This is a genomic window from Erwinia aphidicola (assembly GCF_024169515.1).
In the GTDB taxonomy this organism is placed as follows: domain Bacteria; phylum Pseudomonadota; class Gammaproteobacteria; order Enterobacterales; family Enterobacteriaceae; genus Erwinia; species Erwinia aphidicola.
Genome location: NZ_JAMKCQ010000001.1, coordinates 1,432,931 through 1,489,761 on the forward strand (window position 1 = coordinate 1,432,931; position 56,831 = coordinate 1,489,761).

A 56,831-nucleotide genomic window follows, 5' to 3' on the forward strand; every position below is an offset into this window, starting at 1 on the left:
AGATTGTCGGCCCCCAGCATCTCCAGTGTCTCCACCACCAGCGGAATGCCGCCGTCCTGCTGAGAGGAGAGCTCAATATGCTCCGGACGGATGCCCAGCGTCAACGTGCGCGCGGCCCATTTTGCCTTCGGCGCCCTCAGCGGCAGCGGCAGGGTATCCGCGAGGATAAAGCGCGAGCCGTCATCATTGAGCTGGCCGTCCAGCAGGTTCATCGCCGGGGCGCCAATAAAGCTGGCGACGAAACGCGTGGCCGGGCGCTGGTAAATCTCCTCCGGGGTGCCGAGCTGCTCCAGCACGCCTTTGTTCATCACCATCACGCGCTGCGCCAGCGTCATCGCCTCGACCTGATCGTGCGTTACGTACAGGCTGGTGGTGTTCAGGCGGCGGTGTAACTGCTGCAGCTCAAGGCGCATCTGCACGCGCAGGCGGGCATCAAGGTTCGACAGTGGCTCATCGAACAGGAACAGCGCGGGCTCACGCACAATGGCGCGCCCCATCGCCACGCGCTGACGCTGGCCGCCGGACAGTTCACGCGGGCGGCGCTTAAGCAGCGCTTCCAGTTCCAGGCTGCGCGCCGCCTCCAGCACCCGCTGGCGGATCTGCTCTTTGCCCATGCCGCGAATTTTCAGGCCCCACGCCATGTTCTCCTCCACGCTCATATGCGGGTAGAGGGCATAGTTCTGGAACACCATGGCAATGCCGCGATCCTTCGGCTCCTCTTCGGTCACGCGCCGCGTATCAATCCAGATATCGCCGCTGGTGACCCGCTCCAGCCCGGCCACCATGCGCAGCAGCGTGGATTTTCCACAGCCGGATGGCCCGACCATTACCATAAACTCACCATCGCGGATCGACACGTCCAGCGGCTGAATAATCTGGTTTTTACCGTCGTAGGATTTGGTTACTGCCTGAAGTCGTACACCTGCCATCACTATTTCTCGCTCTCAACCAGACCGCGCACAAAGGCGCGCTGCATCACTAAAACAATCACCACCGGCGGGATCAGCGTCAGCAGCATCGCCGCCATCACTTCATTCCACTGGGTGGGGGATCCGCTGGTGGAGATCATGCTTTTGATCCCCGCGACCGCCGTACCGAGCGAAGCATCATTGATGATGAGCAGCGGCCACAGGTACTGGTTCCAGCCATAGATAAAGGTAATCACGAACAGCGCCGCCAGATTGGTCTTCGACAGCGGCAGCACGATATCGCGGAAGAAGCGCATTGGGCTGGCACCGTCAATGCGCGCCGCCTCCATCAGCTCATCCGGCAGCGACATAAAGAACTGGCGAAACAGGAAGGTGGCGGTGGCGGAAGCCATCAGCGGCAGGGTTAACCCGCTGTAGCTGTCGAGCAGGTTCAGGTCGGCAATCACCTGCACCGTGGGGAAAATACGCACCTCAACCGGCAGCATCAGGGTGATAAAGATCATCCAGAAGAACAGATTGCGCAGCGGGAAGCGGTACCACACCAGCGCGAACGCCGACAGCATCGACACGCTGATTTTCCCCACCGTAATGCACAGCGCCATAATCAGGCTGTTAAGCATCATCAGGCTGAAGGCCGGGCCGCTGCCGTTCACTCCGTTGAGCCAGATATTGCGCACGTTCTCCCACAGATGGCTGCCGGGGATTAGCGTCATCGGCACCTGATACACCGCCTTGTTATCCAGCGTCGCGGCGACAAACGCCACGTACAGCGGGAACAGAATGGTCAGGATGCCGAGGATCAGTAGCGTATGGCTGAAGATATCCAGCCCGCGTCGGTTTTCAATCATTGGTAGCGCACCTTGCGTTCGACGAAGCGGAACTGGATCACGGTCAGGCCAATCACCAGCAGCATCAGTACCACCGACTGTGCAGCCGAGGAGGAGAGATCCAGACCGGCAAAGCCTTCGCGATAGATTTTATAGATAAGCGTTGTGGTGGCCTGCACTGGGCCGCCGCCGGTGGCAGCGTCGATCACCGGGAAGGTATCGAAGAAGGCATACACCAGGTTCACCACCAGCAGGAAGAAGCTGACCGGGGTGATCAGCGGCAGCGCCAGGCTGAAGAAGCGGCGCACCGGACCGGCCCCGTCAATGGCGGCGGCTTCCACCAGCGATTTCGGGATCGACTGTAGCGCGGCAAAGAAGAACAGGAAGTTGTAGCTCATCTGCTGCCAGATTGAGGCCAGTACGATGAGAAACATCGCCTGGCCGCTGTTCTGCGCGTAGTTCCAGCTGTAGCCCCACTGGTTCAGCAGGTGGCTGAACAGGCCAAGGCCCGGGTTAAACAGGAACATCCACAGCACGGCAGCCACCACCGGGGCGACTGCGTAGGGCAGCAGCAGCAGCGTCTGATAGAGCTTTTTCAGGCGGACAACATAGTCCACCAGCGCCGCCAGCAGCAGCGAGAACGTCATGCCAAAAACGGTGACCAGACCGCTGAACTGCAGCGTGGTCCAGAAAGAGTCGAGGTAGTAGCTATCGGCAAACAGCCGTTTAAAGTTATCCAGCCCGACGAAAGTGCTGGAGATGCCAAACGGGTCGATACTCTGCAACGAGTACCAGAGCGCTTCGCCAGCGGGCCAGATAAAGAAGATTGCGGTGATCAGCAGCTGCGGCAGCATGAGCAGATAGGGCAGCGCGCTGGTGCGGAATACGGGGCGGGGTTGGGACATGGCAACCATCTCATCTCAATGCGTAGCGGCCGACCGTGGTTCTGGTCGGCCCGGGCGGGCGCATCGTCGATCCGCCCCTCCTCACTTTTCTCATGGCGGGCGGATTGTTAATCCGCCCCTACGGCATACCCTAACGGGTTTGCTGTTCGAAACGGCGCAGCAGTTCGTTACCGCGCTTCACGGCGCTATCCAGTGCCGCCTGCGGTGACTGCTTCCCGGTCCATACGCCTTCCAGCTCTTCGTCGACGATGGTACGGATCTGCGGCATATTGCCGAGGCGCATTCCTTTGGTAAACGGCAGCGGATCTTTGTTCAGCATCTGGCGGGTGGCGATATCCGCGCCCGGGTTTTTGTCGTAGAAGCCCTGCTGTTTGGTCAGCTCATAAGCGGCAGTGGTGATAGGCAGGTAACCGGTTTTCTGGTGCCATTCGGCGGCAATGTCTGGTTTTGCCAGGAACTGCATAAACTCAGCCACGCCCTTGTAGGTATCGGCATCTTTGCCTTTCATCACCCACAGGCTGGCACCGCCGATGATGGCGTTCTGCGGCGCGTTCGGCACGGTCTCGTCATACGGCATCATGCCAACGCCGAAGTTGAATTTGGCGTATTTGCGAATGTCGGCCAGCGAGCCGGAAGAGGCGGTGGTGATGCCGCAGTCGCCGTTATAGAACTTGGCGGTTGGCTCATCTTTACGCCCGAAGTAGGTGAAATCGCCCTTTTTGTTGAGATCTTCCAGCATCTGGATGTGGCGCACCTGCACCGGCTTATTGAACTCCAGTACCGCGTCGGTGCCGTCGAAGCCGTTATTTTTGCTGGCGACCGGCAGGCCGTGCCAGGCGCTGAAGTTCTCAATCTGGATCCAGCCCTGCCAGCCGCTGGCATAGCCGCAGCTCATGCCCGCTTTACGCAGGGCGGCGGTATCTTTCGCCAGCTCCTGCCAGGTTTTTGGCGGCTGCTCCGGGTCCAGTCCGGCTTTTTTAAACGCATCTTTGTTGTAGTACAGCACCGGGGTGGAGCTGTTAAACGGCTGGGAGATCAGCTGACCTTTTGCGTCGCTGTAGTAACCTGCCACTGCCGGAACGAACTGCTGCGCATCCATCGCGATCCCGGCCGTTTTAAACACTTCATTCACCGGCACGATCGCCTTTGACGCCATCATGGTTGCCGTACCGACTTCATACACCTGCAAAATCGCCGGCGCTTTACCGGTGCGCACCGCAGCAATCCCGGCGGCCAGGCTCTGCTCGTAGTTGCCTTTATAGGTCGGCACGATTTTGTAATCGGGGTGTTCAGCGTTGAAGCGCGTCGCCAGCGAGTTCACTTCCACCCCCAGCTCGCCTTCCATGGAGTGCCAGAAAGGGATTTCGGTGACGGCCAGCGCATTGGCGCTCAGAGTCAGTCCCAGTACCACGCTTACTGCGTTACGGCGAAATACGAATGATGACATGTCGATTACCTGTGCCCGGTGTTGTAAAGCGCGCTATCGCGCATTGTTGTAGTCGGGAGGTAACATGACACGCAAAAATGACAGAAAAATAACGGCGTTATGACGAAGGGGTGACAGAATCGTGACGACCCGATCATTGTAGGGGCGGACCCTCTGTTTCGGTCCGCCCGTTATATCCTACGCGGGCCGACCGAAAAAAATGGTCGGCCCCTACGTGACATCATCCGCCCAGATAGGCGCTTCTTACCGCTTCATTCGCCAGCAGCGCAGCACCGCTATCTTCCAGCACCACGTGACCGTTTTCGAGCACATAGCCACGGTCGGCCAGCTTGAGCGCCTGGTTGGCATTCTGCTCGACGAGGAAAATCGTCATGCCTTCCTGACGCAGCTGCTCAATGGTGTCGAAGATCTGCTGGATGATAATCGGGGCCAGGCCGAGCGACGGCTCATCCAGCAGCAGCAGGCGCGGCTGGCTCATCAGCGCACGGCCAATCGCCAGCATCTGCTGCTCGCCACCGGACATGGTGCCGGCGCGCTGCACGCGGCGCTCATACAGGCGCGGGAACAGCTCGTACACGCGCTTGATACGCTGCTGATACTGCTGGCGCTCGGCAAAGAAGCCGCCCATCGCCAGGTTCTCCTCTACCGACATGCGCGAGAAGACGCGGCGGCCCTCCGGCACGATGGCAATCGCTTCACGCATAATACGCGCCGTCTGCCAGTCGGTGATCGCCTTGCCGTCGAAGACAATCGAGCCTTCGCTGGCGCGAGGTTCACCGCACAGCGTGCCGAGGATGGTGGTTTTACCCGCGCCGTTGGCACCAATCAGCGTAACGATTTCGCCCTGATTGATGTGCAGACTGACGTTGTGCAGCGCCTGGATTTTACCGTAGTGCGCACTGACGTTATTCAGGGATAGCATAGCCTGAGTCATGTTACGCCTCCCCCAGGTAAGCGCGGATCACATCCGGGTTGTTGCGGATCTCGTCTGGCGTGCCGTTTGCCAACGGCGTACCCTGATTGACCACGTAAATGCGGTCGGAAATGCCCATTACCAGTTTCATATCGTGCTCAATCAACAGTACCGAGACGTTGTGCTGACTGCGCAGCTCGGCGATCAGTTCATCCAGCTCGTGCGTCTCTTTCGGGTTCAGACCGGCTGCCGGTTCATCCAGCATCAGGATTTCCGGGCGGGTCACCATGCAGCGGGCGATCTCCAGGCGGCGCTGCTGGCCATAGGCAAGATTACCCGCCTGGCGATTGGCCAGGGAGAGCAGGCCGACGCGTTCCAGCCAGGTTGCCGCACGATCCAGCGCTTCGCTTTCCGCTTTACGGAAGGCCGGGGTTTTCAGCAGGCCGGAGAAGACGCCGCTTTTCAGGTGCTGATGCTGGGCCACCAGCAGGTTCTCAATCACCGTCATTTCGCGGAACAGGCGCACGTGCTGGAAAGTACGCACAATGCCCATACGCGCAATCTTCTGCCCCGGCAGGCCCGCCAGCTGCTGGTCACCCAGCTTGATCGAACCGCCCGTCGGGCGGTAGAAGCCGGTCAGGCAGTTAAACACCGTGGTTTTCCCGGCACCGTTAGGGCCAATCAGGGAGACAATCTCCTGCGGGCGCAGCTCCAGTTCAACATTGTTGACCGCCAGCAGGCCGCCGAAGCGCATCATCAGGCCATTGACTGCTAACAAAGGCTGAGTCATGCCTGCTCTCCTTTTTCTACGCTTTTCAACTTCAGATGCGGGCGCTTCATCGGCAGTAAGCCCTGCGGGCGCCAGATCATCATCAATACCATTAAGCCACCGAGCACCAGCATGCTGTATTCGTTCAAATCGCGCATCAGCTCACGCGACACCACCAGCAGGATAGCGGCGAGGATCACTGCAAACTGCGACCCCATTCCGCCCAGCACCACAATCGCCAGCACAAACGCCGATTCGGCAAAGGTGAAGGATTCCGGGCTGACAAAGCCCTGGCGCGCGGCGAACAGGCAGCCGGCAAAACCGGCAAACGCGGCGCTGATGGTGAAAGCGGTCAGCTTGATGCGCGTCGGGCTGAGGCCCAGCGAGCGGCAGGCGATCTCATCTTCACGCAGCGCTTCCCACGCGCGGCCCAGCGGCATGCGCAGCAGGCGGTTAATCACAAACAGGGTGATCACCACCAGCAGCAGCGCCACCAGGTAGAGGAAAATAATACGGTCGCTTGGGTCATACTTCAGCCCGAAGAAGTCGTGGAAGGTGCCCCAACCGCCGTCGCGCACGCTGCGGCCAAACTCCAGGCCAAAGAAGGTCGGTTTTGGGATCTGGCTGATACCGTTCGGGCCACCGGTGATTTCGGTGTTGTTCAGCAGCAGGATACGCACGATCTCGCCGAAGCCGAGCGTGACAATCGCCAGGTAGTCTCCGCGCAGGCGCAGCACCGGGAAGCCGAGCAGCAGGCCAAACGCCGCCGCCACCAGGCCCGCCAGCGGCAGGCTCTGCCAGAAGCCGAGGCCGTAATAGTGGTTGAGCAGCGCGAAGGTATAGGCGCCGATGGCGTAGAAGCCGCCGTAACCCAGCACCAGCAGGCCGGACAGGCCGACGACCACGTTGAGGCCGAGGCCCAGCATCACGTAGATCAGCGTCAGGGTAGCGATATCCACCGTGCCGCGTGAAACCAGAAATGGCCACACCGCCGCGGCGACGATCAGCACCAGCAGGAACAGCTTCTGCTTAACGGTTGAGCCATCAATGCCCGGCAGCACAAATGCCGGGCCGGAGACTTTTTTCAGGCCGCTGGTCAGCAGCGGGCGCAGCAGCTGGAACAGGAACACCACGCCGCAGCCGAGCGCAATCCAGTTCCAGCGCACGCTTCCGGCGTTGTTCACCACCAGATGCGTGCCGTCGAGATTCAGGCGCATCCCCATAAAGAACGCCGCCAGCACCAGCAACATCAGCGAGGAAACGAGGGCGTTAAGCAGGTTGAGCTTCTTCATACTTTCTCAACCTCCGGGCGGCCGAGAATGCCGGTTGGCATCACCAGCAGCACCACAATCAGCAGCGCAAACGACACCACGTCTTTGTATTCGGTGCTGAGATACGCCGAGGTCAGCGCTTCAGCAATACCGAGGATCAGACCGCCCAGCATTGCACCCGGAATACTGCCGATACCGCCGAGAACGGCCGCGGTGAAGGCTTTCATCCCGGCCATAAAGCCGATGTACGGGTTGATCACGCCGTAGAACTGGCCCAGCAGCACGCCTGCCACTGCCGCCATCGCTGCACCAATGACGAAAGTCAGCGAGATAACGCGGTCGGTGTTAATCCCCAGCAGGCTGGCCATTTTCAGATCTTCCGCACAGGCGCGGCAGGCGCGGCCCATACGTGAATAGCGGATAAACAGCGTCAGGGCCAGCATCGACAGGAACGTCACGACCCAGATCACAATCTGCATGGTGGAGATGGTCGCCGCGAAGCCATTGCTGACGCCCAGCGTCCACTGGCCGGTGACCAGGTTTGGCAGCGCCACGTCACGCGATCCCTGGGTCAGGCTGACGTAGTTTTGCAGGAATATCGACATGCCGATCGCCGAGATCAGGGCAATCAGCCGTTTAGAGGAACGCACGGGCTTATACGCCACGCGTTCAATGCTCCAGCCGTAGCAGGAGGCGATCACCACCGCGACCACGAAGCCGCAGCCAATCAGCAGCCAGCTGGTATCAATGCCCATCATCATCAGCGCCGCAATAACGATAAACGAGACGTAGCTGCCGATCATATACACTTCACCGTGGGCGAAGTTGATCATGCCGATGATGCCGTACACCATAGTGTAACCGATGGCGATCAGCGCATAAGTGCTGCCCAACGTGACGCCGTTGAACATTTGCTGCAGGAAGTAGAGAAACTGCTCGGACATACCTTAATACCTTACGAATCAACCCACACTGAAGACAATGACGCCTGGCATACATCACCAGGCGTCATTATCCCAAAAGCCCGATTTATTTAACGGCGGTTGATGAACCATCAGCGTGCCATTTAAATACGCCGAACTCGAAGCCTTTCAGGTCGCCCTTCTGATCCCAGCTCAGGTCACCCATTACGGTTGGCACCGGCGCACCCTCTTTCAGGTTTTTAACGATAGCGTCTGGCTCTTCACTTTTGCTGCGCTCCATGCCCGCGGCCAGGGATTGCAGTGCGGCATAGGTAGTCCAGACGAAGGGACCGGTTGCATCCTGTTTTTTCGCTTTCAGCGCGTCAACCACCGGTTTGTTAGCCGGGACCTGGTCGTAGCGTTTTGGCAGCGTCACCAGCATGCCTTCAGAGGCTGCACCGGCAATATTAGACAGAGAAGCGTTGCCTACGCCTTCAGGACCCATGAACTGCGTTTTCAGACCGGCCGCACGCGCCTGGCGCAGGATCTGGCCCATTTCCGGGTGGTAGCCACCGAAGTAGACAAAGTCGACGTTCTCTTTCTTCAGGCGAGCCACCAGGGTAGAGAAGTCTTTATCACCCGCGGTGATCCCTTCAAACATCACCACGTTGCCGCCGCCTTTTTTCAGGCTCTCCTGCACGGAGCGCGCCAGGCCTTCACCGTACTGCTGCTTGTCGTGGATCACGGCGATGCGCTGGGGTTTCACTTCATTCAGAATGTATTTTGCCGCAGTCGGGCCCTGGTCAGAGTCGAGGCCAGTGGTGCGCATAATCAGCTTGTAGCCGCGGGAAGTCAGGTCAGGAGCCGTTGCTGCTGGCGTAATCATCAGCACGCCTTCATCTTCATAGATGTCGGAAGCGGGCTGAGTCGAAGAGGAGCACAGGTGGCCGATCACGTAACGGATGCCGTCGTTGATCACTTTGTTAGCAACCGCAACCGCCTGTTTTGGATCGCACACGTCGTCATATTTCACCGCGACCAGCTTGTCGCCGTTAATGCCGCCTTTGGCGTTAATGTCTGCGATCGCCTGCTGAGCGCCGGTCCACTGCATATCACCGTACTGGGCAACCGGGCCGGACATGGCGCCAACTACCGCGACTTTAATATCTTTTGCTACTGCTGCACCGCTCATTGCCAGAGCCATACAGCCAGCTAACAGCGCTTTACCTTTACTGATCTTCATCCTGACTACCCCATCTGTTGTGATTGCTTGCTATTTATTTGTCGGTGAATAGCGATAAACGCTTTGCCTTTGAACGAGTTAGCATAATTCCCGACAGTTTTTATCAATAAGGCTTTAATTTTCAGGTTATTAAACAGGAATATTCTGCTGTAAATCAACTGACAGATTCAGTAAATAGCGGGTGCCGCAGGACAATCCACTAACAGCAACGGTGGCAAATTCGCCAACTAGCCAGCGCATTATGCTGGCTTTCTGCGCAGAGAATAACGGTTTACTCGGTAAACCATTTGAAACGCCCGCACATCGCCTCGTTTTCGTACAGAAAAACTAACACGCTATAGTATGGTCAACTTCGCTACAATATGCCTTTCTCATGACCGGGTTATTCTGATGAAACTGACTATCATCCGCCTGCAACAGTTGTCTGAGCAGGATCGCAGCGACATAAAAAAAATCTGGCCGCAGGCGAATATCGCGGCGCTGGAAAGCGAACTGAATGAGGTAAAGCAGCTGTACGCGGCGCGTTTTAACGATCGTCTGCTGGCGGCAGTGCGCGTGACCCTCAGCGGCAGCGCAGGAGAGATGCAGCAGCTTGAGGTACGCGAGGTGACGCGGCGGCGCGGGGTGGGTCTCTATCTGGTGCAGGAAGTGATGGCGCAGAACCCGCAGGTTACGCAGTGGGTAATGAGTCAGGATGGCAGTTCAGCGCAGCAGGTGATAGCCGCGTTTATGCAGGCAGCGGGATTTAATCGACAAGCTAATAGATGGATAAAGATGTAAAAAAGGGGCCCTGCAAGGGCCCAAAACAATACAACGCCAGGGAAAGGAAAGAGGGTTATTCCCTCTCAGGCATTTCCGCCCGCTCTTCAGGCGCAGACTCTTTCTCTTTGCGCATCGGTTGAGGGTGAAGATGAGCAAATCGCCGGACATCCTCCTGCGCCATCTCGGCCCGGAACGGGTTATGCAGCCTTTCGATATCCATTAATTAAGCCGGTACGCCAGATTTACGGTTTTAACTGAACCCATCTCGCTCAATTTAATAAAAACGTAATGCAACGCGTGCTGAGTACCCCAAATATCGATGTAGTCATTACGATCTTCTGCTGCTAACTTCAGCTGATGTTTTTCCCGTAGCCGGGCATAGTCATACCATTGCCGCACGCTGCCAAAACGATGATGCCAGTCGTGGCATACCAGAGAGCCCTGAACGATAAGCATCCGGCACGGCAAATGGAAAAACAGATGGGTGAATGTCCAACGTATCCAGTCTGCGGTAAAGCGTAAGGAAAAATCTGGCGGACAGGCACTCCCGCAAAATCTGCCCAGACAATTTTTAATATGACTGTCGCGCACGCTTTCGCCCTGTTGACGTAAACACCAGGTATGTTCAGTTAAAAGATGCAGCAGAGAAGCAATTTGATAAACCAACACGTAGGGAATAACAATATTCAACAAGAAGAACCCGTACCCATAAGTTAACGCCAGCCAGATTAGCACTCCCCACCAGCAAAGGGACATTGCTCGTCGCCAGATCGGCAAATTTACCAGGTTGGATTTCAGCCGACCATAAAGAAACGTCAGATAAAATTTCGGGCTCAGCAAAGTCAACAACAGATTGATATATTGCTGCCTGACTTTTATACCCGGTTTGAAACCCAACTGATAAATTGCCGCTAAGTCGCGGTCCTCAAACGTTGAGAATGCCGCCCCATGATGCTCATAAACATGAAACTGACGATAGGAATCATAAGGCTGAACGATCAAAATCGTTGATAATATTTCACACAGGATCCTGTTGGCCCGCTGGCTGTTAAACAGATGCCCATGCACCCCATGGTGGATAATCGTTGCCACAATATATCTGGCACCCGAAGCTGCAAATAAGATGCCCGTCATGTAGATGACGCTCTTCACAAGCAGCGACAGGCTGCCAAACCAGGCCAGTGACGTCATGATACTCCCCACTATCATCCACGACAGGGACCAACAGATCATCTCAACAGAATGGGATTGCCATAGCTGTGGACGGCCATCAATCTCTTTCCCCGTCAACCAAGTCCAGACGCCCTGAAAAGGAAGGATGCGGTAAGAATCTCGCATCTGTACAGAGTGCGTAGAACGACAAAAATTCCTTTTATTGAGTGTCATACGATGCTCCAAGAAATGAGATAAAATACGGAAAGACATAGCAGGACTGACAAAATCATATTTCGCACAAAGAGGGCAATGACAATTCCTGCCATCGCTCCATATAAATAAGGATTGGAGGTGAGCGCCCTTATTTCGCCATCGTTAAGCAGAATAATCGGCCCACATATTGCCGTTAGCAGGCAGGGCGCTGAATATTTCAATGCTTCACGTACTAACGAGGGCAAGCGCACAGGCACCCTCGGTTCCAAAAAGACGTAGCGGTTAAAAAACACCACGGCAGCCAGAGTGAATAACAGTATCCAGCTCATGCTTCTCCTCTCGTCAGGCGGGCATATATTACTGAGCACAACATGCCGCTCAGCCCGGCAATGACAATTGCCCCTTCAATCTGAAACACGCTAAGTATCATCGATAACAGCAGGGAAACCAGCACCCCGCATAACACGCTGAGATTTTTAATCATCGGCACGACAATGGTAATAAAAGTGGCCACGATGGAGAAGTCGAGGTGATAACGCTGTAAATCAGGAACAGACGAAGCCATGAAAATGCCCAGCAGGCTAAAAAGATTCCAGCAGAGGTAAAAGGTCAGCCCAGCACCGATCAGATAGCCCGGCGTTAACGCCACCTGCTGTTTTTCAGCGCAGCTCAACGCGAACAGCTCGTCAGTTAATAAGAAACCTATCGGTAATCGATAACGTTTCAGAAAAAATGACACCGTTTCTCGTAACGTCAGACCGTAAAGAAAATGCTGTGAGGTGATAAAAAATACGGAGAGGATAATGGTAGGAATGCTCGCCCCGGAAAGCAGTAGCCCCAGTGTGACGAGCTGTGCCGCGCCAGCAAAAACAACCGCTGACATAGCAATACTTTGCGGCATTGTCAGCCCTGACTGCACCGCCATCGATCCCGCCAGGACTCCCCATGGGACCACGGAAAGGCAAAGTGGCAGCATGTTAACCACGCCACGAAAGAATCCGCTGTTGCTCCGCATGCTGGTATCAGCAAATGATTTGCAGGGCGATGTCTCCATTTTTACCCATTCCGCTCTCTACGAATTACGTGGCGTCAGGTTAGAGAAACGGGTAATTAAAATATTGAACAAAATTGCCGGGAGGAGAGAGACCAAACTAGCCAGGAAAGCGTAATGAGCGGATAAACTCTCCGGGAGTGACGCCCATCGAATTTTTGAAATGACGGGTGAAATGGCTCTGATCGGAGAAACCACAGCGTGCCGCAACAGCGGGGATCGTCTCACCCTTAACCAACAGCTCACGCGCTTTTCGAAGTCTGGCCTGGATTAACCAGCCATGCGGAGGCATTCCCACAACCTGCTTAAACTGGCGCAGAAAATGCCAGGGACTAAGCTGCACAAGATCTGAAAGCTGTTTCAACGACCAGTTTTGCTCCGGGCAGGCAGTCATCAGGTCCTTGACCTGAAGGATCATCGATTTTGCGCAGGGTAACTGACCTGGAGACGTGGGCGTACGGCTGTAGCGCATGATCAGCCAGCAGACGGCCGTGAGTAGTAATGACTCTTTCAGCAGACTATTGCCCGCAACAGGCAACATATTAAAGACGAGTTGTAGCTGGGCGGACAACCCGGGATCGTGCACTACCGCATCAGGAAACCACGGAATGATCCCTTGCTCATGCCTCAGATCGCCAGTGATCTGGCGCAGCAGTTCGGGGTGAGGATATATTGCCCGATATGCCCAGCCATTCTCGACTTCAGCACATCCCGTATGCACTTCATCGGCATTGACCAGAATGATATCGCCTGTGGGTGCAACGTGCTCCCCTCCCCCACGCCAGAAGCGTTGGGCGCCTTCTTCGATCACGCCGATACAGAACGTTTCATGTACGTGTCGCGGAAAGCGCCGACGATAGTACCTGGCTTCAAGCATATCGAGACCATCAAATTCATCCAGATGATGCATTGTGGCCTGCTCTTTTGGCTCTTTCTCCTCCACCATACGTTCTTACTCCCTGTCAGAACCTGGAACAAAATTGCTGATAGTTGAAAAATATTTATGTTTTATTTTAGGCAGTATCGCACCGCAAAGCCAGCACGACACAAACGCCATACAAACAAAAACACCGCCTGACAGGCGGTGTTGATCAATGTGCTGAAGAAAATACTGAACGACTGCGGTTACGCTTCGATAGCCAGACGCAATTTCTTCATCGCGTTCTTTTCCAGCTGGCGCACGCGCTCGGCGGAAACGCCATACTGGTCAGCCAGCTCCTGCAGCGTGGTTTTGTTATCATCGTCCAGCCAGCGGGCGCGGATGATGTGCTGGCTACGTTCATCCAGCCCCTGCATCGCATCGCTCAGCTTATCGGCGGCGTGATCTTCCCAGTTATCCTCTTCAATGCCGTTAGCAAAGTCAGAAGATTTATCCTGCAGATAAAGCATTGGCGCCATGGAGCGGCCTTCGCCTTCGTCATCCGGCGTTGGGTCAAAGGTCATGTCCTGGGCCGCCATACGCGACTCCATTTCACGCACGTCTTTACTGCTGACGCCCAGCTCACGCGCCACCATTTCCACTTCGTCCTGGTTAAACCAGCCTAAACGCTGCTTGGTTTTACGCAGGTTAAAGAACAGCTTACGCTGTGCTTTGGTGGTGGCGACTTTCACGATGCGCCAGTTACGCAGCACGTACTCGTGAATTTCGGCTTTGATCCAGTGAACGGCGAATGACACCAGGCGCACACCCACTTCCGGGTTGAAACGGCGCACGGCTTTCATCAGGCCGATGTTACCTTCCTGAATAAGGTCTGCCTGCGGCAGTCCGTAACCGGAATAGTTACGAGCGACATGAACAACAAAGCGCAGGTGAGACAGGATCAGCGTTTTTGCTGCTTCCAGATCGCCCTGGTAATGCAGCCGTTCAGCCAACGCTTTTTCCTCTTCTGCCGTCAGCATAGGCCAGGCATTAGCCGCCCGGATGTAAGAATCCAGGTTGCCTAAAGGAGCAATAGCTAAAGTTTGCATATCTTTGGTCATTCAAACCCTCTCTGTGTTAAGCAAATTACCGCGTCATTCCGTGAACCGCCCATAAGACTACGTGAACGGACAGCAGAAGCAAACGCAATCTGTGCTAACGATGTTACCGATTACTGATTAAGACGCTAAAGTTATCCACAAGTTCAATTCAGGCAGTGGATATTTTACAAACAGCATGCTGTGCGGACAAGAGGCCAGAATTGCAGGGGGAAGTGACAGTTTGATGAACTTCCTCTGCGGCTAACGTTCACGCAGCAGAGGAAGATTATATCAAAAAAACGTGTACATGGGTTACTGCGGCGTAAATCGACGTAAATGTTGCACCGTGGCCAGCCACGCGGCTATCCAGCCAATCATCGCGGCAATCAACAGCAGCAGCAGGCTCTCATCCCACGCCAGGCCATGCAGCGCGAAGGTGGTGCCAAACACCGAAGCCACCTGCGTCACCACCGATTCAAGACGCAGCACCAGCACCTGCGACAGCACCAGCGACAGCAGCGCACCGGCAAAGCCGAGCATCGCGCCGCCGTACAGGAACGGCCGCAGGATAAAGCCGTCGGTGGCGCCGATCAGCTTCTGCACGTTGATAGTGTCGCGCCGCGCAAAGATGCTCAGGCGCACGCTGTTACCGATCACCAGGAACACCGCGATAATCATCAGGACGCCAATCATCGCTGCCACCTGGCCTACCAGCCCGGTCAGCGCCGCAAGGCGGGCAAACCAGCTGTCATCCATCTTCACTTCATCAATGCCCTGCACTTTCGACACGCGGTCGCGCAGGCTGTTCATGGTGTCGGAATTCTGGAAATTGAGCTTCGGTGTGATAATCGCCACCGCCGGCAGCGGGTTCTGCTCCAGCATATCCATCGCGCCGCCAAAGCCGGACCAGTTACGGAACTCGCCCTGCGCCTCTTCACGCGACAGATAGTTAACTTTTTCCACGCCCTCTTCTTTCTTCAGCTGCGCGACCACGCTTTCGGCGGCGTCGTCATCCAGCGTTTTGCTGAGGTAAACCGTCAGCTGCGGGGCCGGGTACCACTGCTCTGCGGCCTGGCTGACGTTCTTCCAGACCATGTAGCAGACGCTCGGCAGCGTCAGAGAGATAGCGATAACCATCACCGTCAGCAGCGTCGCCAGCGGCTGGCGCCACATATCAGACAGCGAACCGTGCATCGCATAGCGCCACTGCTCCTGCCAGCCGCCCTTCAGCGCTTTGCTTTTTGACGGCTGCTTCTGCTTCACCGCTTTGGCTGCCGCCGGGCGCGGATTACGTTTATTCACCACGATGACCTCCGTGCAGACGTCCCTGGTTGAGCGTCATCAGTCGATAGTTACGGCTGCCGATCAGCCCCATATCATGGGTCGCCATCAGCACGGTAACGCCGACGCGGTTAAACTCTTCGAACAGGCGCAGAATGCCTGCCGACAGCGCTTCATCAAGGTTACCGGTCGGTTCATCCGCCAGCAGCACCGCCGGTTTGTTCACCACCGCACGGGCAATGCCCACGCGCTGCTGCTCACCGCCGGACAGCTGGATAGGAAAACTTTTCGCTTTGTCGAGCAGGCCCACTTTATCCAGCGCGGCCGACACGCGGCGGCGGATATCTTCCCCGCTCGCCCCGGCGATGATCAGCGGGATAGCCACATTGTCATACACTGAGCGGTCCATCAGCAGATGGTGATCCTGGAAGATCATCCCGATCTGGCGGCGCAAAAACGGCACTTCACGGCTTTTCAGACGGCTGATGTCGTGGCCGCCAAACCAGATATGCCCGGCGCTCGGGCGCTCAATGCCACAGATCAGCTTCAGCAAGGTACTTTTACCTGCCCCGGAATGTCCGGTCAGAAACGCCATTTCACCGGGACGCAGATGAAAATCTACCCCCTGCAGCGCTTGCCGACCGCCGAGATAAGCCTTACTGACTTGTTCAAAGCGAATCATCCTAATTAGTCCTCTCGGGCAAAAAGTGCCTCAATAAAATCGTCAGCCTTAAACGATCGCAAATCTTCAATACCTTCGCCAACGCCGATATAGCGAATAGGAATGTTGAACTGGTCCGCCACCGAGAAGATCACGCCACCTTTCGCCGTACCGTCCAGCTTGGTGAGGGTGATCCCGGTCAGGCCCACAGCCTCGTGGAACAGTTTAGTCTGGCTGATAGCATTCTGGCCGGTGCTGGCATCAATCGTCAGCATCACCTCGTGCGGCGCCTGGTCGTCGAGCTTCTTCATCACGCGGGTGATTTTTTTCAGCTCTTCCATCAGGTGCGCTTTATTCTGCAAACGCCCGGCGGTATCGGCGATCAGCACGTCCACGTGGCGCGCTTTGGCGGCCTGGATGGCATCAAAAATCACCGACGCGGAATCCGCACCGGTATGCTGCGCGACCACCGGAATATTGTTGCGCTGGCCCCACACCTGCAGCTGTTCAACCGCTGCGGCGCGGAAAGTGTCGCCCGCCGCCAGCATCACCGACTTCCCTTCGGCCTGGAACTGACGCGCCAGCTTGCCGATGGTGGTGGTTTTACCCACGCCGTTCACGCCAACCATCAGGATAACAAACGGGGTTTTACCGCTCACATCCAGTGGCTGTTCCACTTTAGAGAGGATGGCGGCCATATCGGTTTTCAGCAGGCCGTACAGCGCTTCGGCATCGCGCAGCTCTTTGCGGCTGGCCTGAGCGGTGAGGTTGCTGATAATACGGCGGGTGGTTTCCATCCCGACGTCGGCAATCAGCAGCTGCTCTTCCAGCTCTTCAAACAGGTCGTCGTCAATTTTCTTACCGCGGAACAGGCTGATAAAGCCGGAACCGAGGTTTTGACGGGTCTTCACCAGGCTGCGCTTCAGGCGGGCAAAGAAGCCCTCTTTACCTGGGCGCTCCTGCTCGACCACCGCCGCTGCAACCTCTTCAGCTTCTTCAGGCTCTTCAGCCTCTTCAGCGCTCTCTTCGATGATTTCGGCGGCCAGCGCTGCGTCAACCGACTCCGCTGCCAGCGCGGCGGCTTCAAGCGACGCGTCGTCAATCACCTCTTCTTCAGCGGCAATCTCTTCCGGCAGGATCTCTTCTTCTACAGCGGTAATCACCTCGGGTTCTGGGGTCACCACGACAGGCTCAGGTTCAGCCGCTACCGGTGCTGCAACCACACGCGCTTCTTCCGCCTGCTGTTCCGCCACGCTCTGCGTGACCGCCACAATCTCTTCTGCCACTTTTTCAGGGGCAGGTTCCGGCTCGGCTAGCGATGTTGATGGCGCGTCAGAGGCAGGGGTTGCTTCAGCAGCCGGTGTGTCTTTAGCAACGGGGGTATCGGCAGAGGGCTGCTGTTCTAACGTTTCTTTTACCTCTTCCTCAGGCGCTTTCTCGTCACGCCCCAGGCCCAGCCAGGAAAAAAAGCCACGTTTTTTATTCTTTGCCATGTTGCAACCACACTCCTCGTGGGGAAAACCATTCTGGTGTATAAAGAGACTTACAGGCTGTGTCCGCAATTGTGCGTGAGCCCCGCTGGCGGTCAAATTCGCTTGTAGCAAGGCGAGAGTCGCGCCATTGGGTAAACCCAATCAGCGGCGAACAACGCGGTTACAAGCGAATTTGGCCCCAGCCCTGCGGGTCGCGCTCCAAAAATTCGTTCCCCGCGTTGTCAGGTTTGGCCATAGTTTACTATGGCCTGCACCCTCCGCCTTGATAACGAAATTTTGGCGCTGCGACGGGGCCACGACCAATTACGGGACACAGCCTGATTAATCCCTTAGTCTAACACTTTCTGCAGAGAGCATCACAGCACCCTTTTTACGTTTCCTCCGCCCGGTTAGCCCGTTAAACTGTGCAACAAATTATTAAGAGTTCAGTGAGATGACAAAGAAACCCCGCAGCGGCGCAGCCGGGCAAATACGTATCATTGGCGGCCTTTGGCGCGGCCGTAAGCTGCCGGTCCCGGACAGCGAAGGGCTGCGCCCGACCACCGACCGCGTGCGCGAAACCCTGTTTAACTGGCTGGCGGCCGATATTCAGCAGGCCAAGTGCCTCGACTGCTTCGCCGGAAGCGGTGCTCTCGGGCTGGAAGCGCTGTCGCGTCATGCGGGCAGCGCCACCCTGCTGGAGCTGGAGCGCCCGGTGGCGCAGCAGCTGGAAAAAAATCTCGCCACGCTGGGGGCAAAGAACGCGCGCGTCGTGAACACTAACACGTTGCAGTTCCTTGCCCAGAAAGGGGAGCCACATCAGCTGGTGTTTATCGACCCGCCGTTTCGCAAGGGATTACTGGAGCAGACCAGCACGCTGCTGGAAAGCAACGGCTGGCTGAGCGATGATGCGCTGGTGTATGTTGAGAGCGAAGTGGAACACGGCCTGCCGCCAGTGCCGGTAAACTGGCAGCTGCACCGGGAAAAAATTGCCGGGCAGGTGGCTTACCGCCTGTATATTCGCCACGCTCATGATAAGGAAACGTCAAATGTTGATTAATGCTGGCCGCGTACTGATGCTGTTCGTCTGGGCATTTTTACTGCTCAACCTGGTTCACCCTTTTCCCAAACCGCTGACGTACTTCGTCAACGTCGCGCTGTTTTTCATGGTGATCATGCACGGGCTACAGCTGGTGCTGATGCGCTCAACCCAGCCACCCGGCGCGGAAAAGCTCAGCGGCGTAACCCAGGCCAAAGTGTTTTTCTTTGGCGTGTTCGAACTGCTGGCGTGGCAAAAGAAGAATTATCCGAAGCAGTAAGTGCCGACCCTGGCTTAAAAGCATCAACGCACGACGCTGAGACAAGGCGAAACAAGCCGAAAAAGCGGAGTTTACACAACGTAAATGCGCATTTTTCGGCGCAGTTTTAACGCCGTATCAGCGAGAGGCGTTGGTGCTGAACGAAACGAATCGTGTGCCTTTGACCTTCAGCTCTCCCTTCACGCCCTTATCAATCTGATGATAATCGCCGGCGTTCAGCTCCAGCTTGAAATCCCCTGCGCCATTGAGCGGATGAAACCACGCCTCGTAGCGCATATCCTCCACCGGAATATTTTCACGCTGGCGCGAGCGGCGGTTCGGCGCCGGAAATTCGCGTTTGGTTTTCACTTCCACAATCAGGCTGCGCACCGGCGAAGCATCGTTAACCGCGACTTCACGCCGCTGTTTGATAAACTGACGCGTGGCTAAGATGGCAATAATGGCCAGCACGATAAAAAAGATCAGAGGTGGCTTCATGTTTTGTTCATCCTCCTGGAGGGAAAGTCGGCAGTGCGGCTAAGCATACAACCGGAGCCCTCTCATTGTCACATCGCGCCCGCGTAACCTAAACTGATTGCCAGTTGTGAAGTTTTTAATCTAAGGATAACAATATGATTTGGTCTTTCCTTGCGGTTCTTTTTTCCGGCTGGCTGTATGTCGACGCCTCTTACCGCGGCCCGCAGTGGCAGCGCTGGGTGTTTAAGCCCGTCACCCTACTACTGCTGCTGGCGTGGGCCTGGCAGGCGCCGGTACTGAAAACCACGGACTATCTGATCCTGCTTGGCCTGCTGGCGACGCTGATCGGTGATGCCCTGACGCTGCTGCCCAATAAGCGCATGCTGTACGCCATTGGCGCATTTTTCCTCTCGCATCTGCTGTATACCCTGTGCTTCGCCAGCCAGATGACGCTGAGCTTCTTCTGGCCGATCCCGCTCACTTTGCTGATTATCGGTGCGGCGCTGATCGCCACCGTGTGGAGCAGGCTGGAGGAGCTGCGCTGGCCCATCTGCACCTTTATCGGCATGACGATACTGATGGTGTGGCTGGCAGCAGAGCAGTATTTCTTCCGCCCGACCGATTACAGCTTTACCCTGGTCGCCGGTGCCGGACTGCTGCTGTTAGCCAATATTGTCTGGTTAATCAGCCACTACCGTCGCCGCTTTAACGCCGACCGGGCGATTGTTGCCGCCTGCTACTTTGCCGGTCACTTTATGATCGTGCGCTCCCTGTGGCTGTAAGCTGAGTTGACGCTTGACTCTGGAGTGGACTCCAGAGTGTAAGATGGGTGACTGGCGGGCACTGAAGCCCGCCGTCACCGGTCAGGAGGCGTTATGCACCAGCACTCTTCTTGCGGTTGTGGTCACTGCCACGCCAGCAAACAACACGGATGCAGCACCCGCCCGCGTCCCGTTATCAGCAAAATTACTTCCGTCAGCGCGGCCAGCGTTGAGGCGCCCTGCTGCGCCGAATCATCCTGCAGTCCCACCGGGGCTGACCCCCTTGATGAGGGCGACAGGCCCGGCTCCGGCACGCGCTTCAGCTGGCAGGTCAGCGGGATGGACTGCCCAAGCTGCGCGCGTAAAGTCGAAACCGCCGTCAGGCAGCTGCCCGGGATTCACCAGGCGCGCGTGGTGTTCGCCAGTGAAAAGCTGCTGGTCGACTGCTCAGACGACAGGCGCAGCGACGTCGAGCAGGCCGTGTCCCGCGCCGGGTTCCAGCTGCAGCGCAGCGACGCTGCGCCAGCAGCAAAAGCCGAAGTCAGCTTCTGGCGGGAAAATCTCAGCCTGATAGCCCTGGTGGGGCTGATGGCCATCAGCTGGCTGCTTAACAGCGTCAACCACCCGGCCGGCAACCTCGCCTTTATCGCCACCACGCTGGTGGGCGTCTGGCCCATTGCCCGCAGCGCGCTGCGCCTGATGCGCAGCGGGTCACCGTTCTCGATTGAAACCCTGATGAGCGTGGCCGCTATTGGTGCGCTGTTTATCGGTGCCACCGCAGAAGCGGCGATGGTGCTGCTGCTGTTTATGCTCGGCGAGCGGCTGGAGTCCTTCGCCGCCGGTCGCGCGCGCAAAGGCGTCACGGCTCTGATGGCGCTGAAGCCGGACGTTGCCCTGCGCATTAGCAACGGCCAGCGCGAGAGCGTGGCGGTCAGCGCGCTGCGCCCGGGCGATGTGATTGAAGTGGCCGCCGGAGCGCGCCTGCCCGCCGATGCCAGCCTGCTTAGCCCATTTGCCAGCTTCGACGAAAGCGCCCTGACCGGCGAGTCGATCCCGGTTGAGCGCCAGCAGGGCGAGAAAATCCGCGCCGGTTGCCTGAGCGTTGACCGTTTGGTGCAGCTGCAGGTGGTTTCCGAGCCGGGCAACAGCGCGATTGACCGCATTCTGCATCTGATTGAAGAGGCCGAAGAGCGCCGCGCGCCGATTGAGCGCTTCCTTGACCGCTTTAGCCGCATCTACACCCCGGTGATTATGCTGATGGCGCTGCTGGTCGCCATCGTGCCGCCGCTGCTGTTTGCCGCCGCGTGGCAGCCGTGGATCTATAAAGGGCTGACCCTGCTGCTGATCGGCTGCCCTTGCGCGCTGGTGATCTCCACCCCCGCCGCGATCACTTCCGGGCTGGCCGCCGCTGCGCGCCGTGGTGCGCTGATTAAAGGCGGCGCCGCGCTGGAAAGCCTCGGCAGCGTGCGCACCATCGCTTTTGATAAAACCGGCACGCTGACCGAGGGCAAGCCGCAGGTCACCGCGCTGCTGCCGCTGGCGGGCAGTGATGAGGAGCAGCTGCTGGCCACCGCCGCCGCGATTGAACAGGGTTCTTCGCACCCGCTGGCGCAGGCGATTGTTGCCGCCGCCGCCGGGCGCTCGCTGATATTGCCTGAAGCCACCGATCGGCGCGCTCTGGCAGGCAGCGGCGTGGAGGCAAAAGTTAGCGGGCGCTTACTTTCCATTAGCTCCCCGACTAAACTGCCTTCAACGCTGCTCGCCCCCCAGCAGCAGGTGGTGGAAGAGCTGGAAAGCGCCGGCAATACCGTGGTGCTGCTGCATGACGCCGCGCAGCTGCTGGGGATTATCGCCCTGCGCGATACGCTGCGCGCCGATGCCCGGGGCGCGCTGGCAGAGCTGCAAGCGCTGGGGATTAATGGCGTGATGCTGACCGGGGACAACCCGCGAGCTGCCGCCGCGATTGCCGCCGAGCTGGGGATTGACTACCGCGCCGGGCTGCTGCCGGCAGACAAGGTGGCGGCGGTCAGCGCGCTGAACGCTAAACAGCCGGTGGCGATGGTCGGTGACGGCATTAACGATGCGCCAGCGATGAAGGCCGCGACCATCGGCATTGCGATGGGCAGCGGCAGCGATGTGGCGCTGGAGACCGCCGACGCGGCGCTGACCCATAACCGCCTTAGCGGGCTGGCGGCGATGATCCGCCTGTCGCGCGCCACCCACGCCAATATCCGCCAGAACGTGGCGCTGGCGCTGGGGCTTAAGGGGATTTTTCTGCTGACCACGCTGCTGGGGATCACCGGCCTGTGGCTGGCGGTTCTGGCAGATTCGGGGGCTACCGCGTTAGTAACCGCTAACGCATTGCGACTGTTGCGCAAGAAATAACAGGCTGTCAACTTCACTATCCTGTAGGGGCTGACCCTCTTTTTCGGTCAGCCCGCCATGGGTCGACCGGAAAAAATGGTCGACCCGTACGCAGATCGGCGTACGGGCTATAACCCTTTCTTCAACAAAAACTGATACGGCATCGCCTCGGTGTTCTCGGCCACCAGCGTGTGTTCCATAAAACGGCAGAAGCCGGGGATATCGCGTTTGGTGGCCGGGTCATCGGCGATGATCAGCAGGGTTTCACCCTCCTGCATATGGCGCACGGTTTTGCGCACCATCATTACCGGTTCCGGGCAGCGCAGGCCCAGCGCATCAAGGGTCTGGTCGGGATTAGCGAAGAGGTCGCTCATGATATTCTCAATCTGGGATGACAAACTGCCGTCTATTTTAGCGCCAGCCGCACCGCGTGCAAGGGATCAATCCAACGATAACGTTTGCGCTAAAATTAACCATTGCAATAGCAGGCTAAAACGGTAAGATGCCGCGAAATCGTCCCAACGATAAAAAATTTAATTGGGTTCCCTCACCCCAACGTTTTCTAAAAAGGCTCAATATGATCGCTTTCACTGCGCGTCAGCGCACCCACGCGCTGGTCTGGCTCTCCCTGTTTCACCTGCTGGTGATCACCTCCAGTAACTACCTGGTCCAGCTGCCGGTGGCCATTTTTGGCCTGCACACCACCTGGGGTGCCTTCAGCTTCCCGTTTATCTTCCTCGCTACCGACCTGACCGTGCGTATTTTTGGCGCTCCGCTGGCACGCCGCATTATTCTGGCGGTGATGATCCCGGCGCTGGCGATCTCTTACGTTATCTCCGCACTGTTCTATCAGGGCGAATGGCAGGGCTTAGCCGCGCTGTCTCAGATGAACCTGTTTGTTGCCCGCATCGCCTGCGCCAGCTTTATGGCTTACGCGCTGGGCCAGATCTTAGACGTGCACGTCTTCAACCGCCTGCGTCAGAAAGCAGCATGGTGGATGGCCCCGGCGGCCGCGATGTTCCTCGGCAATATCAGCGACACGCTGGCATTCTTCTTTATCGCCTTCTATAAAAGCCCGGACCCGTTTATGGCCACGCACTGGGTGGAGATCGCCCTGGTGGATTACAGCTTCAAAGTGCTGATCTGCATGGTGTTCTTCCTGCCTGCCTACGGGGTGCTGCTCAACACCGCGCTCAAACGACTGGCCAGGACGCCCGCACGTACCCATGTAAACTTTGGTTAGGACGCGATCTGCAATAGTTGTTAAGTTGCTTTTAGCCGCTGAATACGCTTGTATAAGTGCCTGATAAAGACGCGACTACTGTAGAAAAGGGACCCTGATGCGTAACTTACTAAAATATGCCGGAATAGCAGTTCTGGTGGCTGGCCTGGCCGCCTGCGATGGCAAAAAAGACAAAGACGCTGCCGATGACAATGGCACCAGCAGCAGCCAGTCTACCCAGAACGTCACTCTGATGGACGGTAAGCTAAGCTTTACCCTGCCGCCGGGCATGTCGGACAAGAGCGGCAAGCTCGGGACTCAGGCCAATAATATGCACGTCTACGCCGATGAATCCGGCCAGAGAGCCATTATTGTGATTGATGGTGAGAGCACCAATGAAGGGCTGGACGTGCTGGCAGGCCGTCTGGAAGCGCAGCAGCGCAACCGCGATGCCCAACTGCAGGTGGTGACGAACAAAGCGATCACCGTCAAGGGTCAGCCACTTCAGCAGCTGGATACCGTAATCTCTGCCAACAACCAGTCTTCATGGTCTTCCGTGGTGCTGGGCAAAGTTGATGGCAAACTGTTGACGCTGCAAATCACCCTGCCTGCGGATAATCAGCAGCAGGCGCAGACCGAAGCGGAAAGCATTATCAATACCATTACGTTGAAATAGATAATGTTCTGTAGGGGCTGACCCTCTTTTACGGTCAGCCCCCTGGTCAGCCCACTAAAGGTCGACCAGAAAAGCGGTCGACCTCTACAGATTACGGGGTTAATTTACAAACCGGTATTTTCGCGGATATATTTGCGCGCTTTCACTGCATATTCAAACGGGTTCGCCAGCGCCGGGTCCTGCTCTGCTTCCACCACCATCCAGCCTTTGTAGCCGAAATCGTCGAGGATTTTAAACACCGGTTTGAAATCAATGACGCCATCACCCGGTACGGTAAAGGTGCCTTTCTTCACGCCATCTAAAAACGACAGCTTCTGGCTCTTCACCTGCGCCACCACCTCATCACGCACGTCTTTCAGATGCACATGGTTAATGCGCGGCAGATATTTCGTCAGGATCTCCAGCATCGCCTGCTGGCTGCCTTCCGAGTAGTACGCATGGCCGGTGTCGAACAGCAGATAGACGTCATCATGGGTTGCCGCCATAAAGCGCTCAATCTCTGCCGTGGTCTGGATGCCGGTGCCCATGTGGTGATGCAGGCCAACCGTCATGCCTTTCTCCGCCGCCAGCTTCGCCAGCTCGTTATAGCCCTCTGCCGTCAGGCGCCACTGCTCGTCGTTAAACAGCGGTTTCTCTTCCAGCACCGCTTTAGTGGTGCCCTGAATGCTCAGGCTCTGCTCTGAACAACCAATCACCTTTGCGCCCATTGCGTACAGGAAATCGCGGTGATTGATGAACTCATCAATGGTTTTCGCTTTGTCGCCGTTGGCGAAAAAGGTACTGAACCACGCGTTAACGATCTGCACGCCGCGAATATCGAGCATCGGCTTCAGCACCGCCGGATCGCGCGGATATTTGCTGCCCACTTCGCTGCCGGTAAAGCCAGCCAGCGCCATTTCACTGACGGTCTGCTGGAAGGTGTTCTCGCTACCCAGCTCCGGCATATCATCGTTGGTCCAGCCAATCGGGGCGATCGCCAGCTTCACGTTATCTTTATTCATCTGCATGTTAATACCTCTAAAGACGGCCGCAGCCGCCTGGCTCATTTGCTCAGCAGTTCACGCTCGATCAGCTCGCGCGTGGCGACCGCCTGAACAGGCATTTTTTCCGGGTAACCAAACAGGGAAGAGGCAATAATCGACTCGCCACCGACTTTATAAGTGCGGTTAGCAAAGTCCATTTCGCGCAGCGTCTGGAACAGCGTCGGGAAATCCACCTCCCCTTCGCCCACACCCACATGCTGGTGAATCGTGGCGTCAACGCCAGGCGGGTTCACAATATAGCGGCAGTGTTTGGTGTGGTTCATGGTGTCAGCGATCAGCACGTGCGACAGGTCACCGCCTGCGTACTCCAGCATGCTCTTCACGTCGCCTTTTCCTTTGTCGTAGAAGAAGGTGTGCGGCACGCTGTACAGGTATTTGACGTTTTCACTGCGGAACGATTTCACCAGGTCGGCGGTTTCGTTGTTCTCTTCGCAGAAATCCCACGGGTGCGACTGGATTTCGATGCGGATGCCTTCACGTTCGACGATCGGCAGAATTTCTTCCATCGAGCGATAGAACATCTCTTCACAAATTTCGGGTTCGTTCGGGGTTCCCGACAGCTCGGTGTTGATCACCTGCACGCCGGTTTCCACCGCAATTTCAATCATCCGCTTCCAGTTACGCACGGCAGCCTGACGCCGCGCTTCGTCCGGGCCTGACCAGCGATACACCACGATGTACGAGGAGATTTCTAACCCGGTCTCGCGCAGCGCGTTCTTGTACTCGGTAATAATTTCGCGGCTGGCTTTTGGATGCTTATAGAACGGGTTGATCTGCGGATGCGGGGACTGTTCAATATATTTATAGCCCCAGTCGGCCACCTGGTGAACCATTTTTGTGATGCCTAAATCTCGAATGACATCCACATCAAAGGCAATTTTCATCAGACTCTCCGTGCTAAATCAGTACGCTGTTTAACGGTGTTCCCCCGCTTACAAACGGGGGTGACGCGCCCTAATCAGTGATAGAAAGAGGGGCGCTGCGGCAGTTCCACCGGCTCAATCGCGCCACTTTCCTGCGCCTTCAGGCAGGCATCTGCGGCAACGGAAGCGGCATAGCCGTCCCAGGCGGATGGCCCGGTCAGCTTGCCCGCGCTGGCATCATTAATAAATGCCTGCAGCTCAACGTCATAGGCATCGATAAAGCGGTCTTTCCAGTCGGTCAGGATCGCGGTTGAGAGATTGGCACTCTTGCGCATCTGCACGGCGGATGGCTCAGGCAGCTTAGCGATCCCCTCTTCCCCCACCACTTCACACTGGATGTCGTAGCCGTAAGCACAGTTGACGAAGATCTCAACGTCAATGCGGATACCTTTACGGGTTTCAAACAGCACCACCTGCGGATCGCGCAGCTTGCCGTGCGTTTTTGACGTGGAGCGCGGGAACACCACCTGCACCGATTTGTAATCGTCTTCGGTCAGCCAGCGCAGCACGTCCAGCTCGTGGATCAGCGTGTTGGTGATCGCCATATCCGTGGTGTAGTTTTCCGGCACGGTCGGGTTGCGGTGCGCGCAGTGCAGCATCAGCGGCTCGCCGATTTCACCCTGCTTAATCACCTTCTTCAGCGCACGATAGCCGCTGTCGTACGGGCGCATAAAGCCTACCTGCACCAGGCGCTTACCAAATTTGATTTCGGCATCGACGATACGGCGGCAACCTTCGGCGCTCATTGCCAGCGGCTTCTCGCAGAACACCGGCTTACCGGCAGCAATCGCCGCCAGGGTAAACTCTTCGTGCGTGGGGTCCCAGGAGGTCACCAGCAGCGCATCAACATTCGGGGAGTTCACCACGTCATGACCGTTAGCAAACACCTCGGCTTCAATACCGATGCGCGTCAGAGCGGCTTTCGCCCCGTCGATGTTGATATCAGAAACGGCCACCACCTGGGCACCCTGCAGCACTTTGCTACAGCGGCGAATGTGTTCCTGGCCAATGGCGCCCGTTCCGATTACACCTAATTTCAATGTCATAACAGGTCCTTACTTGTAGGGTTTATCCCCGTCATACTTCAAGCTGCAAGTGCGTTGGCTGCAACTCGAATTATTTTGGGTATATAGCGGGCGCGTTAACGCCCGCAAGGTAAAAGCACAGCAAAAAGTAAAATTAGTATTCCCGAGCCTGGTCGATATGTTGGTTCAGCATGCGCGCCACGGCGTCTACGCGCTCTGAGTTGGATACCTGGGCACCGCCCACGCGCCACCAGCTGAAGTATTTGTGGATCATGGTTTTCGGCAGCACTTTAATGTCGATCAGGGTGGATACCGTCTGCTTCTGGGCATCCGCCAGCGCCGCTTCCAGCTGCTCCAGCGTGGTCACGCGATAGGTTTTACAGCCGTAACCGGCCGCAATCGCCGCGAAGTCGACCGGCACGAAGCCGCCGTCCAGCCTGCCGCCTTCGCGGAAGCGGAACTCGGTGGTAAAGCTGTCCATGCCGTGTTCCATCTGCAGATTGTTGATACAGCCGTTGGTCATGTTGTCGAACAGGATCACGTTGATCTTGGCGCGCTCCTGGATCGAGGTCACCAGCTCGGAGTGCAGCATCATAAATGAGCCGTCGCCGACGAAGGTGTAAACCTCGCGCTGTGGCTCAGCCAGCTTTACGCCCAGTGAAGCGTTGACCTCGTAGCCCATGCAGGAGTAGCCATACTCGACGTGATAGCTGTTGTAATCTTTGTTGCGCCACATGCGCTGCAGGTCGCCCGGCAGGCTGCCTGCGGCCGCCACAATCACTGCATCCTTTGGGAGATGCTCATTGAGCGTGCCCAGCACGCTGCTCTGAGTCAGCCAGGAACCGGTCAGGCGGTTAAACTCGGCCCACACCGCGTCACGGTCCATGTGGTCATCGATCTCCGGCACGTAGTCGGCACCGCTGTAGACGGAGGAGTAAACGCGCTGGGTCTCTTTCAGCAGTTTGCTCTGCGCCTGCGACACTTTTTCACCCCAGCCGCTGCTGAAGCCGGTCGTCGCCAGGCGGCTCTCCAGCGCGATCAGAGCTTCCTGGGCATCGGCCACCACCTGAACGGCATCGAGCTTATAGGCATCAAAATTACTGACGTTAATGTTGATGTAGCTGACGTCCGGGTTCTGGAAAATCCATTTCGAGGCGGTGGTAAAGTCGGTGTAACGCGTCCCGATACCGATCACCAGATCGGCCTCTTTCGCCAGCAGGTTGGCCGCCAGGCAGCCGGTTTCACCCACGCCGCCCACGTTCAGCGGGTGATCGGAAATCACGGTGCCTTTCCCGGCCTGAGTTTCGGCAAACGGAATATTGTAGCGCTCGGCAAACGCCACCAGCGCCTCGCCCGCGCCGGAGTATTTCACCCCACCGCCGCAGATAATCATCGGCTTCTTCTTACCGGCAATCAGCGCTAACGCATCGGCAAGCTGGCCTTCGGTCGGCAGGCGACGCTCCAGGCGATGGACGCGCTTCTGGAAAAAGTAATCCGGGAAATCATAGGCTTCACCCTGCACGTCCTGCGGCAGTGAAATCGTCACCGCGCCGGTCTCCGCCGGGTCGGTCAGCACGCGCATGGCGTTAATGCAGGCGGTCATCAGCTGCTCAGGGCGGCTGACGCGGTCCCAGTATTTGCTGACGGCGCGGAAGGCATCGTTGGTGCTGATGCTGAGGTCGTGGCTCTGCTCAATCTGTTGCAGCACCGGGTCCGGCTGGCGCGTGGCGAACACGTCGCCCGGCAGCAGCAGCAGCGGAATGCGGTTAGCGGTGGCGGTGGCCGCTGCGGTGACCATATTGGCCGCGCCCGGGCCAACGGAAGAGGTACAGGCGATGATTTCGCGGCGCAGTTTCTGCTTGGCAAAACCGATAGCCGCATGCGCCATACCCTGCTCGTTTCGGCCCTGATGCACCACAAGGTCACCGCTGTCCTGCTCCAGCGCCTGGCCTAAGCCCAGCACGTTGCCGTGACCAAAGATGGCGAAAATGCCCTTCACAAACTTGGTTTCAACGCCGTCTACCGACAGATACTGATTATCCAGGAATCTGACCAGAGCCTGTGCCGTGGTTAATCTCGTCTTGCCCATTTGCTCTTCCTTTGTGGTTCGACGGCCGCATCTTTAGGTCGGCCGGGGTTCGCATTTATGGTCGCCTTATGCGCAAAACGGCGACAGCTGTAAGTGAAACGTGGGACGATTATAAACAAATATTTTTTTCACCAAACACAATTACAGAAGAAACATTTCATTTTGCGAGAGAGATCAAATTCTGCGGTGAAACGGGGATGCAAGGGGGGATCGCCAGCGAGTAAATGAAACGATAACAGGATCTTCAGTCATAAATGAGAAAAACCGTTTCACTTCAATATGTTCGCAGATCGGTCAGGACAAAGTTGCGAGGCCGCTCACATCTCTGTCATAGCGCGAAACACCCCCCGCCAGCCGCACGTTGAAATCAGCGATACAAGAGTTTTAACCACTTCACACTTTTGGGGTAATAATTTCATTTCATATTGAAATTGAAATTTTTATTCCTCATACTTTGCTTATGTAAGATCCGGAATCGATCGGGCATTCAAGCCACTGATCTGCTGGAGAAGCTCAACAGGATCAGCTAAAGAGGAAAAAACAGGTATGACTACACAACAGAAGCGGCTTGATGTGATTTGTATCGGACGCATCGCCGTCGACCTTTATGGCCAGCAGATCGGTGCGCGCCTTGAAGATGAAACCACCTTCGCGAAATACCTTGGCGGTTCCTCCGGCAATGTGGCTTACGGCACGGCAATCCAGGGTCTGAAATCAGCGATGCTGGCCCGCGTGGGCGACGAACATATGGGCCGCTTCCTGCGCGAAGAGCTGCAGCGCGTTGGCTGTGATACCCAGAGCCTGATTACCGATAAAACCCGCCTGACCGGGCTGGTGATCTTAGGGATCAAAGATCAGGAAACCTTCCCGCTGGTGTTCTACCGCGACAACTGCGCTGATATGGGCCTGGTGCCGGACGATATTCAGGAAGATTACATTTCCTCTGCCCGCGCCGTGGCCGTGACCGGCACGCATCTGTCGCACCCCGATACCCGCGCCGCCGTGCTGAAAGCGCTGGAAATTGCGCGTAAAAATGGCCTGCGCACCGCGCTCGATATCGACTACCGCCCGGTACTGTGGGGCCTGACCTCGCTGGGCGATGGCGAAACGCGCTTTGTCGAATCCGAACGCGTCACCCGGCAGCTGCAGGAAGTGCTGCACTACTTTGATCTGGTGGTGGGCACCGAAGAGGAGTTCCACATCGCGGGCGGCAGCACCGACAGCCTGACCGCGCTGAAAAACGTGCGCAAAGCAACCCAGGCGACGCTGGTGTGCAAACGCGGCCCGCTGGGCTGCGTGGTATTTGAAGGCGAGATCCCGGACAGCTGGGAACAGACCAAACTGCAAACCGGCGTGCGCGTGGAGGTGCTCAACGTGCTCGGCGCGGGCGATGCCTTTATGTCCGGCCTGCTGCGCGGCTGGCTGAACGATGAAAGCTGGGAACAGGCCTGCCGCTACGCCAACGCCTGCGGTGCGCTGGTGGTGTCGCGCCATGGCTGCGCCCCGGCGATGCCCACCAAACAGGAACTGGACGACTTCCTCAGCCGCGACAAAGAGGTCACCCGTCCGGATCTCGACCCGCGCCTCAACCATCTGCACCGCGTCACCACCCGCAAACAGCAGTGGCAGGAGCTGAACGTCTTCGCCTTCGACCACCGCAAACAGCTGGCCGATATGGCCACGGAAGCGGGGGTTGATGACTCACGCATTCCTGAGCTTAAGCTGCTGCTGCTGCAGGGTGCGCAGCAGGCGGCGCAAGAGGCGGGCCTCGACGATGGCCGCAGCGGCATTCTGGCCGACACCACCTATGGCCAGCCGGCGCTGAACGCCATCACCGGCAAGGGCTGGTGGATTGGGCGCCCGATCGAGCTGCCAGGCTCGCGCCCGCTGCGCCTGGAGCACGGCAACATCGGCTCGCAGCTGATCGACTGGCCGCAGGAGCACGTGGTCAAGTGCCTGACCTTCTACCATCCGCATGACAGCGCAGAAATGCGCCAGCAGCAGGATGAGCTGATCCTCGACGTGTGGAACGGCTGTAACAAATCCGGCCACGAGCTGCTGCTGGAAGTGATCCTGCCCGACAGCAACCCGGATAAGGATGAGAAGCACTATCTGGAAATCCTCAGCCACTTCTACAGCTTAGGGATCCAGCCGGACTGGTGGAAGCTGCCGCCGCTCTCCCATGACGCCTGGCAGGCGATCGGCAAACTGATTGAGCAGCACGACCCGCACTGCCGCGGCATCCTGCTGCTGGGCCTGGACGCGCCGGAGGTCGAACTGAAAGCCGGTTTCGCCGCCGCCGCGAAATCGCCGTGGGTGAAGGGTTTCGCCGTCGGCCGCACCATCTTCGGCCAGCCGTCACGCCAGTGGCTGCAGGGTGAGCTGGATAACGCTGCGCTGATTGAGAAAGTGAAAAGTAATTATCTGACGCTGATTGGCTACTGGCGGGAAGCGCGCCCGGAAAGTTAAGATGCTCTCTGGCCGGGGGTAAATTTGGGTTTATTTCCGGTCTTCTTTATCAAAGCCTGTGCCATCAGGCTGTTACTCACTCCTATTCCCTCCGCGTTATATTTATCACTATTTTCTTTTGTCTTTCCACTCACTCAACTCCGATAACAGCCCGCAGGGGTTTTGATCTAAAAAATTAAAACATGCGATCTTTTGATCTGTGAAAATAATATTTGCGACATATTTAACCACTCAAAAAACAGTTGGCGACATCAGGAGGGGGAAATGAAATAAATAATTATTATAAACAGCATAAAAGATCGCATTTCATTAATTTTTAAAAGTCACTGTCTTTTTATTTTGTGAATAAATACCATAAGGAGCGATTTAACTTGCTGATTAAAGGTTAATAGATGGAAATGTTACTGAATGGAATCAGAACTTCTGCGTGCGGGGCGGCCATGCTGGCTGCGCTACTTCTCTGCGCACATGCTGCCAAGGCAGTGCCCGAGCTTCCGGCAGGTACACCGGATGGCGCCTGCTGGGCTGACCCGATGAATAATTTAACCATTAAGCTAACCAGTGCCAACTTCAGCTCAAATACCGCAGGCAGTACTGCCAAGGTTAACTATAAGACGACGCCAACTAACTACAATGCATGGTGCTATTCAACTGTAAACAAAAGACTTCAGGCCACTAGATTTGATTCGGAGATAAGTTTACCCCTATCTTACTTAAATCCTGGCTACCATAAACTAACGGATGAAATCGATTATAAATTAAGTATAAAACTAAGCTTAGCCGCTCTCCCATTAGTCGCAGCACCGTTCAGTTATCAGCTAGGAACAAATCCAGGCGGTATATTAGCAGGGCCAACTACCGCCGGCGTAAGCAAGCTCATCGTAGGCTCACCTGCAATAGGTTCTACAGGAACCATTGAGTTTAAATTACGCAAAAATCTTATCGGCGGGGCATTTATTTTACCCGGCGGCATTGAGATCGGTAATTTGTACCGTTACATCTACTTCCCGGCACCAGAACCCATTTACCGACTCTATACCGAAGAGTTTGTCGTCCCCGTTCCGGTAGAGTGCCGGATCAATAACGGCACCCTGATTAACGTGCCCTTTGGCAACGTCGACAGCTCGCTGCTGACCAGCAGTGCGTCAACCTCACCCTATCACGTCGAGCGCGCCCTCAGCTACAAGTGCAACACCAGCCTCAGCCAGGATATCAAGGTGGTGCTCGCCGCTGCCCCGGCGGGCTTCAGCGACGCGGTGAAAACCAGCAATAAGGATATCGGCGTGGTGATGCTGTACAAAAACCAGCCGGTGCCCCCCAACGGCAGCTACGCCACCACGCTGGTCAACGGGACAGGCAGCGACGCCGTCAGCTTTAGCGTGGTCAAGCGCGGCGGCACAAGCCCCGCCACCGGGCCGTTTACCGGCTCCGGCACGCTGATTATCAGCAGCCTGTAGCATGGAGGTGGTTAATGTGAAAGCCGCCTTGCGCATCACCCTCGCCACTGACCTATCTCAACGACTACGGCGGCCGCCCCGAAGTTACCTTCGGCTGTTGCGGTACGCTGCGCGGCTGATAAAGAGCACATGTGCGTTTCAGGAAAATGGCGTGGCTTCTGGCCATTGCCGGCGTCAGCTTTAGCTGTCGGGCAGTAGACAAGGGTGCTACTGAGGTAAGTTCACTGGCCTGGTGCTCACTGCCTCCCCGATAGCCGATCCGAAGGTGAAGCCGGCTGCCGGGGATTTCCAGGCTTTGGCCACGCTGATGGTGACGCTTCAGTGACAGAGAAACCTGCAGGGGAGAGCGCCAGGCTCGGCCAATTCAGCTCGGGCTGTCGATATCCCCTGGCCGATCTTCTTTGTCAGAGCCTGTGCCATCAGGCTGTTAATCACTCCTATTCCCTCCGCGTTATATTTATCTCTATTTTCTCCCGTCACTCCACTCACTCAGTTCCGTTAACAGCCCGCAGGTATTTTGATCTAGGAAATAAAAACTCGCGAAGCTTTCACCCAAAAATACAATTACTGCGACATATTTAACCACCAAAAAAAAGTTAGCGACACCAAGACAGAACAAGGAGACACACAATACCGTTAAGCAGCATAAAAAATCGCAATTTAATAATTTCAAAAAATACCTGTCATTTTAATTTGTTAATAAATAACATAAGGCGCGATTTAACTTGCTGATTAAAGGTTAATAGATGGAAATGTTACTGAATGGAATCAGAACTTCTGCGTGCGGGGCGGCCATGCTGGCTGCGCTACTTCTCTTCGCACATGCTGCCAAGGCAGTGCCCGAGCTTCCGGCAGGTACACCGGATGGCGCCTGCTGGGCTGACCCGATGAATAATTTAACCATTAAGCTAACCAGTGCCAGCTTCAGCTCAAATACCGCAGGCAGTACTGCCAAGGTTAACTATAAGACGACGCCAACTAACTACAATGCATGGTGCTATTCAACTGTAAACAAAAAAGTTATCGCCAATAGATTTGATTCGGAGATAAGTTTACCCCTATCTTATTTAAATCCTGGCTACCGTAAACTAACGGATGAAATCGATTATAAATTAGAAATAATACTGAGCTGGGCCCATATACCACCAGTCCTGGCACCATTCAGTTATCAGCTAGGAACAAATCCAGGCGGTACTTTAGCAGGGCCAACTACCGCTGGCGTAAGCAAGCTCATCGTAGGCTCACCTGCAATAGGTTCTACAGGAACCATTGAGTTTAAATTACGCAAAAATCTTATCGGCGGGGCATTTATTTTACCCGGCGGCATTGAGATCGGTAATTTGTACCGTTACATCTACTTCCCGGCACCAGAACCCATTTACCGACTCTATACCGAAGAGTTTGTCGTCCCCGTTCCGGTAGAGTGCCGGATCAATAACGGCACCCTGATTAACGTGCCCTTTGGCAACGTCGACAGCTCGCTGCTGACCAGCAGTGCGTCAACCTCACCCTATCACGTCGAGCGCGCCCTCAGCTACAAGTGCAACACCAGCCTCAGCCAGGATATCAAGGTGGTGCTCGCCGCTGCCCCGGCGGGCTTCAGCGACGCGGTGAAAACCAGCAATAAGGATATTGGCGTGGTGATGCTGTACAAAAACCAGCCGGTTCCTCCCAACGGCAGCTACACCACCACGCTGGTTAACGGGACAGGCAGCGACGCCGTCAGCTTTAACGTGGTCAAGCGCGGCGGCACAAGCCCCGCCACCGGGCCGTTTACCGGCTCCGGCACCCTGATTGTCAGCAGCCTGTAGCATGGAGGTGGTTAACGTGAAATTCGACTGGCGCACCGCCCTCTTAATAGCCATCATCTCGATGCTCGCCAGCCCGCTGCATGCGCGGGCGGCGCTGGCGCTGCAGCAGAGCCGGGTTATTTTCAACGGGGATAAATCCTCCGCCAGCCTGCTGGTTAACAACCAGAACATCAGCGCACCCTACCTCGCCCAGGGCTGGATTGAGGACGAGGCGGGGAGAAAAGTCCGCCGCCCGCTGCTGGTGCTGCCGCCGCTGCAGCGCATCGAGCCGGGTGCTAGCAGCCAGGTGAAAATCCAGGCGCTGCCCGATGCTAACCTGCTGCGCCAGGACCGCGAAACGCTGTTCTACATAAACCTGCGCGAAATCCCGCCGCGCAACGACCACCCCAACACCTTCAATATTGCGCTGCAAAACCGCATCAAGCTGTTTTACCGCCCGGCCGCGCTGAAGGCCCCGCCGGGCGAGCTGGCCAGCTCCTGGCTGTCGCAGCTGGTGCTGGAAAAACAGGGACAGAGCTGGCGCATCAGTAACCCCTCCGCCTACTACGTCACTCTGGTGGAGGCTCGCGGCTTCAGCGGCTTTAGCCCGCTTATGCTGGCACCGGGTGCCAGTGCACCGCTGCCCGGAGTTATCGGCAACTATGGCCGTACGCCAGTACTGACCTATCTCAACGACTACGGCGGCCGCCCCGAGGTTATCTTCGGCTGTGCTGAGACACGCTGCACGGTCACCGCTAACCGCGTGCCGCGCGGCTGATAAGGAGTGCATATGTGTTTAAGGAAAATGGTATGGGTGCTGGCCATCGTTGGCATCAGTTTTAGCTGCAGGGCAGTAATTAAGGGGGCTACTGCGGTAAAGTTCAGCGGCACAGTGGTCAACCCGCCCAACTGCATACTGAATAACAACGAGTTGATTGAAGTGCAGTTTGGCACCGTTGGCATCCGCCAGGCGGATGGCCGTCAAGTGGTTAAACCCCTCAACTATAACCTGAAGTGCAGCGGCAGCGACGGAGGCAAGTCGTTAAAGATGCAGTTAGCCGGTACGCAAGGGTTTGCCGCCGACGTACTGGCCACTTCAATCGACGGCCTCGGCGTGCGCTTTTATCGCAATGGAGAAGCAGTGACGCTGAAGGAGTGGTTCAGCCTGCCAAAACCCGCCAGTGGCCTGGTGCTGACCGCCTCGCCGATAGCCGACCCGCAGGTGAAGCCGGCTGCCGGGGACTTCCAGGCATCGGCGACGCTGCTGGTGGCATTTCAGTAACGGAGAACCCTGCAAGGGTGAGCGCCACGCTCGCCCATTTCAGAATAAACCGTCGCATTTCCGCTGCTGGCAGGGGGTAAACCGCATTTATGTGACCCCATTCCCATCCTGATGAAATAAAAGCCGCCGCTTTCACCTTAAAGTGAAATTTTTTGTTCATCTGGTAGAATAACGCACAGAAGAACAACATTTTCCTTAGCGAGCCGAGCAATGAATAACAACCCCACCCAGCTTTCCCTGTTACAGGACGATATCCGTCGCCGTTACGATACCCTGAGTAAACGCCTGAAGCAGGTGGCTCGCTATATTCTGGATAACAGCAACAGCATCGCTTTCGATACGGTCGCTTCGATCGCCCAGCAGGCCGACGTGCCGCCTTCCACCCTGATCCGCTTCTCTAACGCCTTTGGCTTTAGCGGCTTTAATGAAATGAAGCAGGTGTTTCGTCAGCACCTGATGGAAGAGACCGTTAACTATACCGAGCGAGCACGTCTGTTCCGCCAGACCGCCACCGATGAGGCGCAGGGCGCGCCGGAAAGCCCGGCAGAAATCCTTAACGTCTTCACCATGGTAAATTCGCAGGCGCTGCAGCAGCTGGCGATGCAGGTTAATCCGGAACAGCTAAATAAAGCCGTGAAGCTGCTGGACGAGGCCGATAACATCTACGTGATTGGCCTGCGCCGCTCCTTTAGCGTCGCCTCTTATCTGACCTACGCGCTGCGCCACCTTGAGCGCCGCGCCTTCCTGATTGACGGCCTCGGCGGGATGTTTGCCGAACAGCTGAGCATGGTCAATCCGAAAGATGTGGTGATCGCCATCAGCTACTCGCCGTATGCACGTGAAGCGGTGGAGCTGGTGGAGCTGGGTGCCAAACGCGGTGCGCATCAGATTGCGATTACCGACAGTCAGGTCAGCCCGCTGGCGGCGTTTAGCGACGTCTGCTTTGTGGTGCGTGAAGCGCAGGTCGATGGCTTCCGTTCGCAGGTCGCCTCACTCTGCCTGGCGCAGACGCTGGCGGTATCACTGGCGCTGACCAACGCCGACCCGAATAAACCGCGCCCATAAAAAAGGGCGACCGGAAAAAAGGTCGCCCCCTACCGCACAGATTCACTGAATTAGTGTAGGGGCTGACCCTCTTTTTCGGTCAGCCCGGTGTAAATTATCACCACGGGGCGACCGGAAAAAAGGTCGCCCCCTACCGCACAGGCTCACTGAATTGGTGTAGGGGCTGACCCTCTTTTTTGGTCAGCCCGGTGTAAATTATCACCACGGGGCGACCGGAAAAAAGGTCGCCCCCTACCGCACAGATTCACTGAATTGGTGTAGGGCTGCCCCTCTTTTTCGGTCAGCCCGGTGTAAATCATCACCACGGGTCGACCGGAAAAAAGGTCGACCGTACGGTGAGGTTCACTGAAATGCTGCAGGGACTGACCCTCTTTTTCGGTCAGCCCGGCGTCAATCATCACCACGGGTCGACCGTACGGTGAGGCTCACTGAAATGCTGTAGGGGCTGACCCTCTTTTTCGGTCAGCCCGCAGTCAATCATCACCACGGGTCGACCGTACGGTGAGGCTCTCTGAAATGCTGTAGGGGCTGACCCTCTTTTTCGGTCAGCCCGCAGCTAATCATCTCTGGCGGTTATTTTTTACGCGGATAGTCGTCGCTGTTCACCCAGGCGTGGTCTTTCTCCCAGGTAAATTTCCACAGGCGCACCGGCCCGGCCATCACGTTGAGGTAGTAGTTGTCGTACCCGGCAACGGTCGACATCGGGTGATAGCCGCGCGGCACGGTGACGACGTCATGATTGTACGGCGCCATACAGACATCCAGCGAACGGTCGTCGGTATAAACACGCTGCATCGCGAAGCCGCGATCCGGGTTAAAGCGGTGGTAATAGGTCTCTTCCAGGTAGGTTTCATCCGGTGAATCTTCCTGGTCATGCTTATGGCTTGGGTAAGAGCTGGTGTTACCCTCGTCGGTATATACCTCCACCACCAGCAGACTGTCGGCAGGCTTATCGTCCGGCAGAATATTGTGCACCAGGCGCTTGTTATTGCCCTTGCCGCGCTGCTCAACGCCGACGTCCTGCGGCGCAATCAGGCGGGCGGGCAGCTTGCCTTCCGTCGCTGGCGCACTGCATACCGCCAGCTCAAGATCGGACTCTGCTACAACTTCAACCTGCTCATTGTGCGGCACGTACACCGAATAGGGCGGCGTGCGTTCAAACGGCGACATGCGCTTACCGATGTTCGGGAACTCCGCATGGCGGGTTTTCACCGAAGCCAGCCCGGCAACCAGCACCAGGCACAGCTCTTTGCTGCCGCTCTCAAGCGTCAGCGTCTGTCCTTTTTTCAACTGATAAGCGTCGAAACCGACATAGCGCCAGCCTGCACTTTCCGGGGTAACGTGCTGGATACGGCCCTGCGCATCCGGCTGTTTTACTTTGGATAGCAATGACATTCTGTCTCCTTGTTCTGTGGGCAAGCGTAGGGGCGAGGCACGCCTCGCCCGTTTTATCAGCCCAGAGTCGGCATACTGAATTCAGACACGGTTTTCTGGCCGCTCGGCCAGCGCACGGTGGCGGTTTTCATACGGGTGTAGAAGCGCACGCCGTCCGGCCCGTGTACGTTCAGCGCACCAAACACCGAACGCTTCCAGCCGCCGAAGCTGTGGAACGCCATCGGCACCGGCACCGGCACGTTAACGCCAACCATCCCCGCCTGTACTTCACGCACGAAGTCGCGGCCGGTGTGGCCATTGCTGGTAAAGATAGCGCTGCCGTTGCCGAACTCATGGCTGTTAACCAGATCCAGCGCGGTTTTGTAGTCTGGCGCGCGCATAATGCTTAGCACTGGCCCGAAGATCTCTTCACGCCAGATCACCATCTCATTGGTGACGTTATCGAACAACGTACCGCCAACGTAGTAGCCTTCCGGGTTGCCTTCCACCTGGATACCGCGGCCATCAACCACCAGCTTCGCGCCTTCCGCCACGCCTTTGTCGATGTAGCCAAGCACTTTTTTCTGGTGCGCAGCGGAAACCACCGGCCCCATTTCATTCTCGTCTTTACCTTTGTGAATGCCAGGGCCAACGCGCAGGGCTTTTACCAGCGGCGTCAGTGCAGCAATCAGCTTGTCGGCGGTGTCATCACCCACGGCAACCACCACCGGCAGCGCCATGCAGCGCTCACCGGCAGAGCCGAACGCGCCGCCCATAATGGCGTTCACGGTGGCATCAAGGTCGGCATCCGGCATCACGATAGCGTGGTTCTTCGCCGCGCCAAACGCCTGCACGCGCTTGCCGTGGGCGCTGGCGGTGGTGTAAATATGCTCGGCCACGCCGGAAGAGCCGACGAAGCTCACCGCCTGCACGCGCGGATCTTTATACAGCTGCTCGGCGTTTTCGTTCGAGCTGTGTACCACGTTAAACACGCCGTCCGGCAGACCGGCTTCGGTCAGCAGCTCCGCCATCCGCACGGAGGCAGACGGGTCAAGGGCCGGTGGCTTCAGCACAAAGGTGTTACCGCACGCCAGCGCGATGGGGAACATCCACAGCGGCACCATTGCCGGGAAGTTAAACGGGGTGATGCCCGCGACCACGCCCAGCGGCTGCATCAGCGAGTAGCTGTCAACCCCGCTCGCCACATCCGCCGAGTTCTCACCTTTGATCAGGTGCGGGATCCCGCAGGCAAATTCCACCACTTCCAGACCACGGGTCAGTTCACCCAGCGCATCCGACCACACTTTGCCGTGCTCGCTGACGATAAGCTCGGCCAGCTCGTCGCGGTGCTGTTCCATCAGGGCTTTGAAGTTAAACATCACGCGGGCACGACGCAGCGGCGAGGTGCGGGACCAGCTATCGAACGCTTCATGAGCAACCGCAATGGCATGCGCCACTTCGTCGCTGGTGCTCTGCGTCAGTTCACGCACCGCTTTGCCGGTGGCCGGGTTGTAAATTGGGATAGTTTCATTGCTGGCGCTCAGAGAAGTTTTACCGCCAATAAAGTTTCCTACGATAGTCATGTGCTGGCCTCTTTGATGAAGTAAGTTCCCTTGCTGGCAGTCTGACGTCTTTCCGCTGCCGCGCCGGGCAAAACCCTGATTCGTGTTGAGACAGTATAATATTGAAATAAATTTTTCAAATATTTCACTTTAGAAAATTCGTTTTTAGCGGCCTGGATCGCATTTTTTACGCCCAACCGATGTGCATCGATCGCCCACTTCATTGTCCTGAGTAAAAAACGCCGCAGCGCACGCCCGGTGCGGAACCGCCGTTTTTCGAACCGCCCGGTTAGCCCGGGATAATTGTGCGCTAAAACAGCTGCACTCCCCTGGGTTACAGGCTGCTGAACACCGCTATTATTGAAATTTTGCGAGACGGATCTAAAAATTTAAATTTCATTATTAACTAAACATGAAATAAATGTTCTCTTGTAGGCCATGCAGCACCTGCGACTGGCTCCGGCATGACAATAGCGCTGGCGCGGTAACCTTTTGAATACGCCCTACTTAACAGGAGCCATCTCATGGCTATTGATCCAACCCGCTTTTGCATTAACCGTAAAATCGCCCCCGCGCTCAGCATTGAAGCGTTTTTCCAGCTGGTGCAAAAACTCGGCCTGCATAAGGTTGAGCTGCGCAATGATATGAAGGGCGGCAGCGTTACCGACAATATGAGCCATCAGCAGGTGCGCAACCTGGCCGAAAAATATGGCATCGAGATCGTCACCATCAACGCGCTGTATCCGTTTAACCAAATCAGCGCTGACCTGCTGACGCGGGCGGAATCGCTGCTGAAAGATGCCAGCGGGATTGGTGCTAAAGCGCTGGTGATGTGCCCGCTCAACGACGGGACGCGAATTTCGGCCGAGGATACCGCAGCCGCGCTGCGCGAGCTGGCGCCGCTGTTTGCACGCTACGGCGTCAATGGCCTGGTTGAGCCGCTGGGGTTCCCGGTCAGTTCACTGCGCTCTGCCGGCCAGGCTATTAGCCTGATCCAACAGGCCGAGGTGCCGTTTAAAATCGTGCTGGATACCTTCCATCACCATCTGTTTGAGGGCGCGGAGCAGGATTTCGCCGCCGGTATTGCTGTGTCGCAGATTGGCCTGGTGCACCTCTCCGGAGTGATTGATGGCCGCCCGGTGAATGAGCTGACCGATGAAGAGCGCCTGATGCTGAGTGAAGACGACCTGCTGAAAAGCGCGTGGCAGGTGCAGCGCCTGGAAGCGCTGGGTTACCAGGGGGTTTACGCCTTCGAGCCGTTTGCCTCGGTGATGGACAGCTGGAGCGCGGCGGACATTGAGCGTGAGATCCGCCAGAGCATTGCGTTACTGCAGGATTAATGACAATCCGGGCCGATCGGAAAAAAGATCGGCCCCTGCGGGTAATGTCGGGGCGCGGCATGCCGCGCCCGCCAGGGGTGATCATTCCGAAAGTCGTCAGAGGCGCTGTTTCAGGCACTACAATGGCTGACGCATACGCCAAAAACGGAGAATCAATGAAACCCTTACCCCAGGAGAAAATCGGGCAGAATATCCTGCTGAAGCTGGCGACGCTGATGGTGATCCTCGGCGCGATTAAGCTGTCCGCAGAGATCGTCGTGCCGTTTTTACTGGCGTTGTTCTTTGCCATCGTGCTTAACCCAATGGTCAGCTGGCTGATGCGGCGCGGCGTGCGGCGCGGGCTGGCGATAGGCCTGGTGACGGTGGCGATTATTATTGTGCTGGGGCTGCTCGGTCTGATGATTGCCGGGTCGGCGCAGGAGTTCAGCGAGGTTTACCCGCAGCTGCAGGCGCAGGCGGAACAGAAGCTGGCCGTGGTGCAGCATCTGGCCGGGCGCTTCCACATTAATATTTCGGCGCAGTCGCTGGCGCAGCGGCTGGATCCAAACGCCATCGTCGACGTCGCCACGACCATGCTTGGGCAGTTCTCCGGAGCGATGGCGCAGGTTATTCTGGTGGTGATGACGGTGATTTTCATGCTGTTTGAGGTGCACCACCTGCCGTACAAGCTGCGCTATGCCCTGGTCAATCCGCAGATCCGCATCGCCGGGCTGCACAAGGCGCTAAAAGGCGTGACGCACTATCTGGCGCTGAAAACCCTGATCAGCCTGTTTACCGGGGTGCTGGTGTGGCTGGCGCTGCTGGCGCTCGGCGTAAAGTTTGCGCTGCTGTGGGGCGTGGTGGCCTTTGTGCTCAACTTCATTCCTAATATCGGCCCGGTGATAGCCGGCGTTCCGCCGGTGCTCCAGGCGCTGCTGCTCAATACGCCGCTGGATGCCGGGCTGGTGGCGGGGCTGTTTATCGCCATTCATATGCTGCTGGGGAATCTGCTGGAGCCGCGCGTGATGGGGCGCGGGCTGGGGCTGTCGAGCCTGATTGTGTTTCTGTCGCTGATCTTCTGGGGCTGGCTGCTTGGCCCCATCGGCATGCTGCTGTCGGTGCCGCTAACCAGCGTGTGTAAGATCCTGATGGAGACCACGCCGGGCGGCGGAAGGCTGGCAATTTTACTGGGTAACGGGCGGAAATCGCTTTAACACATGGGGCGACCGAAAAAGAAGGTCGCCCCCTACACAGATCGCGCTGGGACAAACCGTCAAATCGCCTCCTACCCGATTGGCGTAGGGGCGGACCCTCTTTTCGGTCCGCCCGGCATATCATCATCTGTTACTCAATAAACAGCCGGTCATACACGTGCTGTAAATGGCGCTCCATGCAGGCGCGCGCCTGCGGGGCATCGCGGGCGATAATCGCCGCGGCAATATCGGCGTGATCCTGATTCATCTCGCGCGGGAAATCACTTTCGGCGTAGTGGCTCTCCAGGCGCACAAAGCGCGAGCTTTTACGCTTGTTCCACAGGTATTCCATCATATCGCGCAGCACCTCGTTGCCGGTCATCTCGGCAATCAGCAGGTGGAAACGCTTATCTTCGCGCAGAAACTTGTCGTCATTGACGTGCAGCTGGATGAGATCCTGGGTGATCTCCTGCAACTCTGCGCGCTGGTCATCACTGCCGTTGCGCGCCGCCAGTTCCGCGGTCATCGCTTCATACACCTGGCGCGCCTGTATCAGCGCCTTGAGGCTGAACTCCTCCTCTGCCGGGGCGCTCTCGCTCTGCGGCAGCGGGTTCATGACGTAAACGCCGTTGCCGGTGCGGATCTCCACCCAGCCGGTAATCTCCAGCGCAATCAGCGCTTCGCGGATCGACGAGCGGCTGACGCCGAGCTGCTTCGCCAGCTCCCGCTCCGGCGGCAGGATAGCGCCCGCCGGAAACTGTCCCTGCTTAATGCAGTTAATCAGCAGGTTAGAAATCTGCCGGTATAGGCGCTCTACTTTTAGTGTCGGTAAATCCATACCTGTTCCTGGCGGGGAAAGTGATGCGCTGAGCTTATCACAGCCGGGCGAGGCATGCCTCGCTGCGACAAACTCAGGTGACGCCCGAAGGGGTGTGCCCTACCCGACCCACGCCAAATTTACCGTGCTGCGATCGCCATCACGGTACCGTAACGGGGTTAGCGTTTATTCTCTGGTCCAGCGGCCTGACCACTGGGCCGGAAAATTCGATAACGACACCGATAAACGGCCGCTGAGCCGGCAAGGATTACCGATGACGGTTTCTACCTTTGCAACACCTCTACAAAAAACCATCCGTATCAAACGGATACAAACCGTATCGCTGATACTGCTGTTCACCGCCGGGATCATTAACTTTCTCGATCGCGGATCGCTGTCGATCGCCAACGCGGCGATCCGCAACGATCTCGGGCTGTCCGCCACCGAATTCGGCGTGCTGCTCTCCGCCTTCTCGCTCTCTTACGGCATCTCGCAGTTGCCGAGCGGCCTGCTGCTGGACCGCTTTGGTCCGCGCATCGTGCTGGGCGGCGGCCTGCTGTTCTGGTCGGTGATGCAGGCGATGGCCGGGGCAGTGAACAGCTTCAGCCACTTTATTATGCTGCGTATTGGCCTCGGCATCGGCGAAGCGCCGTTTATGCCGAGCGGCGTTAAAGTGGTCAACGACTGGTTCAGCGCCCGCGAGCGCGGCCTGCCGATGGGCATTTTTAACTCCTCCACCACCTTCGGCCAGGCCTTTGCCCCGCCGATCCTCGTGGCGCTGATGCTGGCGTTCGGCTGGCGGATGATGTTTGTGATTATCGGCGTGGCGGGCGTGGCGGTAGCGCTGTGCTGGGTGGCCTGGTATCGCAACCGCGACCGCTTTGCCCTGACCCGCGAAGAGCAGCAGTATCTTGACCAGGACACGCAGCCGTCGCAGAAAACCCGCGTGTCGCTAAAGGAGTGGGGTACGCTGTTTAAGAAGCGCACGGTGTGGGGGATGATCCTCGGCTTCAGCGGCGTCAACTATACCGGCTGGCTCTATCTCTCGTGGCTGCCGGGCTATCTGCAGGCGGAGCGCGGGCTGAGCCTGGCGAGCACCGGCTGGGTGGCGGCAATCCCATTCCTGTTTGGCTCCATCGGCATGCTGGTCAACGGCACCGTCGCCGACCGCCTGGCGCGGCGCGGCTATGCGCTGGCGAAAACCCGTAAAGCGCTGATCTGCTTCGGGCTGGTCTGCTCCGCCGCCTGTACCCTGCTGGTCGTGCAGTCCACCTCCACCGCCATGGCCGTGGGCTTTATCAGCCTGGCGCTGTTCTTTGTCCACTTTGCCGGCACCTCAGCCTGGGGGCTGGTGCAGGTGATGGCGCCGTCGCGCATGGTGGCCTCGGTCAGCAGTATTCAGAACTTCGGCAGCTTTATCTGCGCCTCATTCGCGCCGATTGTCACCGGCTGGGTGGTCGACACCACCGGCTCGTTCAATATGGCGCTGGTGATCTGCTCCTGCGTGACCTTTGCCGGGGCGCTGGCCTATTTCTTTATCGTAAAAGATCCGATTACAGACTAATTAAGGAGAACGCATGGAACATACATGGCGCTGGTACGGCCCTAAAGACCCGGTATCGCTGGATGATGCCCGCCAGGCGGGAGCCACGGGCATCGTCACCGCTCTGCACCATATCCCTAACGGCGAAGTGTGGCCAGTGGAGGAGATCAAAGCGCGTCAGGCGCTGCTGGCGGAGAAGGGCCTGGTGTGGTCCGTGGTCGAGAGCGTGCCGATCCACGAGTCGATCAAAACCCAGCGCGGCGACTACAAACAGTACATCGCCAACTATCAGCAGTCGCTGCGCAACCTTGGCGCCTGCGGCATCGACACCGTGTGCTACAACTTTATGCCGGTGCTGGACTGGACGCGCACCGACCTCGGCTGGGCGCTGCCGGATGGGGCGAAAGCGCTGCGCTTCGACCATATCGCCTTTGCCGCCTTCGAGCTGCATATCCTGCAGCGCCCGAACGCGGCGCAGGATTACAGCGTGGACGAGCAGCAGCAGGCCGCAGCGTACTTTAAGGCGATGAGCGCGCAGCAGGTCGAGACCCTGACGCGCAACATTATTGCCGGGCTGCCGGGCGCCGAAGAGGGTTACACGCTGGAGCAGTTCCAGGCGCAGCTGTCGCAGTATGACGGTATCGACCACGCCAAACTGCGCGAGCATATGGCGGAGTTTTTACGCGCTATCGTGCCGGTAGCGACGGAAGCGGGCATTGTCCTGGCGGTGCACCCGGACGATCCACCGCGCCCCATTCTCGGCCTGCCGCGCATTGTCTCCACCATTGAGGATATGCAGTGGCTGAAAGAGACCGTTGACAGCGTAAACAACGGCTTTACCTTCTGCACCGGCTCTTACGGCGTGCGCGCGGATAACGACTTGGTGAAGATGGCGGAGACCTTTGCCGACCGCATCCACTTTGCTCATCTGCGCTCGACCAAACGCGAAGAGAACCCCAACAGCTTCCATGAGGCCGCGCACCTGGCGGGGGATGTCGATATGGTGGGGGTGATCAAGGTGATTCTGGCCGAGGAGCAGAGGCGCCGCCGCAGCGGTAATCAGCGTGCTATTCCGCTGCGCCCGGACCACGGCCACCAGATGCTCGACGACCTGCATAAAAAAACCAACCCGGGCTATTCGGCGATTGGTCGTCTGAAAGGGCTGGCGGAAATTCGCGGCGTCGAGCTGGCGTTAAAGCAGATCTTCTTTAATTCTGACTCTAAATAATTCGAGCTGCAGGAAGGCGGCAAGTTCACGCATCCTCGGGAGCATAGATAACTATGTGACCGGGGTAAGTGACAAATCTGCCCGGAGCAGATTTGAACGCTGTTCACAGCGGCCCCGAAGGGGCGAAGCCCACGGATGGGCTGAGTAATGCAGCCAACGCATCTGCGGCTTGAAGTATGACGAGTCAGTCCACAATGAAAAGATGCGCACCGGTGTCAGTCCACGAGCGGTGCGCTTCCGCATTATCCGCCACCTGGTAACTCATGCCCGCCGTGAGGGTAAAAACGCGGCCATCTTTCAGCTCGGTATGCAGCTCGCCGGACAGGCACAGCAGGATATGGCCTTTACTGCACCAGTGGTCGGCCAGGTAACCTGCGCTGTACTCCACCATCCTCACGCGAACCGCGCCAAACTGCTGGGTGCGCCACCATGCCGTTCCCTTCTCCCCCGGATGTTCCGTCGCTTCCAGTGCCGACCAGGCCGTGGTGCCAAAAGGAATGTCGCTCATCTTCATTATCTTGCCCTTTCATCTCGCGAAAAAACCAAACTACGCCTGCCTGTCGGCGGCGACAAGGCTTCTCGCCTGTTTCTGGCATTTACTGGCAGTATTCATATTTGTTATGCAAATTTTTTAATTGTTTACTGCAGGGTGTCGATAATTACTTGATAACATGCGGTGTAAAACCGACCATTTCCCGCCATTGCGGACTATTCGTGCGCCCTTCCGCGCCCACAGGGGATCAGCTTGCAAGCAATCATAAAGCCAAAGTATGCGCGTTTATGGCTGGTCATCGCCGGGCTGCTGCCGCTGATCCTGTGCCTGATCTTCACCTTTATTGAGGCGCGCCAGGCGGTGAAACGCCAGCAGGAGGTCACCGCCTCGATGCTGCTGAGCCAGGCAGAGCACATCAGCGATATGGCGTGGAATATGTCTGACCGCCTGCGCCAGTTTAATCATCGCAGCTGCGATGATATTAAATTTGACCTTCAGCAGCTTGGCTCGTTATACCCTTATTTCCGCTCCATTGGCCTGGCCCAGGATGAGATCGTCTTCTGCTCCTCGGCCTACGGCGACACTCTGGGCTCGCTGGAAACCATGATGCGCCAACCGCTACCGCCGCTGCGTAAAGCCTGGTGGAGCCTGTCGGTGGCGGGGACTTACGGCGTGCAGGATCGTCCGGCAGTGGTGTTTATGCGTGAAATCCCTGGCGGCTTCGGTACGTACGCCGTGGTGGATGGTCAGTATCTGATTGATGTTATGCAGGCTGCCGGTACCCGTCACGGCTACCATATCGCCATGCGGTTTGGCGGGGGCTACCGCATTATTAGCGGTGAAATGCAGAACGATCGGCCCGGTATCCTCGGTAACAGCATCTACCGCCGTAGCTCTGAGCGTTACCCGATCGCCATCAGCATTACCGCCCCGCGCTCTGAAGCGCTGCTAAGCTGGCGGCAGGTGTTGTTCACCTTCCTGCCGATGGCCATTATCCTCTCGCTGCTGTTTATCGCTCTGACCAGCAGCTGGCTGAAGCGTAAAAGCTCGTGGGGTGATGAAATTCGCCGCGCCATTAGCCGCGGTGAGTTCTCGGTGAATTATCAGCCGGTGATGAATCTGCAAACTGAATCGCTGGCCGGAGCCGAAGCGCTGATGCGCTGGCAGCGCTCCGACGGCAGCTGGGTGCGCCCGGATATCTTTATCGCCGCCGCCGAACAGGAAGGGATGATCGTTCCGCTCACCCGCCATCTGTTGGCGTTAGTGAGTAAAGACTGCGCCAGCTGGCAAGTGTCGCCAGGATTTCATATCGGTATTAACGTGGCGGCAGAGCATTTACAGCATGAGGCGTTCGTCAGCGACATTCGCCAGTTCGCTGCCAGCGTCGCGCATCTGCAACTGGCGATTACGCTGGAGTTGACCGAGCGCAGCCTGATCGTCGACGGCGCCGAGGTGGCGCGCAAGCTGGCCGAGCTGCGACAGGAAGGGATGCACGTGGCGATCGATGATTTCGGCACCGGTCACTGCTCGCTGAGCTATCTGCAAACCTTCCCTATCGACTATCTGAAGATTGATAAAGGGTTCGTCAATGCGATTGAAGCGGTTGATGGGGAAACGCCGGTGCTGGACGCCATTATTCAGCTGTCGCACCGTCTGGCGCTGGAGGTGGTGGCAGAAGGCGTGGAAACTGCGATGCAGCTCGAATACCTGAAAAAACAGGGGGTGGCGTTTATCCAGGGCTTTTACTACGCCCGCCCGCTGGACAATGCCGCGCTGCTCAACTGGGTTAAGCAGCAGGATAATAAGCCGCGATAACCTCTACTGACGCCAGCCGCGGAAGGTTCACCCCAGTTCCCGGGGTGAAAATGCCGTTAGTCGTCATTCCTCCCCCCGCTGTTTCTGAGCGAAATTATGTGACCTCGCCAGGAACAGATATACTGTATGCGGGCAAAGTGCGCGGACGTGCTACATGCAACGTTTCTGCATGGCTGACGATGGCGCATTTTGCTGTAGGTTTTTCACCCGTGACCGGTCAGGCAGACAGCACGGGCCTGACCTTTGTCGTGTGAATTTTTATTTGTGAAACAGATAATTACAGGGTGTTTTATATGAAGCTACGTAGGAAGCGTGTTAAGCCTATTGGGATTAAAGACGTCACCATTATTGATGACACCAAATTACGTAAAGCCATTACTGCGGCCTCACTCGGCAACGCGATGGAGTGGTTTGATTTCGGCGTTTACGGCTTTGTGGCCTATGCATTGGGCCAGGTATTCTTCCCGGGAGCTGACCCGGGCACACAGATGATTGCCGCCCTGGCGACCTTCTCCGTTCCCTTCCTCATCCGTCCATTAGGCGGCCTGTTCTTTGGCGCACTGGGCGATAAGTATGGTCGTCAGAAAATCCTGTCGATCACCATCATCATTATGTCAGTCAGTACCTTCTGTATCGGGCTGATCCCGTCCTATGCCTCCATAGGCATCTGGGCACCGATCCTGCTGCTGCTGTGCAAAATGGCACAGGGCTTCTCGGTCGGCGGTGAATACACCGGGGCGTCAATCTTCGTTGCCGAATACTCACCGGACCGTAAGCGTGGATTTATGGGCAGCTGGCTGGACTTCGGTTCAATTGCCGGTTTCGTGCTCGGTGCCGGGCTGGTGGTGCTGATTTCAGCCGTTATCGGTGAAGCGAACTTCCTCGACTGGGGCTGGCGTATTCCGTTCTTCGTTGCGCTGCCGCTGGGCATCATCGGCCTTTACCTGCGCCATGCGCTGGAAGAGACCCCGGCGTTCCAGCAGCACGTGGATAAACTGGAACAGGGCGACCGTGAAGGCCTGGCCGACGGCCCGAAAGTCTCGTTCAAAGAGATTGCTACTAAACACTGGAAAAGCCTGCTGGCCTGTATTGGCCTGGTGATTGCCACCAACGTCACCTACTACATGCTGCTGACCTACATGCCGAGCTACCTGTCGCATAATCTGCACTACTCGGAAGACCATGGCGTGATGATCATCATCGCCATCATGCTGGGGATGCTGTTTGTCCAGCCGGTTATGGGCCTGATGAGCGATAAGTTTGGCCGTCGTCCGTTCGTGATTATCGGCAGTGTCGCGCTGCTGCTGCTGGCTGTGCCTTGCTTTATGCTGATTAACAGCGGCGTGATGGGGCTGATTTTTGCCGGTCTGCTGATTCTGGCGGTGATCCTCAACTGCTTCACCGGGGTAATGGCTTCCTCACTGCCGGCGATGTTCCCAACGCATATCCGCTACAGCGCGCTGGCCAGTGCCTTCAACATCTCGGTGCTGATTGCCGGCCTGACGCCAACCGCTGCAGCATGGCTGGTAGAAGCGACCAGCAACCTGTATATGCCGGCTTACTACCTGATGGTGGTGGCGGTGATTGGTTTAATCACCGGCATCATGATGAAGGAAACGGCCAATATGCCGCTGCGCGGTGCCACTCCGGCAGCCTCTGATATGGCAGAAGCCAAAGAGATCCTGCAGGAGCATCACGACAACATCGAGCACAAAATCGAAGATATCAGCGAGCAGATCGCCGAGCTGGAAGCCAAGCGCTCCCGCCTGGTGGATCAGCATCCGCGTATTAACGAGTAATTGTCGCGGGGCGACCAGAAAGCGGTCGCCCCTTGCAACAGACCCCGAGTATTAATCAACTCCAGGAGTCGACCTTCTTTTTCGGTCGACCCCTTACGAGCCTGGCATGCCCGGTCCCAGCACTGTTCACGATTTATGGAAGTTCATACCGCATGAACAGAATCCGATCGTGAACATCATCTTTTTTCAGTTTCCACCCTAAACGATAAAGCATCAGAGCGGCTCAGCTGGTGCGGGTAGCCAATCAGAAGATTGTTTTTCCCCAGCTCCAACATTCCCAGTCCGTTAAACTTTCCCCTATGCCCCGCGCCAAAATCCAGCCGCAACGAATTCCCCGACCAGATACGTGGCAAGCGCCCTGGTGTATGTCCACTCAGAATGAAATCAATACCGCCGATACGTTGCTGAAAATCACTGCGTTGTCGACGTCGCCCGTACAAGCAGGCATTGATCACCTCCTGCTCCCCGGCAATGAGTCGCGCAAAAAAAACCTCAATCAGGGAGATTTCAGGCGGAACCTCGGCGTGAATGACACAATAAAGTTGCCCCTGAGATCGGATAAGCATGGCATAAGGTAACGGCTCAACGAGCTGGCAATACGCATTTTGTAAGGCCGCTGGCAACTCGAAAAACCAGGCTCCACCCTCCCGGCTCCAGCTTTGCTGTCGCGCCAAGCGTTCATCACCCTGCGCATGATACCAGGCCAGCATCATCTCTTCATGGTTGCCTCGCACAGCATAAAACCAGGGTTGCCTTAACAACTCAATACAGCATGGGCTTTCATCCCCGCGATCGATTAAGTCGCCCACGGCAAACAACCGGTCGCTGGACACATCGAAATTGACCTCTGACAACAACCGCTGTAAAGCTGAATAGCAGCCATGTAAATCACCTATCGCGAAGTCACGACCCTGCTTATTTTCAGCAACCGATGTGAGCATGAATGCCTCCCTGCTGCGGTTAGAAATCAACCCATTGTGGTTGCATAAAAAGAACATTGTTCATAGAATAATTTTGTTCATGCTGCGTGAACAAATTATGGGATGTGAACATGCATGATGAAGCTCAACTACTGGAAAAAGTGCTAACTAATTTGCCAGAAGCACTTAAAATCGAGGATATTCGCTGGAGCCGCAACCTCGATTTTCACGATGGTCGTCTTACGCTGCGAACACCCGATGGCGCCGCCTTCACTTTTCTGTTCACTATCAAGCTAAGGCCGCGCAAAGAGATACTGCAGAAAATGCACAGCATTTTCAGGCAGAACAGCACTCACCCGGCACTGCTGATTTGTGAACGCCTTAGCCCGGCGATGACGCAGTATTGCGAAGAAAATCATATCAATTTTATCGATAGCGGTGGTAATGCCTGCATAGCTTTACCCGCACTATTCTTGCGCATCAGCGGGCGTAAACTCCCCCCCGTTATCAGGGAGCGCCCCCGGATATCAGAGGGGGTAATGAAACTGCTGTTTGTTCTGCTAACACAGCCGGGTTCGATAAATGAAAATTATCGCCAGCTGGCAAGCTATGCAGGGATCTCCCTGGGTATGGTCAGCAAAGCATTTGATTATCTCGAAACTGAGCGCCACTACCGCTCGGGCAAGCAAGGCCGTCGCCTGACCGATCCGGACTGGCTGATGGCGGAATGGATACGTGAATACGCATCAGTACTGCGGCCCAAATTGAAAACACTTCAGCTGGAATGTGATATCAACTGGCGCAGTATTGAACTTGAAGAGGGCGAGTGCTGGGGAGGAGAGCCCGCCGGTTATCTTCTTTCCGACCGCTATCTCAAGCCTGAAATCCTGCAACTTTTTACCCATTCTCCTCTGACAGAGCGGAGAAAAAGCTTACGGCTTAAGCCTCATCCGAGCGGGAAATTCATCTTAACCCAGGCCTTCTGGGGCAAAGATTTTTCGCTCACAGAGCGCGCAAAAACAGTGCTATGCGTGGCTGAACTTATCGCCAGCCGGGACGACCGCAATATCGAAACCGCAGGGCGGATTAATGAAAAACACCTACACATTAGCCAAACCCATCTCTTCGGAAACTGAGGCGCTGCTCCTCCGCATCAATCACGTCTGCCGCACGCTGAAGATCGAGTTTTTTGTTGCCGGTGCGACGGCGCGCGAGGTGATGTTGCTGCACGTTCACGGTCGGAAAAGTGGCCGTCAGACCAATGATATCGATATTGCGGTATACCTGAAAAACTGGGAGCAGTTCACCGCCCTTAAGCAGGCGATGATTGAGCAGGATGCTAAAGAAGTCAGGCATAATGTGCATCGGATGATATGGCACGGCACCGAAATAGACATCATCCCCTTTGGCCCTGTTGCCCAAAACAATAAGGTCGCATGGCCGCCCGACCGGGACATTATCCTGCACGTCGAGGGTTTCCAGGAGGTATGGCAGCATGCCGGGCGGGTTGAGATTGCCGCTGGCAACAGCATCCACTTCACTTCCCTGCCGGGACTGCTGCTGTTGAAACTATTCGCATGGCGTGACAGAGGCAATAGAGACAGCCGGGATGCTGTCGATATTTTCAACATCCTGACGGAGTATTCGCGCATCGAAGACGAGCGCCTTTATGACAATGATGCCTGGTGCGAGCGTGTCGACTGGGTCCCGGAAAGACTCGGGGCGCTACTGGCAGGCAGTGATACGGCCGCGATCGCATCAGCAGAAACATGTCAGGAGTTATTGGCATTAGATAAAGCGCGCTTAACCGATACCATTGTTCGTCAAAATGAAAGCGTCGAAGCGCTAAAGGTAGAAAATATCATTGATGATTTCTGGGACGGTCTGGCCGGAAATTAACGCTGTGATACTGCATTTGCCCACTTTCCCCGCAGTCAGCCCTTCAGATAAACCTTACGTGCGGCGAAACGCCCACTTTCCCGACCAGAGCAGCTACACTTCTCCCCTGATGGAAAACTGAATCTGAGGTAATAACGTGAAAATTAAAAGCTACGCGGCAATGAAAGCAGGCCAGGCTCTGGAACTGTATGAGTATGACGCGGCTGCGCTGAGCGCAGAGGAAGTTGAAGTCGAAGTGGAATACTGCGGCGTCTGCCATTCTGACCTGTCGATGATCGACAACGAATGGGGTATTTCCCAGTACCCCACCATTGCCGGCCACGAAGTGATCGGCCGCGTTTCCGCGCTCGGTGATGCGGCGCAAGACAAAGGCCTGAAGATCGGCCAGCGCGTTGGCATTGGCTGGACGGCAAAAAGCTGCCAGCACTGCGATGCCTGCATCAACGGCGAGCAGGTCAACTGCCAGAACGGCAGCACGCCAACCATCCTCAACCACGGCGGTTTTGCCGAGAAGCTGCGCGCCGACTGGCAGTGGGTGATCCCATTACCGGAAAGCCTGGATGCGGCCAGCGCCGGTCCGCTGCTGTGCGGCGGTATCACCGTGTTTAAACCGCTGCTGATGAGCAACATCACCGCCACCAGCCGCGTCGGTGTTATCGGCATTGGTGGCCTCGGCCACATCGCGATTAAGATCCTGCGCGCCATGGGTGCCGAAGTGGTGGCGTTCAGCTCCACGCCGAATAAAAAGCAGTCGATTCTCGATATGGGCGCCGACGAAGTGGTCAACAGCCGCGATCCGGAAGCGCTGAAGTCCCAGGCGGGCCGCTTCGACCTGATCCTCAGCACCGTTGCCGTTGACCTCGACTGGAAGCCGTACTTCACCGCGCTGGCGCCAAAAGGCAAGTTCCACACCGTGGGTGCCGTGATGAAGCCGATCGAAGTGGGCGCGTTTGACCTGATCATGGGTGATAAAGCCGTAACCGGCTCTTCCACCGGCTCCCCGGGCCAGCTGCGTTCGCTGCTGAAGCTGGCGGCACGCCGCGATATTGCGCCGCACGTCGAGTTCTTCCCGATGTCGAAAATCAACGACGCGCTGGACCACGTCCGCGCCGGGAAAGCCAATTTCCGCGTGGTGCTGAAAGCGGATTTTTAAGACGGTGATGGCGGTGGGCGAGGCATGCCTCGCCCCTACGTAGAGGTCGGGCATACCCGACCTTTTTTATCCCCCTGGCTCCTTCCCCCTGAATAAGTTCCCGCCTTCTGTAATATTTATTTACATCGCAATGCTAAATACATATAGTTCTCATTTGCTTTAACATTACAGGCCAACCGTGGTCTGGATTGCACGCCAGTGGACCTCACCGCGTCATCAGGGATTCAGTGACAAGACGCTACCGCTCAGGGATATTCGGTAAATTTTTCATGTCCGGTGCAGGAAATTAATTAAAACTATCGAGTTATCCGAGGAATTACCGTGCTGTTTTCTCGTCCTGAATTCACTGATAAAACACCCGCTACGCTATTATCCGCTCAGCGCATTTTCACCCCCTCCGTCGCCGCGTTACTGGTGATTTCTGCACTGCATCCGGCACTGGCAGCGGAAACCGCGCAGAGTGAAACGCTGACCGTAGAAGCCAACTCCGCCAGCAGCCCCGCAGCACAGGCCGCAGCGGACTACAGCGTGCCGGTGACGACCGCCGGTACCAAAATGACGCTGGCGCTGCGCGATATCCCGCAGTCGGTCAGCATCATCAGCAAACAGCGAATTCAGGACCAGGCGCTGCACAGCATCGGCGAAGTGCTGAATAACACCACCGGCATCTCCGCCTCGAATATCGACTCCGACCGTGCGAACTACTATTCGCGCGGCTTTCTGATCAACAACTACCTGTTCGACGGCGTTCCGACGGTGGTGCAGGATGTGTGGGACCTCGGCGACGCCCAATCCGACACCGCCATTTACGACCGTATTGAGATCGTGCGCGGCGCTAACGCCCTGTCGCTCGGTTCCGGCAATCCTTCCGCCTCGGTTAACATGGTGCGCAAGCACGCCGACAGCAAAGTGGTCACTGGCAGCCTGTCTGCTGAAACCGGCAGCTGGGACAAGCAGCGCTATGTGGGCGATGTCACCGTGCCGTTGAACGAGTCCGGCAGCGTGCGCGGCCGCGTCATCGGCGGCTATCAGGAAAATGACAGCTGGCTGGATCGCTACCACGCGCGCAAGAAATTCCTCTCTACGCTGATCGATGCCGACCTGAGCGACACCACCACCCTGTCGCTGGGCTGGGATTACCAGGACACCAGCAGCGAAGACCCAAGCTGGGGCGGTATCCCGACCTTCTACAGCAACGGCGAGCGCACTCACTTCGACCGCAGCTTTAATACCGGTGCGGACTGGGCCTATAGCGATAAACAGTCGAATAAGATCTTTGCCACGCTGAAGCAGAGGTTTGATAGCGGCTGGCAGGCGCAGGTCACCGGCAGCCACAGCAAAACCACCTTCGACACCCGCCTGATGTACCCGGACGGTTACCCGGATAAAGCTACCGGCCAGGGCATTACTCTTTACAGCGGCTGGAACAAAGGCCGCCGCACCACCGACAGCGTAGACCTCTACGCTAACGGTCCGTTTGAGCTGCTGGGCCGCAGCCATGAGCTGATGATTGGCGGCAGCTACAGCAAGCAGGACAACACCTTCTTCAACAGCTTTGCAGACCTGTCCGGCGTCAATATTGGTGACTACAGCAGCTGGAACGGCTCTACCGGCGCGACCGACTGGTCAGCCTTTAGTCCCTATCTGGAGGACACCATTCGCCAGAAATCGGTGTATACCGCCGCACGCTTCTCGCTGGCTGACCCGCTGTCACTGCTGGTCGGCGCTCGCTATACCGACTGGAGCGCCAACGGCACCTCCGGCACCAACGACAGCGATAAAATCGCGCCGTATGCGGGCCTGACGTACGATCTCAACGACACCTACTCCGTCTACGCCAGCTATACCAGCATCTTCCAGCCGCAGACGTCACGTAACAGCGAAGCGAAGTACCTCGATCCGGTCAGCGGAAAAAGCTATGAAACCGGCATCAAAGGCGACTGGGCCAACAGCCGTCTGACCGCCACGCTGTCGCTGTTCCGCACCGAGCAGAACGGCCTGGGCGTCAACAGCTA

General features: G+C 56.9%; 53 protein-coding genes (2 of these 53 running past the window's edge). 24 read left to right on the plus strand and 29 right to left on the minus strand.

Annotation, left to right across the window (positions count from 1 at the left end):
* From J2Y91_RS06690 to J2Y91_RS06730, 9 genes are all read right to left on the minus strand, one after another.
* A protein-coding gene (locus J2Y91_RS06690) for a sn-glycerol-3-phosphate import ATP-binding protein UgpC (protein ID WP_133622525.1) crosses the window boundary here: on the minus strand, nucleotides 1–929 show its 5' portion. The gene continues 142 nt to the left of window position 1, outside the view; the window shows 929 of its 1,071 coding nt (coding positions 1–929); its start codon is at nucleotides 927–929; its stop codon lies beyond the left edge, outside the window.
* Between the two features lie 2 nt (nucleotides 930–931).
* A complete protein-coding gene (gene ugpE / locus J2Y91_RS06695; protein ID WP_048917731.1) occupies nucleotides 932–1,777 on the minus strand; it encodes a sn-glycerol-3-phosphate ABC transporter permease UgpE in 846 nt (281 codons plus the stop codon).
* Nucleotides 1,774–2,661 carry a sn-glycerol-3-phosphate ABC transporter permease UgpA gene (gene ugpA, locus J2Y91_RS06700; protein ID WP_133622524.1) on the minus strand — a complete coding sequence of 296 codons (888 nt, stop codon included), beginning with the start codon at nucleotides 2,659–2,661 and terminating at the stop codon, nucleotides 1,774–1,776. The genes ugpE and ugpA overlap by 4 nt, the downstream gene beginning before the upstream one ends.
* Nucleotides 2,662–2,791: 130 nt before the next feature.
* The gene (ugpB, locus tag J2Y91_RS06705; protein ID WP_133622523.1) at nucleotides 2,792–4,108 is read right to left on the minus strand and encodes a sn-glycerol-3-phosphate ABC transporter substrate-binding protein UgpB; all 1,317 of its coding nucleotides are present in this window, start codon (nucleotides 4,106–4,108) and stop codon (nucleotides 2,792–2,794) included.
* Between the two features lie 220 nt (nucleotides 4,109–4,328).
* Nucleotides 4,329–5,042 (minus strand): high-affinity branched-chain amino acid ABC transporter ATP-binding protein LivF, encoded by a 714-nt coding sequence (livF, locus tag J2Y91_RS06710; protein WP_048917733.1) that lies wholly within the window; start codon nucleotides 5,040–5,042, stop codon nucleotides 4,329–4,331.
* A gap of 1 nt (nucleotide 5,043) precedes the next feature.
* On the minus strand, nucleotides 5,044–5,811 hold the full coding sequence (gene livG / locus J2Y91_RS06715) for a high-affinity branched-chain amino acid ABC transporter ATP-binding protein LivG (protein ID WP_048917734.1): 768 nt from the start codon (nucleotides 5,809–5,811) through the stop codon (nucleotides 5,044–5,046).
* Nucleotides 5,808–7,082: a high-affinity branched-chain amino acid ABC transporter permease LivM gene (locus J2Y91_RS06720; RefSeq protein ID WP_048917735.1), complete on the minus strand. Its 1,275-nt coding sequence runs from the start codon at nucleotides 7,080–7,082 to the stop codon at nucleotides 5,808–5,810. The genes livG and J2Y91_RS06720 overlap by 4 nt, the downstream gene beginning before the upstream one ends.
* A complete protein-coding gene (gene livH / locus J2Y91_RS06725; RefSeq protein ID WP_048917736.1) occupies nucleotides 7,079–8,005 on the minus strand; it encodes a high-affinity branched-chain amino acid ABC transporter permease LivH in 927 nt (308 codons plus the stop codon). The genes J2Y91_RS06720 and livH overlap by 4 nt, the downstream gene beginning before the upstream one ends.
* An 85-nt stretch (nucleotides 8,006–8,090) precedes the next feature.
* Nucleotides 8,091–9,206, minus strand: a complete 1,116-nt coding sequence (locus J2Y91_RS06730; protein WP_048917737.1) for a branched-chain amino acid ABC transporter substrate-binding protein — start codon at nucleotides 9,204–9,206, stop codon at nucleotides 8,091–8,093.
* 390 nt (nucleotides 9,207–9,596) lie between these two features.
* On the opposite strand from J2Y91_RS06730, the gene panM reads away from it, so the two are divergent.
* Nucleotides 9,597–9,986: an aspartate 1-decarboxylase autocleavage activator PanM gene (gene panM, locus J2Y91_RS06735; RefSeq protein WP_133622522.1), complete on the plus strand. Its 390-nt coding sequence runs from the start codon at nucleotides 9,597–9,599 to the stop codon at nucleotides 9,984–9,986.
* A 55-nt stretch (nucleotides 9,987–10,041) separates the two neighbouring features.
* Here panM and J2Y91_RS06740 read toward each other — a convergent pair whose 3' ends face one another.
* From J2Y91_RS06740 to ftsY, 9 genes are all read right to left on the minus strand, one after another.
* The gene (locus J2Y91_RS06740) at nucleotides 10,042–10,188 is read right to left on the minus strand and encodes a hypothetical protein (RefSeq protein ID WP_253537694.1); all 147 of its coding nucleotides are present in this window, start codon (nucleotides 10,186–10,188) and stop codon (nucleotides 10,042–10,044) included.
* The gene (locus J2Y91_RS06745) at nucleotides 10,188–11,159 is read right to left on the minus strand and encodes a fatty acid desaturase (RefSeq protein ID WP_208864865.1); all 972 of its coding nucleotides are present in this window, start codon (nucleotides 11,157–11,159) and stop codon (nucleotides 10,188–10,190) included. The genes J2Y91_RS06740 and J2Y91_RS06745 overlap by 1 nt, the downstream gene beginning before the upstream one ends.
* 191 nt (nucleotides 11,160–11,350) lie before the next feature.
* On the minus strand, nucleotides 11,351–11,665 hold the full coding sequence (locus tag J2Y91_RS06750) for an AzlD domain-containing protein (RefSeq protein WP_133622521.1): 315 nt from the start codon (nucleotides 11,663–11,665) through the stop codon (nucleotides 11,351–11,353).
* Nucleotides 11,662–12,351 carry an AzlC family ABC transporter permease gene (locus tag J2Y91_RS06755; RefSeq protein ID WP_208864904.1) on the minus strand — a complete coding sequence of 230 codons (690 nt, stop codon included), beginning with the start codon at nucleotides 12,349–12,351 and terminating at the stop codon, nucleotides 11,662–11,664. Before J2Y91_RS06755 ends, J2Y91_RS06750 begins: the two co-directional genes overlap by 4 nt.
* A 136-nt stretch (nucleotides 12,352–12,487) precedes the next feature.
* Nucleotides 12,488–13,333: an AraC family transcriptional regulator gene (locus J2Y91_RS06760; protein ID WP_133622519.1), complete on the minus strand. Its 846-nt coding sequence runs from the start codon at nucleotides 13,331–13,333 to the stop codon at nucleotides 12,488–12,490.
* Between the two features lie 179 nt (nucleotides 13,334–13,512).
* Entirely contained in the window at nucleotides 13,513–14,367 is an 855-nt protein-coding gene (gene rpoH / locus J2Y91_RS06765) for an RNA polymerase sigma factor RpoH (RefSeq protein WP_048917739.1), read from the minus strand.
* Nucleotides 14,368–14,658: 291 nt separating this feature from the next.
* Nucleotides 14,659–15,651 (minus strand): permease-like cell division protein FtsX, encoded by a 993-nt coding sequence (gene ftsX / locus J2Y91_RS06770; protein WP_048917740.1) that lies wholly within the window; start codon nucleotides 15,649–15,651, stop codon nucleotides 14,659–14,661.
* A complete protein-coding gene (gene ftsE, locus J2Y91_RS06775) occupies nucleotides 15,641–16,309 on the minus strand; it encodes a cell division ATP-binding protein FtsE (protein ID WP_048917741.1) in 669 nt (222 codons plus the stop codon). The genes ftsX and ftsE overlap by 11 nt, the downstream gene beginning before the upstream one ends.
* Nucleotides 16,310–16,314: 5 nt before the next feature.
* On the minus strand, nucleotides 16,315–17,781 hold the full coding sequence (ftsY, locus tag J2Y91_RS06780) for a signal recognition particle-docking protein FtsY (protein WP_133622518.1): 1,467 nt from the start codon (nucleotides 17,779–17,781) through the stop codon (nucleotides 16,315–16,317).
* 433 nt (nucleotides 17,782–18,214) lie between these two features.
* Here ftsY and rsmD point away from each other — a divergent pair, with 433 nt between their 5' ends.
* Nucleotides 18,215–18,820, plus strand: a complete 606-nt coding sequence (gene rsmD, locus J2Y91_RS06785; RefSeq protein ID WP_133622517.1) for a 16S rRNA (guanine(966)-N(2))-methyltransferase — start codon at nucleotides 18,215–18,217, stop codon at nucleotides 18,818–18,820.
* Nucleotides 18,810–19,079: a DUF1145 family protein gene (locus J2Y91_RS06790; protein ID WP_048917744.1), complete on the plus strand. Its 270-nt coding sequence runs from the start codon at nucleotides 18,810–18,812 to the stop codon at nucleotides 19,077–19,079. Before rsmD ends, J2Y91_RS06790 begins: the two co-directional genes overlap by 11 nt.
* Before the next feature lie 117 nt (nucleotides 19,080–19,196).
* Here the strand turns inward: J2Y91_RS06790 and J2Y91_RS06795 are convergent, their stop codons facing one another.
* A complete protein-coding gene (locus tag J2Y91_RS06795; protein ID WP_133622516.1) occupies nucleotides 19,197–19,556 on the minus strand; it encodes a DUF2500 domain-containing protein in 360 nt (119 codons plus the stop codon).
* A gap of 134 nt (nucleotides 19,557–19,690) precedes the next feature.
* On the opposite strand from J2Y91_RS06795, the gene J2Y91_RS06800 reads away from it, so the two are divergent.
* Both J2Y91_RS06800 and J2Y91_RS06805 read left to right on the plus strand, forming a co-directional pair.
* Nucleotides 19,691–20,317 (plus strand): lysoplasmalogenase, encoded by a 627-nt coding sequence (locus tag J2Y91_RS06800; RefSeq protein ID WP_133622515.1) that lies wholly within the window; start codon nucleotides 19,691–19,693, stop codon nucleotides 20,315–20,317.
* Nucleotides 20,318–20,410: 93 nt separating this feature from the next.
* Nucleotides 20,411–22,681 carry a zinc/cadmium/mercury/lead-transporting ATPase gene (locus J2Y91_RS06805; protein ID WP_133622514.1) on the plus strand — a complete coding sequence of 757 codons (2,271 nt, stop codon included), beginning with the start codon at nucleotides 20,411–20,413 and terminating at the stop codon, nucleotides 22,679–22,681.
* Nucleotides 22,682–22,788: 107 nt separating this feature from the next.
* Here J2Y91_RS06805 and tusA read toward each other — a convergent pair whose 3' ends face one another.
* On the minus strand, nucleotides 22,789–23,034 hold the full coding sequence (gene tusA, locus J2Y91_RS06810; RefSeq protein ID WP_048917748.1) for a sulfurtransferase TusA: 246 nt from the start codon (nucleotides 23,032–23,034) through the stop codon (nucleotides 22,789–22,791).
* Nucleotides 23,035–23,237: 203 nt separating this feature from the next.
* Here tusA and J2Y91_RS06815 point away from each other — a divergent pair, with 203 nt between their 5' ends.
* Together J2Y91_RS06815 and J2Y91_RS06820 are read left to right on the plus strand one after the other, a co-directional pair.
* The gene (locus tag J2Y91_RS06815; RefSeq protein ID WP_048917749.1) at nucleotides 23,238–23,903 is read left to right on the plus strand and encodes a 7-cyano-7-deazaguanine/7-aminomethyl-7-deazaguanine transporter; all 666 of its coding nucleotides are present in this window, start codon (nucleotides 23,238–23,240) and stop codon (nucleotides 23,901–23,903) included.
* A 97-nt stretch (nucleotides 23,904–24,000) separates the two neighbouring features.
* Nucleotides 24,001–24,558, plus strand: coding sequence for a DcrB family lipoprotein (locus J2Y91_RS06820; protein WP_048917750.1), 558 nt, complete (start codon nucleotides 24,001–24,003; stop codon nucleotides 24,556–24,558).
* Between the two features lie 104 nt (nucleotides 24,559–24,662).
* Here the strand turns inward: J2Y91_RS06820 and iolE are convergent, their stop codons facing one another.
* From iolE to iolD, 4 genes are all read right to left on the minus strand, one after another.
* A complete protein-coding gene (iolE, locus tag J2Y91_RS06825) occupies nucleotides 24,663–25,559 on the minus strand; it encodes a myo-inosose-2 dehydratase (protein WP_133624992.1) in 897 nt (298 codons plus the stop codon).
* A 41-nt stretch (nucleotides 25,560–25,600) separates the two neighbouring features.
* On the minus strand, nucleotides 25,601–26,485 hold the full coding sequence (locus tag J2Y91_RS06830; RefSeq protein WP_133622513.1) for a sugar phosphate isomerase/epimerase family protein: 885 nt from the start codon (nucleotides 26,483–26,485) through the stop codon (nucleotides 25,601–25,603).
* Nucleotides 26,486–26,559: 74 nt separating this feature from the next.
* Nucleotides 26,560–27,570, minus strand: coding sequence for a bifunctional inositol 2-dehydrogenase/D-chiro-inositol 1-dehydrogenase (gene iolG, locus J2Y91_RS06835; protein WP_133622512.1), 1,011 nt, complete (start codon nucleotides 27,568–27,570; stop codon nucleotides 26,560–26,562).
* A gap of 133 nt (nucleotides 27,571–27,703) precedes the next feature.
* The gene (iolD, locus tag J2Y91_RS06840) at nucleotides 27,704–29,638 is read right to left on the minus strand and encodes a 3D-(3,5/4)-trihydroxycyclohexane-1,2-dione acylhydrolase (decyclizing) (protein ID WP_133622511.1); all 1,935 of its coding nucleotides are present in this window, start codon (nucleotides 29,636–29,638) and stop codon (nucleotides 27,704–27,706) included.
* A 546-nt stretch (nucleotides 29,639–30,184) separates the two neighbouring features.
* Here iolD and J2Y91_RS06845 point away from each other — a divergent pair.
* The 6 genes from J2Y91_RS06845 to J2Y91_RS06870 all read left to right on the plus strand — a co-directional run bounded on the left by J2Y91_RS06845 (nucleotide 30,185) and on the right by J2Y91_RS06870 (nucleotide 37,701).
* On the plus strand, nucleotides 30,185–32,107 hold the full coding sequence (locus J2Y91_RS06845; protein WP_133622510.1) for a bifunctional 5-dehydro-2-deoxygluconokinase/5-dehydro-2-deoxyphosphogluconate aldolase: 1,923 nt from the start codon (nucleotides 30,185–30,187) through the stop codon (nucleotides 32,105–32,107).
* Between the two features lie 986 nt (nucleotides 32,108–33,093).
* On the plus strand, nucleotides 33,094–33,564 hold the full coding sequence (locus tag J2Y91_RS06850; protein ID WP_166643148.1) for a fimbrial protein: 471 nt from the start codon (nucleotides 33,094–33,096) through the stop codon (nucleotides 33,562–33,564).
* Nucleotides 33,565–34,904: 1,340 nt separating this feature from the next.
* Nucleotides 34,905–35,375: a fimbrial protein gene (locus tag J2Y91_RS06855; RefSeq protein ID WP_166643147.1), complete on the plus strand. Its 471-nt coding sequence runs from the start codon at nucleotides 34,905–34,907 to the stop codon at nucleotides 35,373–35,375.
* 16 nt (nucleotides 35,376–35,391) lie between these two features.
* Nucleotides 35,392–36,132 (plus strand): fimbria/pilus periplasmic chaperone, encoded by a 741-nt coding sequence (locus tag J2Y91_RS06860; protein WP_366521277.1) that lies wholly within the window; start codon nucleotides 35,392–35,394, stop codon nucleotides 36,130–36,132.
* 12 nt (nucleotides 36,133–36,144) lie between these two features.
* Nucleotides 36,145–36,636: a fimbrial protein gene (locus tag J2Y91_RS06865; protein ID WP_133622506.1), complete on the plus strand. Its 492-nt coding sequence runs from the start codon at nucleotides 36,145–36,147 to the stop codon at nucleotides 36,634–36,636.
* A gap of 210 nt (nucleotides 36,637–36,846) precedes the next feature.
* A complete protein-coding gene (locus tag J2Y91_RS06870; RefSeq protein WP_133622505.1) occupies nucleotides 36,847–37,701 on the plus strand; it encodes a MurR/RpiR family transcriptional regulator in 855 nt (284 codons plus the stop codon).
* A gap of 573 nt (nucleotides 37,702–38,274) precedes the next feature.
* Here the strand turns inward: J2Y91_RS06870 and iolB are convergent.
* Together iolB and J2Y91_RS06880 are read right to left on the minus strand one after the other, a co-directional pair.
* Entirely contained in the window at nucleotides 38,275–39,096 is an 822-nt protein-coding gene (iolB, locus tag J2Y91_RS06875; RefSeq protein ID WP_253537697.1) for a 5-deoxy-glucuronate isomerase, read from the minus strand.
* A gap of 56 nt (nucleotides 39,097–39,152) precedes the next feature.
* Entirely contained in the window at nucleotides 39,153–40,658 is a 1,506-nt protein-coding gene (locus J2Y91_RS06880) for a CoA-acylating methylmalonate-semialdehyde dehydrogenase (protein WP_133622503.1), read from the minus strand.
* 503 nt (nucleotides 40,659–41,161) lie between these two features.
* Here J2Y91_RS06880 and J2Y91_RS06885 point away from each other — a divergent pair.
* On the plus strand, nucleotides 41,162–41,977 hold the full coding sequence (locus J2Y91_RS06885; RefSeq protein WP_133622502.1) for a TIM barrel protein: 816 nt from the start codon (nucleotides 41,162–41,164) through the stop codon (nucleotides 41,975–41,977).
* Between the two features lie 155 nt (nucleotides 41,978–42,132).
* Nucleotides 42,133–43,170, plus strand: a complete 1,038-nt coding sequence (locus J2Y91_RS06890) for an AI-2E family transporter (protein WP_133622501.1) — start codon at nucleotides 42,133–42,135, stop codon at nucleotides 43,168–43,170.
* Between the two features lie 130 nt (nucleotides 43,171–43,300).
* Here the strand turns inward: J2Y91_RS06890 and J2Y91_RS06895 are convergent, their stop codons facing one another.
* A complete protein-coding gene (locus tag J2Y91_RS06895; RefSeq protein ID WP_048917763.1) occupies nucleotides 43,301–43,987 on the minus strand; it encodes a FadR/GntR family transcriptional regulator in 687 nt (228 codons plus the stop codon).
* A gap of 253 nt (nucleotides 43,988–44,240) precedes the next feature.
* Here J2Y91_RS06895 and J2Y91_RS06900 point away from each other — a divergent pair, with 253 nt between their 5' ends.
* Nucleotides 44,241–45,530 (plus strand): MFS transporter, encoded by a 1,290-nt coding sequence (locus J2Y91_RS06900; protein ID WP_253537700.1) that lies wholly within the window; start codon nucleotides 44,241–44,243, stop codon nucleotides 45,528–45,530.
* 13 nt (nucleotides 45,531–45,543) lie between these two features.
* Entirely contained in the window at nucleotides 45,544–46,737 is a 1,194-nt protein-coding gene (uxuA, locus tag J2Y91_RS06905) for a mannonate dehydratase (protein WP_133622499.1), read from the plus strand.
* A 184-nt stretch (nucleotides 46,738–46,921) separates the two neighbouring features.
* Here uxuA and J2Y91_RS06910 read toward each other — a convergent pair whose 3' ends face one another.
* On the minus strand, nucleotides 46,922–47,251 hold the full coding sequence (locus J2Y91_RS06910) for a DHCW motif cupin fold protein (protein WP_133622498.1): 330 nt from the start codon (nucleotides 47,249–47,251) through the stop codon (nucleotides 46,922–46,924).
* Nucleotides 47,252–47,482: 231 nt separating this feature from the next.
* Here J2Y91_RS06910 and J2Y91_RS06915 point away from each other — a divergent pair, with 231 nt between their 5' ends.
* The 3 genes from J2Y91_RS06915 to proP are packed head-to-tail and all read left to right on the plus strand — an operon-like array spanning nucleotide 47,483 to nucleotide 50,844.
* A complete protein-coding gene (locus J2Y91_RS06915) occupies nucleotides 47,483–49,045 on the plus strand; it encodes an EAL domain-containing protein (protein WP_133622497.1) in 1,563 nt (520 codons plus the stop codon).
* A gap of 50 nt (nucleotides 49,046–49,095) precedes the next feature.
* Entirely contained in the window at nucleotides 49,096–49,299 is a 204-nt protein-coding gene (locus tag J2Y91_RS06920; protein ID WP_133622496.1) for a hypothetical protein, read from the plus strand.
* A gap of 39 nt (nucleotides 49,300–49,338) precedes the next feature.
* On the plus strand, nucleotides 49,339–50,844 hold the full coding sequence (gene proP, locus J2Y91_RS06925) for a glycine betaine/L-proline transporter ProP (protein ID WP_048917768.1): 1,506 nt from the start codon (nucleotides 49,339–49,341) through the stop codon (nucleotides 50,842–50,844).
* 176 nt (nucleotides 50,845–51,020) lie between these two features.
* Here proP and J2Y91_RS06930 read toward each other — a convergent pair whose 3' ends face one another.
* Nucleotides 51,021–51,785, minus strand: coding sequence for a metallophosphoesterase (locus tag J2Y91_RS06930; protein ID WP_166643146.1), 765 nt, complete (start codon nucleotides 51,783–51,785; stop codon nucleotides 51,021–51,023).
* 110 nt (nucleotides 51,786–51,895) lie between these two features.
* Here J2Y91_RS06930 and J2Y91_RS06935 point away from each other — a divergent pair, with 110 nt between their 5' ends.
* The 4 genes from J2Y91_RS06935 to fhuE all read left to right on the plus strand — a co-directional run.
* On the plus strand, nucleotides 51,896–52,900 hold the full coding sequence (locus J2Y91_RS06935) for a type IV toxin-antitoxin system AbiEi family antitoxin (RefSeq protein ID WP_133622494.1): 1,005 nt from the start codon (nucleotides 51,896–51,898) through the stop codon (nucleotides 52,898–52,900).
* Nucleotides 52,854–53,663 (plus strand): nucleotidyl transferase AbiEii/AbiGii toxin family protein, encoded by an 810-nt coding sequence (locus J2Y91_RS06940; protein WP_133622493.1) that lies wholly within the window; start codon nucleotides 52,854–52,856, stop codon nucleotides 53,661–53,663. The genes J2Y91_RS06935 and J2Y91_RS06940 overlap by 47 nt, the downstream gene beginning before the upstream one ends.
* A 136-nt stretch (nucleotides 53,664–53,799) precedes the next feature.
* Nucleotides 53,800–54,816, plus strand: a complete 1,017-nt coding sequence (gene ahr / locus J2Y91_RS06945) for an NADPH-dependent aldehyde reductase Ahr (protein ID WP_133622492.1) — start codon at nucleotides 53,800–53,802, stop codon at nucleotides 54,814–54,816.
* A 321-nt stretch (nucleotides 54,817–55,137) separates the two neighbouring features.
* Nucleotides 55,138–56,831, plus strand: partial view of a ferric-rhodotorulic acid/ferric-coprogen receptor FhuE gene (gene fhuE / locus J2Y91_RS06950; protein ID WP_253537703.1) — the 5' portion only. 481 nt of this gene lie beyond the right edge of the window; 1,694 of the gene's 2,175 nt are visible here — the first part of the coding sequence; its start codon is at nucleotides 55,138–55,140; its stop codon lies off the right edge, out of view.

Bases quoted from the DNA above. Each gene is read 5' to 3' on its own strand.
- rpoH (WP_048917739.1), bottom strand. From the start codon at position 14,367: ATGACCAAAGATATGCAAACTTTAGCTATTGCTCCTTTAGGCAACCTG.
- J2Y91_RS06760 (WP_133622519.1), bottom strand. From the start codon at position 13,333: ATGGTGGAGGAGAAAGAGCCAAAAGAGCAGGCCACAATGCATCATCTG.
- J2Y91_RS06745 (WP_208864865.1), bottom strand. From the start codon at position 11,159: ATGACGTCACTGGCCTGGTTTGGCAGCCTGTCGCTGCTTGTGAAGAGC.
- iolE (WP_133624992.1), bottom strand. From the start codon at position 25,559: ATGAATAAAGATAACGTGAAGCTGGCGATCGCCCCGATTGGCTGGACC.
- panM (WP_133622522.1), top strand. From the start codon at position 9,597: ATGAAACTGACTATCATCCGCCTGCAACAGTTGTCTGAGCAGGATCGC.
- J2Y91_RS06940 (WP_133622493.1), top strand. From the start codon at position 52,854: ATGAAAAACACCTACACATTAGCCAAACCCATCTCTTCGGAAACTGAG.
- iolB (WP_253537697.1), bottom strand. From the start codon at position 39,096: ATGTCATTGCTATCCAAAGTAAAACAGCCGGATGCGCAGGGCCGTATC.
- J2Y91_RS06815 (WP_048917749.1), top strand. From the start codon at position 23,238: ATGATCGCTTTCACTGCGCGTCAGCGCACCCACGCGCTGGTCTGGCTC.
- ftsE (WP_048917741.1), bottom strand. From the start codon at position 16,309: ATGATTCGCTTTGAACAAGTCAGTAAGGCTTATCTCGGCGGTCGGCAA.
- J2Y91_RS06820 (WP_048917750.1), top strand. From the start codon at position 24,001: ATGCGTAACTTACTAAAATATGCCGGAATAGCAGTTCTGGTGGCTGGC.
- uxuA (WP_133622499.1), top strand. From the start codon at position 45,544: ATGGAACATACATGGCGCTGGTACGGCCCTAAAGACCCGGTATCGCTG.
- rsmD (WP_133622517.1), top strand. From the start codon at position 18,215: ATGACAAAGAAACCCCGCAGCGGCGCAGCCGGGCAAATACGTATCATT.
- ugpB (WP_133622523.1), bottom strand. From the start codon at position 4,108: ATGTCATCATTCGTATTTCGCCGTAACGCAGTAAGCGTGGTACTGGGA.
- J2Y91_RS06755 (WP_208864904.1), bottom strand. From the start codon at position 12,351: ATGCGGAGCAACAGCGGATTCTTTCGTGGCGTGGTTAACATGCTGCCA.
- J2Y91_RS06885 (WP_133622502.1), top strand. From the start codon at position 41,162: ATGGCTATTGATCCAACCCGCTTTTGCATTAACCGTAAAATCGCCCCC.
- J2Y91_RS06930 (WP_166643146.1), bottom strand. From the start codon at position 51,785: ATGCTCACATCGGTTGCTGAAAATAAGCAGGGTCGTGACTTCGCGATA.
- livF (WP_048917733.1), bottom strand. From the start codon at position 5,042: ATGACTCAGGCTATGCTATCCCTGAATAACGTCAGTGCGCACTACGGT.
- ugpA (WP_133622524.1), bottom strand. From the start codon at position 2,661: ATGTCCCAACCCCGCCCCGTATTCCGCACCAGCGCGCTGCCCTATCTG.
- iolG (WP_133622512.1), bottom strand. From the start codon at position 27,570: ATGACATTGAAATTAGGTGTAATCGGAACGGGCGCCATTGGCCAGGAA.
- J2Y91_RS06895 (WP_048917763.1), bottom strand. From the start codon at position 43,987: ATGGATTTACCGACACTAAAAGTAGAGCGCCTATACCGGCAGATTTCT.
- J2Y91_RS06870 (WP_133622505.1), top strand. From the start codon at position 36,847: ATGAATAACAACCCCACCCAGCTTTCCCTGTTACAGGACGATATCCGT.
- J2Y91_RS06720 (WP_048917735.1), bottom strand. From the start codon at position 7,082: ATGAAGAAGCTCAACCTGCTTAACGCCCTCGTTTCCTCGCTGATGTTG.
- J2Y91_RS06845 (WP_133622510.1), top strand. From the start codon at position 30,185: ATGACTACACAACAGAAGCGGCTTGATGTGATTTGTATCGGACGCATC.
- J2Y91_RS06890 (WP_133622501.1), top strand. From the start codon at position 42,133: ATGAAACCCTTACCCCAGGAGAAAATCGGGCAGAATATCCTGCTGAAG.
- J2Y91_RS06830 (WP_133622513.1), bottom strand. From the start codon at position 26,485: ATGAAAATTGCCTTTGATGTGGATGTCATTCGAGATTTAGGCATCACA.
- J2Y91_RS06935 (WP_133622494.1), top strand. From the start codon at position 51,896: ATGCATGATGAAGCTCAACTACTGGAAAAAGTGCTAACTAATTTGCCA.
- ugpE (WP_048917731.1), bottom strand. From the start codon at position 1,777: ATGATTGAAAACCGACGCGGGCTGGATATCTTCAGCCATACGCTACTG.
- livH (WP_048917736.1), bottom strand. From the start codon at position 8,005: ATGTCCGAGCAGTTTCTCTACTTCCTGCAGCAAATGTTCAACGGCGTC.
- proP (WP_048917768.1), top strand. From the start codon at position 49,339: ATGAAGCTACGTAGGAAGCGTGTTAAGCCTATTGGGATTAAAGACGTC.
- J2Y91_RS06900 (WP_253537700.1), top strand. From the start codon at position 44,241: ATGACGGTTTCTACCTTTGCAACACCTCTACAAAAAACCATCCGTATC.
- J2Y91_RS06740 (WP_253537694.1), bottom strand. From the start codon at position 10,188: ATGGATATCGAAAGGCTGCATAACCCGTTCCGGGCCGAGATGGCGCAG.
- J2Y91_RS06750 (WP_133622521.1), bottom strand. From the start codon at position 11,665: ATGAGCTGGATACTGTTATTCACTCTGGCTGCCGTGGTGTTTTTTAAC.
- J2Y91_RS06865 (WP_133622506.1), top strand. From the start codon at position 36,145: ATGTGTTTAAGGAAAATGGTATGGGTGCTGGCCATCGTTGGCATCAGT.
- J2Y91_RS06920 (WP_133622496.1), top strand. From the start codon at position 49,096: ATGCCGTTAGTCGTCATTCCTCCCCCCGCTGTTTCTGAGCGAAATTAT.
- iolD (WP_133622511.1), bottom strand. From the start codon at position 29,638: ATGGGCAAGACGAGATTAACCACGGCACAGGCTCTGGTCAGATTCCTG.
- J2Y91_RS06910 (WP_133622498.1), bottom strand. From the start codon at position 47,251: ATGAAGATGAGCGACATTCCTTTTGGCACCACGGCCTGGTCGGCACTG.
- J2Y91_RS06805 (WP_133622514.1), top strand. From the start codon at position 20,411: ATGCACCAGCACTCTTCTTGCGGTTGTGGTCACTGCCACGCCAGCAAA.
- J2Y91_RS06880 (WP_133622503.1), bottom strand. From the start codon at position 40,658: ATGACTATCGTAGGAAACTTTATTGGCGGTAAAACTTCTCTGAGCGCC.
- J2Y91_RS06730 (WP_048917737.1), bottom strand. From the start codon at position 9,206: ATGAAGATCAGTAAAGGTAAAGCGCTGTTAGCTGGCTGTATGGCTCTG.
- tusA (WP_048917748.1), bottom strand. From the start codon at position 23,034: ATGAGCGACCTCTTCGCTAATCCCGACCAGACCCTTGATGCGCTGGGC.
- J2Y91_RS06795 (WP_133622516.1), bottom strand. From the start codon at position 19,556: ATGAAGCCACCTCTGATCTTTTTTATCGTGCTGGCCATTATTGCCATC.
- livG (WP_048917734.1), bottom strand. From the start codon at position 5,811: ATGACTCAGCCTTTGTTAGCAGTCAATGGCCTGATGATGCGCTTCGGC.
- ftsY (WP_133622518.1), bottom strand. From the start codon at position 17,781: ATGGCAAAGAATAAAAAACGTGGCTTTTTTTCCTGGCTGGGCCTGGGG.
- J2Y91_RS06800 (WP_133622515.1), top strand. From the start codon at position 19,691: ATGATTTGGTCTTTCCTTGCGGTTCTTTTTTCCGGCTGGCTGTATGTC.
- J2Y91_RS06790 (WP_048917744.1), top strand. From the start codon at position 18,810: ATGTTGATTAATGCTGGCCGCGTACTGATGCTGTTCGTCTGGGCATTT.